The sequence below is a fragment of the Acidobacteriota bacterium genome, from assembly GCA_022562055.1.
Lineage (GTDB): Bacteria > Actinomycetota > Acidimicrobiia > Spongiisociales > UBA5794 > BMS3BBIN02.
Genome location: JADFQA010000021.1, coordinates 1 through 55,969 on the forward strand (window position 1 = coordinate 1; position 55,969 = coordinate 55,969).

The window sequence follows — 55,969 nt, forward strand, 5'->3', positions numbered from 1 at the left end:
ACTCGGAACCGGGTGGTGCTCAGCTCGAAGTATTTTTCGCCTATCGAAGTGCCGTCCGTAAGCTCCTGGGCCGCAGGCGTTTCTTTTACCTGCCCACTTTCCAACACCACAACGGTCTTGCTGGTGTCCATGAGTTCTCGGGCGATAGTGATACCAGCCATCCCTCCTCCGATGATGCAGATGTCGGCGTTTACGATTGCCCCGTCGGCCACGGTTCGTGCGTCGATCAACACGGTGGTTATGCCCCTTCGGTGTTCTGGGGGTCTGTATCGGATACATTGGTACCGTCCCTTGAGGCTATTGCAGCGAGAAACAACTCGTGAAGGTGGCTAGCGGCCGCTTCTGAGGTAAGCATCGGTGCCCGTTCAGTTGTGTCGTTGAGAGTGGCGTGGTCGATTGCTTGTGCCAGTTCCCGTTCCACTGTGTCCGCATCGTTCGGAGCCACGATCTGGATTCGTTTGTCGTTTCCCGCAGCGGAGCACAGAACCAGGGGTCCGCCGTTGCCGATAACGATGACGGGCCTTCCCGACATCAGGCCCTCGGCGAGGGCAAGTCCTCCCTCCTCGCGCAAGCCGGTGTACAGTGTCGCGGCCGCACCCGCCATCATCTTTTGCACGTCCGCTCGAGGAATTCTCCCTGTGGTCCGTACCTTGTCCTGTAAGGACAGCGCGTTGATCATCCTTAGCACAGCTTCAAGCTGTGGACCCTCGCCAACGATGACAAGCCGTGCGGCAGCATCGGTGTACTGCATTGCTCGTACGGCAAGGAGAGGACCCTTTCGTGACTCCACCGCCCCGACCCACACGATCTCCCCCGTCGATTCCGCCTGGGTCGCCTTGGGAGCAATAGTGAACTCAGCATGGTTGAGAAGTACGTCGAGCGAGTTGTTTCGTCCAACCCGACGTTGTGTGCTCGGGTTCTGGAAGAGTGCGATCGTCGCCTCTTTCCACATTGCTCTGGTTCTGGGGTTGAGGGCGGAGAGACGGACCGAGAATGCGTCGAAGAATTCTTCAAGGAGGTCTCGCCTGCTCAATGTTGATCGCAGCGGTCCCGGAGTTATGACGGCACCGCCCACAGGACCCCATATGACGGGGAGACCAAGTCCGCGTGCGGCGGAAGGCAGCCAGTACACGGACCAAGTGGCATGGTGGATTACATCGAATGGCTCAGTGGCAATGAGTCCGAGTGCTGCCCGGCGCGCCCGAGGAATCCACCGAATGTACGCAATGAACCTGAAGATCTTGTTCTGATGGTCGGGGTTGGGGTATCTGGCAACAGGGACGTGGACAAACTTGACGCCGGACGACGGATGTTCTGTCTGGTAGCGAGCCAGCTCCTCAGCATCAGAGGAGGCGTGCAATACCGTGACATCCGCGAACCGCCGAACGGCCTGGAGAAGACCCCACCCTGCACCTGATTCAGAGCCCTCGGATGGGCTCAACGAATAACTGAACATCAAGACGCGCATATCCCAACGGACACTAGCGATGGCCGATCAGTGGACGAAACCATGCCGAGGCTACGAATCGCCCACCGTGGTCGGGGATCCGCCGTGGTACCATCTCACCTCCACGGGCGAGTGGCGGAATTGGTAGACGCGCAGGATTCAGGTTCCTGTGAGGTAACACTCGTGGGGGTTCAAGTCCCCCTTCGCCCACACGCGTGTGCGATGTTAGTTCAGCTTTGCTGAACGGTCGCTTCGACTTTCGCCTCCCCGGTCGGCGCCGGTACTCTCCTTGCTATCGCTATTTCGTGGCGAGACTGAGCGGCAAGTGGAGAAAGACGTGCAGTATCAACTTCGCGATTACACGATCATGGACGGGATCATGTCCCAATTCGTGGCCGAATGGAAATCTCAAGTCGTCCCCTTGCGAGCGCAAGCCGGCTTCGAGATCGTTAGTGCGTGGTCGAGTTCGGAGACGGGTCGCTTTGTGTGGATCATCGGCTTCGAAGGAGACTTTGAGGAGGCAGACCGGTTGTATTACGAGTCGCCTGGGCGGATCGCTCTATCCCCAGACCCTGCCCGGTTCATCGAGACGACCCGTTCCGAATTCGTGTCGGCGGCACTGTAGAACGAGCACCAACCGGGCAAATCTACCCACAAAGTCGGCGTGTGTCCGACGGTTGAGCGCGCCGTGTGCAGGGGGTGCGTAATGATCTGGACAAGTCTTCGGTCGCAGATCGTTACGGGTGCCGAGGTGTACTTTGGTGCTGACGGGATGGTCGATTTTCCCGGTTTCACTAACGGGGTAATCGGGTTCACCTTCCTGTTTGTCGACTTTTTCGACACGGCGGGCACGCTGATCATCATCGGAGCGATGATGATCAGCGGTGCTGCCAAGATCGATTGGTCGGACTATCGGCTGTCAATCCCTGCTTTTCTTGCAATCGTTGGCATGCCATTCACGTTCTCAATTACCGATGGCATCAGCCTGGGCATCGTGGCACACACGGTGATTACAGCGACGTCAGGTAAACCAAAGGACGTGCACCCGGTGATGTACGTGCTCTCGGTCTTGCTCGTGTGGAGGTTCTTCGTTCTCGGATAGCTCCATCGCGCTCTTGGAGAGGGTGGACAGTTGTCCATCCTCTCCAGCGCGCCGCCTTCGTTTACGCGATGTAGCTGTTGAGTTCGGCGATTAACACGGCCTTCTCGGCTTGATCGAGGAAGGTTGCCTCGATGGAGTTTCTGGCCAGGAGCGCGAGGTCATCTCGGTCGAGGTCCAAGGCTTTTGCTATTGCAAGGTAGTTGTCGAGCACATATCCCCCGAAGTAGGACGGGTCGTCAGAGTTGACTGTCACTTTGACACCCTTATCGAGCAGGTCCTTGAGGTTGTGATCACGAAGGTCGGGGAACACCTGGAGTTTCTGATTCGACAGCGGGCACATCGTGAGTGGAATCGCTTCTCGTACGAGTCGATCAATGAGGCCGGGGTCTTCCGCTGCGCGGATGCCGTGGTCAATTCGTTCAACGCGCAACACGTCAAGCGCGGAACGCACATAGGCGGCGGGGCCTTCCTCTCCCGCGTGTGCAACGAGCCTTAAACCGGTAGATGCGGCCTCGCGGTAGGCATCGACGAACAACTCAGGGGGATTGCCGACTTCCCCTGAATCGAGCCCCACAGCCTGAAACTTGTCTCGATACGGCAGCGCTTCGCGCAGTGTCTCCACCGCGGCGGCCGGGGGTAGGTGACGGAGGAAACACAGAATGAGCGAAGTCGAAATGCGATCCTCGTACTCCCTTTGGGCCGTAGCCAGCCCGCCGATCACCGTTTCCATCGGGATGTCGCGCGATGTGTGCGTCTGCGGGTCGAAAAAGATCTCGGCCCTGCGGACACCGTCACCGATTGCTCGATCAAGGTAGGCAGCCATGAGATCTCGAAAATCGTCGTGAGTCACGAGTACCGATGCACCGGCGTAGTAGATGTCGAGGAAACTCTGGAGGTCGGTGAATTCGTAGGCAGAGCGTATCTCGTCGACGCTGGCGAACGGGATGTCGATGCCGTTCCTGGCGGCGAGCGAGAACATCATTTCCGGCTCAAGGGTGCCTTCGATGTGGAGGTGTAACTCCGCCTTGGGGAGCCCCCTTACGAATGCTTCCATTCTTGGTCCTTCCGGCTCCGCTGACCCGAGGTTAGGGCTGCGCTCCCTCTTTTCGCGACCGGTCGGCTTGTAGCTCAATGCCGTTTGTCGATGACACGCTGAGCCTTGCCCTGGGACCGCGGAATAGAGCCGACATCGCCGACGGCGACGGCGGTCGAGATGCCCACATATGACTTTATGTAGCGTTGCAACTCCGCGGCTATCTGCTCACGTGTCTCGTCGCCCATGTCTATCGCCTGCGGGCGTAGTTCTACAAGCACACGCAGGGCGTCGAGGTTGGAGTCCCGGGTTACCTCGATTTGGTAGTGCGGAGCTAGCGCCTTCACTCTCAATACCTGTTCCTCAATCTGTGTGGGAAAGACGTTGACGCCTCTGATGATCAACATGTCATCGCTACGTCCCGTGATCTTGTCCATCCGTCTCATCGTGCGTGCCGTTCCCGGCAGTAGCCGCGTCAGGTCTCGGGTGCGGTACCGGATGATCGGGAACGCCTCCTTGGTCAGCGATGTGAACACCAGCTCGCCGTGGTTGCCGTCCGCGAGCGTTGCACTCGTCTCCGGGTCGACAATCTCGGGGTAGAAGTGATCCTCCCAGATTGTCGGTCCGTCCTTGGTCTCAAGGCACTCCTGTGCGACACCGGGGCCGATGACCTCGGAGAGTCCGTACAAGTCCACTGCGTCGATCCCGAGCCTATGCTCGATCTCGTCACGCATCGCGTTGGTCCAGGGTTCGGCGCCAAAGATGCCGATCTCCAGAGAGCACTTGGCTGGGTCGAGTCCCTGGCGCTCGAATTCATCGGCAAGATTCAGACAGTAGGACGGAGTGACCATGATGATGCGTGGCTTGAGGTCTTCGATCAGTTGAACCTGTCGTCCGGTTTGTCCGCCGGACACCGGGATCACCGTGCATCCAAGGAGTTCCGCTCCGTAATGGGCGCCGAGTCCACCAGTAAACAACCCGTAGCCATAAGCAACGTGGCAGATGTCTCCACGATTTCCGCCAGCGGCACGGATCGATCTGGCAACCACGGCGGACCACATGTCGATGTCGTTCTTGGTGTATCCGACGACCGTTGGCTTGCCGGTCGTGCCGCTCGACGCATGGATACGCACGATTTGGTCACGCGGAACCGCAGACATCCCGAAGGGGTAATTGTCGCGAAGGTCCGCCTTGGTGGTAAAGGGAAAGTTGGCGAGGTCGGTGAGCGACTCCACGTCGTTCGGATGGACACCCGCAGCGTCGAAGCTGTTGCGATAGAAAGCAACGTTGTCGTACGCATGGTGCAGAGTCCACCGCAGACGTCGGAGCTGCAGCGATGAAAGCTCATCGCTGCTTGCGGTTTCGATTGGCTCCAACCCTGTGGTTCTCATCGGGCGTCAGCTCCACCAGTCGGTTTGGCGGCTCGGGTCGTTCCGAGAGTACCCGAGTGCGGCGGGCCGTGTCAGTCATATGCGCCAATGCCTGGTCGTCGGGCATCGACTCAGCATTGCCATTCGTGTCGCCGGGGGTTTACCGTAGACTTCTTTGTGCGACGCATCAGGTGCTTCGCACGTACCGGGTCGGCTCACAGCGTCCCAGAAAAGGTCACAATGGCGTACAACAGCTACACCCCGTATCGTTCTCCGCGGCGGCGCCGTCGAACGGTATTGCTTGTATTCCTAACGATTCTCGTTGCGGTGTTTGCGTTGGCCGTTCGTTCTCGGTCTGAGCAGCGCGATGTGCTGGATTTTGTTGCCGTGGCGCGAGAGTCGTTGGGCGAGCACCGCGAGATCGCAACCCAGGCCGCCACGCTGCTTTTGGACCTCGGCGACTTGGAACGCCAGGTCGTTCTAGACAGGGTCGCGACGCTTCATGCTCGAGCATTGGCGGCAAACGCCAACCTCGCGGCAATTCCTGTCGCGCCTGAAGTTGCTGTGCTTGCTGGGTTTATCACCGTCGCGACATCGTCGTGGACGAACGCGGTCGGATCGCTCGATGAGGCATTTCTAGCTGCTGTCGACGAGGACCAGGATGTGACCGTTGGCGAACGTCTGTTGGCTTCCGCGTTCGAAGAACTCAAGGTCGGCGATCGAGCCTACGGCCAGGTGGCCGAACTGCTGGCGCCGATTTCGGATGAATACTCTTTGGATGCATTCCCCGTCTTCTCCTACATAGATCCGGCCCAAATCAACTTGTACGACGCGGTGCTGACGGCGACGCGCCTGCGTGAATTTCGCCTCCTTCAAGAGTTTCGTGACGTAGCGGTGAGTGTTTCGGTCGACCCGCTGCCGGTCTCGGAACAAAACGGGGTGGCCGTATTCCCTTTCGCTGACACGTTCACCGCCTCGGTTGTTGTGAGCAACAACGGGAACCTCTCTGAACGCAACCTCGTAGTGACGCTGATCTTGGCCGAGCCGGGTGGGGACTACGTGTTCACTGTCTCAGACGTTATTGAAGAACTCAAACGCGGAGAGTCATCGACTGTTGTGTTCGTTGATCTTCCGCTCCTAGCCGGGCCGCTCTACGAGGCAGTGGTCGAGGTCCCGACGGTGAACGATTCTGATCCGAAGTCGAACATTTGGCGTTTGCTGTTTCGTAGAAATGCGGGAGAATGACATTAGAACTCGCGATCGCGATCATTGCTCTGGTAGTCGCCGCGATTGCATACGCACAGGCGGCGTCGACGGCGCGTCAGTTGCGTGGCGTTCCCGACGAACAGCACATTGCCGGATTCCTAAAACGGGTCGACAACGAGATCGGTGCGATCTCCGACGTACTCGCCGACATCGAGTCTCGACTCATTTCAGTAGAAAGTCGGCTTCCGTACGCGATCACCCGCACGGGGGTGGTCGAGTTCGATGCCTTCGGCGATGTCGGCGGCCGGTTGTCGCGCGCCATTGCGCTTCTCAACGAACGCTCAGACGGGATCGTGATAACTCTCTTGGTAGGACGTAACGAAACCCGTTTTTTCACCAAACAGTTGCGAGGTGGTGAAGGAGTAGAGCTGCTTTCACCCGAGGAGCGTCAAGCCGTGGATCAAGCAGTGCAGGGTCCCTAAGAGACTGGCGCAGCGCGGGGTCGTGTCAGGTGTGGTCCGTGAGCTTCGCCGATGGATGGCGGCCCGGTATCATCTAGCGATGCTCGATGTGTCTCACCTTCGCAAAGAACCCGAGCGCCTTCGCGCGTCGCTTGCCCGCAGAGGTATCGATTTAGATCTCGATGTGCTTGCCGATCTTGACCGCCAAAGGCGTATCTCAAGAGTGTTGGCGGAGGAGTTGCGGGCAGAACAAAAATCCGCCGGCAAAGGGATTTCTCAACTCGAGGGCGATGCGAGAACGGCTGCGATCGACCGGGCTGGGCAGCTTGCAGACAAATACAAGGCCGCGTTGGCCGAGGCGGACGCGCTTGACCATGAATTCGAAGCCCAATGGATGGCTCTCCCCAATATCACAGACGACACCGCTGCAGATGGGATGACCGACGCAGACAACGTCGAGATCAAGCGGTGGGGGACAGTCCCGGAATTCGAAACCACTCTCGATCACATTGCCATAGGTGAGACATTGGACATAATCGATGTGGAACGGGCGGTAAAGATCTCTGGGAGCCGCTTCGGGTTTATCAAGGGCGGCCTGGTCCGTCTTGAATTTGCGCTGGTCCAATGGGTGTTCGACGAACTCGAACCGTATAGATTCAAACCCATCGTGCCGCCGGTCCTGGTACGCGAGCAAGCCCTGATCGGAACGGGCTTCTTCCCAGGTGAGAAGGATCAGGTCTACGGGGTCGACGGTGGAGAGCTATTCCTCGTCGGCACATCTGAGGTCCCACTAGCCGCTATGCATGGCGACGAGATTTTCGCAGCGGAAGATCTACCACTTCGTTACGCAGCGTTTTCGACCTGTTTCCGTATTGAGGCAGGGACGTACGGCAAGGACACCCGGGGGATCTTTCGGGTGCACCAATTTGACAAGGTCGAGATGTTTTCGTTCTGCCACCCGGATGAGTCGGGTGCCGAGCACGACTTTTTGCTCGCGCGCGAAGAGTCGATCATGCAAAAGCTCAACATCCCGTACCGTGTTGTCAACGTCGCAGCCGGCGACCTCGGATCGTCCGCTGCAAAGAAGTACGACGTAGAGGCATGGTTCCCCGGACAAGCACGCTATCGCGAGGTCACGTCGGCATCGAACACCACTGACTACCAAGCCCGTCGGCTCAAGATCCGATTCAAGGGTGAGCGCGGCAATCAGCTTGTGCACACTCTCAACGGGACCGCAATGGCGATGGCCCGCATGTTGATAGCAATCATCGAGAACTACCAACTCCCCGACGGAACGGTTGCGGTTCCAGAGGTTCTGCAGCCGTACTGCGGGTTCGAAACCATCACCGGGTAGTGCAATCCCATGGCCGCTGAAGTATTTTCCGAGATCGCGGGCAACTACGACCGCATCAACGCCGTCCTTTCGCTTGGCCAGGACAAGCGTTGGCGGGAGAAGGTGGTTGCCAAGCTTCCCCCGGGTAGGATCCTTGATCTCGGGGCAGGGACCGGTGCCGCAAACCCTTTGTTTAGCAAGCGGGTTGTCGTGGCGCTCGACCCAGCTCCAGAGATGCTTGCTTTGAACGCTGCGGTGCATCGTGTCGTCGCCTACGGAGAGCGTTTGCCGTTTGCGGACGAGGCATTCGATGCAGTGTTTTCGGCGTTTGTCATAAGAAATCTTGAGTCGGTGCCTGAAGCGGTGAAAGAGATTGCTCGCGTGCTGAAACCTGGGGGTGCAGCGGGCATCGTTGATCTGGGCCGGCCGCGCAACTCCGCAGCCGCGGCCGTCCACAGGGCAGGTTCGGCGATCACCCTGCACACGGTCGGCTTTCTGTCCCGATCGCCCGCCGAATACGCGTATCTGCACCGGAGTCTCGACAAGTTGCCGCACCCTGAGGTTCTCTACTCCGACCTTGCTCTTGAGGTTGAGGATGTATGGAGGATGGGTCCGCTGGGGTTTGTATACGGTGTCATCCTGCGCAAGTCGCGGTGAACGCTTCCCTGCCAAAGTTGTAACGGCAGGGGTTATGTGCGCCCCCGCCGTCGAACGTGGATCACCCGGCGCTTTCCGAAATACACAGCTCGCATTGAGCGCTCCCGCCACACCCGAGACTGACCCGCTTAGAGCTGCTTCCTTCCGGACCTGACCCAATTCACGACGCCTCGCCGCGGCGGGACCCAATGTTCAACACTATGTGGTTCGGTGCTGCCCGAACAACCACGCCCTCGGGCGGGGATTCGGCCTCGCATGAAGAGGATTTCGAGAAGAGGGCACCCCTAGCGCCCCGCCTAGCACATGGATGCATGGTAGGTGAAGCCGGAAGCAGTGTGGAATCGCGAGTGCCGCCAAACAAAGGTCTTTCCGTCCGCACACTGCTTTGCGATCGGGACCGGTTTTCTACTCGGTCGAGGGGTGACACCTGTCAAGGCTTTCCGTCTGGGTGTGTCGAGGCCTCCGCGGTGCGTCACCTGCATCGCGGTAACCTCAGAACTGACAGGTCGGAGCGAGCTTGGAAACGTACAGAGGCATTGTCCGCAAGAGTGACATTGACCACATGGGGCACATGAACGTCACGTACTACATGCAGAAGTTCGACGAGGCTACATGGGCGTTCTTCGCCGAACTTGGCATGGGGGCGTCATGGATGTCCGAGAACCGCCGTGGCATGATGGCCGTTGAGCAACACATCAAGTATTACGCCGAGGTGGTGGCCGGCGAACGCCTTGTGATTTCGACAAAGGTGGTTGACGCCTCCAAGCAAACCATTCGGATCCTGCACACCATGGTGAATCCGGCAACCGACACGGTCGTGGCGACCTGCGAGATGGTTGGCGTTTCTGTCGACCTCGATAGCCGATCGGCAACGCCGTTGACTCCAGAGGTACGTGCGGTGGCCGAGACGTTGAGGGAGTAGGCGTCTGTGTTGATTCATGCCCATGACGAGTAGCCGACGCCTGATGCGTGGAGAAAATTCGCAGAGGCGAACAGCTTCGGTCACCTTGTTGCGTCTGGTAGCGACCGCGACGTCGCGGTGGATGTGCCCACGCAATTCCTACTGATTGAAGACACCGTGTGGTTGCACCTCGCCAGGCCGAACCCGGTTTTTCAAGCCCTGTTTGAGAACCCGAACGTAGTGCTCAGCATTGCAGGCGATTGGGCCTACATCCCTGATGCGTGGAAGGCCATTGGTGAGGAAGATCCACGCAGCGGAATTCCCACGACGTACTACGCGGCGGTTCAGCTCATCGGTACTGCATCGTGATTGATGATCCCACTGAGGTTGCCGACATTCTCGCACGCCAGCTTGGCGATCTTGAGCCAGGCTCGGATGCGGTCCATCCCTCAGAACATGCAAGCCGGCCGCGGGCGATTCGAGGCCTCAAGATCGAAATCGACGAGGTCCGTGCGAAGTTCAAATACGGTGGCAACGCCGATATCGAGCATCGCCGTGCCGTGGCGGCTCTGCTCGCCGAGAGAGATGGTCCCGGTGACTCAATGGCGTTGCAGCATCTGAACGATTAACTGGCTGGCGAACCAACTACCTAACACCAAGGTCTCGAAGGGTTCGCAATTTTCTCGGGGAACTCCTCTAGGGTCACGGCGCGCGTTGTGGAGGAGTCCGAAGTGCCGATGTCTGATCATCTCAGGTCTGTCCGTTCGAAGGTTGGTAGCCAACTGCTGGTGCTGCCCGCGGTGGGAGCGGTGATCCATAACGACGTCGGCGAAATCTTGCTCGTATTCACTCATGATGACATGTGGGGTACCCCAGGTGGTGCGGTCGACCCCGGTGAACAACCGGCTGACGCTGTGGTTCGCGAGGTGTTTGAGGAGGTGGGACTCAGGGTCGAGCCTGAGCGCGTCTTGTCGACCCATCTGCACCACGTCGATTATCCAAACGGCGACTCCGTGGACTACACGGTGGTTGTGTTTCGGTGCCGGGTTCTCGATGGCGAGATCAGTGCGAATGACGGCGAAGTGGTCGAGTGGGAGTGGGTAGATCCTGCTGCGGCTTGGGGCCGGGGTGTGGAGATCGACCCGACGGTTCTAGGTGCCGACTACGCCGGCCCAACAACCTTCCGAAAGTGACAGCCGGATAGCCTTCGGTACTTCGCAACTGTTGGGAACTATCCTGCACTAGTGGGCGTCTCATTGGCATGCGGGGGTTTAGGCGCGTTACAGGTAGGGCTTCGGCAAGTGCGGTCGCACTGGCCGTACTTGTTATGTCGAGTTGCAGTTTTGGCAACGATCCATACCAGATCCCGGCCGATCAGTTGCGCCAGAACGCTCCTTTGGCGACTGCGGTGCAAGTCACAGAGTCTTGCGTGGGTCTACCTCGCGGCGTCGCAGCCACAGCGGATCTGGGCCGAATTGTGGTTAAAGCTAACGAGGCGGTGTTTGTACTGTCGATGCGCACCGGCTCGTTCACGAGCATCGAAACCCCCGCCCTCGGTGCTGTTGTTATGACGCGTCCAGGGGTGGCGCTGATTGGTTCGGGTGCCTACGGAGTCGATCCGCAGCGTAACGTCCTGTTTGATTTCAATCGCGAGATGTCGGTTGGTTTGGACCTCCAGGGATGGCGCCTCGACAAGAGCGGCCCGACACCCGTGCTCGGCTCGTTCGGCGGCCGGGTGCTCCTAGCGGTTGTACAAGCCGACCCAGACTCGGGCAACGTGACCACCGGCGTGGGTGGCCTTTCGATCGAGGGTGTTCTCGATTGGGTCGTTCCAATGGAAGTATCGGGCGAGAGAGTTGGGCCATTGGCGCCATCGCCCGTGTTCGTAAGCCCGGCCCGCAATCGAGTTTTGATCGCCGCGCGAGCTCCCAATACTCCGAAGTTGCAACATGTGTTGCTGACGTTGGTAGATCAGGCGGGGTCCGTCGTGGAGTCCGGTGGCGTCTGGCCTGCGGATGGGATGGCGATTGTTGGGTGGTGGGATGCGGACAGGGTTGTTGCCGAAGATGTGGCTACCGGGTTGCGTGTCATCGGTGCTCCACTAGCGGTCGACACCGCGCCTTTCGAACTGTTCGACGATGTCGCGTTTGAGAACCTCCGTCTGGCCGGGGACGGGAAGAACGCACTCGTGGACACTGCGTCGACGCTGGCGCTGGTGTCACAAGACGGGGTAAGTGTGTGGACCGCCATTACGAGCTGCGAGATCCGGCTCTCGCGATAGGCGAGAAGCGTCAGGCCTGGGCAGCGAGCTTGCGCTCTGCCATCCCGTTGAGCACTTCGAGCACGACCCTGTTCGCCATAAATGCGGTGATCTGTCCCGGGCCGTCGTACGGTGGTGACACCTCAACAATGTCGACACCAATAACCGGCAGCTCCTTGGCAATCCGTCGTACGGTGTCGAGCAGTTCCCTCGATGTGATGCCGCCGGGCTCGGGGGTGCCCGTACCCGGCGCGAAGGCTGGATCGACGACGTCGACGTCGACCGAAATAAAGACTCCCTTGGTACCTGCGTCGGTGCAGGCTTGCACGGCGTCATCCACCACTGCATGCAGACCGCGATCTGCGATTTCGGACATTAAGAACGTGCGCATCCTCTGTTCAGCCATCCAGGCGATCACATCAGGATTCGGCCAGTAACCGCGTAGCCCGATCTGGACGAACCGATGCCCGGGGACCGCACCAGACTCGATGAGGCGGCGCATCGGCGTACCGTGGCCGTGGAGCTCACCGTAGTGATCGGTACCGGTATCGGCGTGCGCATCGAAGTGAACGAGCCCGAAACTTCCGGCACCATACGTTCGTGCGAGTCCAGTACCGTTGCCGTAGGTGATCGAGTGGTCACCACCCAGCACGATTGGGATGGCACCCTTGGCGGAGATCTCAGCGATAGCCTCGGCAAGACGTTCGAGAGATTTCTCGGCGTAACCGGGCGGCAGTTCAAGATCGCCAATGTCCACGACTCGGAACACCTCGAACGGGTCGACGCCGGTTGGTAGGTGAGGACGCCGTGCGTTGGTGTCGAGGTAGTCCGCTTCGCGAATGGCTTTCGGTCCGAAACGAGTTCCTGAGCGGAACGTGGTCCCGCAATCGATCGGCGCGCCAACAATTACGATGTCGGCGTCTCCCTCACCAAGGTCGCTCAACGCAACCGCGGGCACACCCGCATAGGTATTAAACGCCCCAAACCGCCAAATATCACTCATAACATCGCCTCGTGTCGGTGATGAAACGATATCGCGTGTTGTGAGGCCCCGGACGGATACTGACCGTCCGGCGAACGTGTCTATGAACTGCCACATGTACCCGGTGTCCTCGAGGTCGAATATCAGGACACCGTTCGAGGCAGCGATGCCTCCCACTGCTGTGAGGCGGTGAAGCGTTCGTAGTTGTGGTCGCTACCGCCAAACGCGAGGTTGAACTGGGCACCTACATTTCGGTACCTCAGATGTCCAGCGCCTGCCGAAAGCTGCCAGCTATCGGCAGGCTCTCGCTGCGGCGAGAGTTCTTTGCGGAACGCAAACTATTTTGCGGAGAGAGTGGGATTTGAACCCACGGAACTGAAAATAACAGCTCAACAGTTTTCGAGACTGCCGCCTTCGTCCACTCGGCCATCTCTCCAGGTTTGGCCATGTGTCATCGCGACGACGTGGCCTAGGAGCAGGATGATAGTTGGTGCCGAGCCGAACTCGGCTATCTGTGCGCCTCGAAGAAGGTAGTCAGAATTGCCGCGCACCGATCTTCCAGGACTCCCGCTTCGAGCTGGATCAAATGGTTGAGACGTTCGTCGCGTGGGATGTTGAACAGGCTCCATACGGCGCCAGCCTTGGTATCGGTTGCCCCGTAGACAATGCGGTCCACACGAGCCCACACTGCGGCCATTGCACACATCGCACACGGTTCCAGCGTCACGACGAGAGTATGTCCGGTGAGTCGCCAGTTGCCCAGCTCTCGCGACCTCTGCGAGATGACGAGTATTTCGGCGTGCGCAGTTGCGTCGCCCAGTTGCTCTCGGCGATTGTGGTCGCTCGCTACGATCTTGCCGTCGCGGTCGAGCAGCACAGCGCCGACGGGAACGTCTTCGTGGTCCGCTGCAGCTTGGGCTTCGATAAGCGCCGATTCCATTACCGTGTTCCAAAGATCCATAAATCACCTAAGTGCGGAAGGGTTAATATGGCACACCTCCGGAGGGGTCGCATAGTCCGGCCGAGTGCGCACGCTTGGAAAGCGTGTAGGCGGGTAACCGTCTCGAGGGTTCGAATCCCTCTCCCTCCGCAGTCTCGATACCGATAGGTGACGAGTCCGTTGTTCCTTTCGGGACGATGCGCCGCGTTGCGGCAAGAGCTTGGAGGGATAGCCAAGCGGACGAAGGCAACAGTCTTGAAAACTGTCGAGCCCTTATGGGTTCCGTGGGTTCGAATCCCACTCCCTCCGCAAAACCACAGGGCCGCCGCGATGCGCGAGTTCGCACGGTCTGGGTCGCGCAGTGAGGTGCTTCACGGAGGGACCCATATTTGGTTGCACTACGCGTTTTTTCCGACTTCTCTGAGTGGTCGGCGTCAAGGTGTGGAAGTCGAAAAAGAAGGTTTGTATGCAACGACGTTTGATTTTACTCATTTCCGCCGCACTTGCGATGTCGACTTTGGTCGTCTCACCTGCGCTGGCGCACGACGACGAGAGTGAAGGCGGTGGCGGCACCCTACCTGGCGTTGGGAGATTCGATCGCTGCCGGCACCCAGCAGCCAGTACCGTTTACCGACAACGGGTACACCGGCCGCTTGTTCAAAGATCTCAAAGATGAATACGGGTTCGACACGTTCGTGAACCTCGCCTGCCCTGGCGATGACACCCGCGAAATGCTCGACGGTAACTACGGGTCGTTCTGCTACGGAGATAGCGCATTCCTGCCACCCGGCGGATCCTCGCAGTTGGCCGCCGCGCTTGCCTATCTGGTGGCCAACCCCGGCGAAGTCAAGCTCATCACATTGACGATGGGTGCAAACGACATCCTCGGTTGCAACTTCGCTACCCCAGCGGGGATCCCTTGTTTCTTCGGTGCTCTTGATCAGATCGGCGCAAACCTGACGGTAATTCTCGCGGCATTGCAAGCCGCCGCACCAGGCGTCCCGATCATTGCGATGAACTACTACAACTCGAACCTCGGTTTCTGGCCGGTCGATCCCGCGCTTGCTCTGTCGACACAGCCGCTTGTTCCGTTCTTCAACGGAGCGCTCGCAGCGGTGTATGGAGTATTCAGTGTGCCGGTTGCGGATGTTGAGACCGCGTTCGATACGTTCGACACGAACGGGAAGATCCCCAAGAACTTCCGATCAATCTGCAAGTACACGCGGATGTGCGCGAAGCAGCACGGAACCTATGTTCAAAGCCTCTTTGAAACGGCCACATCTGGATTGCAACCTGACATTCATCCGACAAACAAGGGTTACAAGCAGATCGCTAAAACGTTCAGTAATCTGATCGAAGATCTGGACCTGTTCGACGATGATGGTGGCGATTCTAACGACGACTAGCTCTTTGAGCGTGCTGCCCAGAAGGCGGCAACTCTTTGCAGAGGTTGGTGATTGTGGGCGCAACTCCATGTTGCGCCCACAACCGCGCCCCGGTCGGGGTAGGGACGCCGGTTTTGGGATTTCGGGCCAGATCGCCTGGCGGGAAGCAGCGTTACGAGTTGGCGAGCTGCTGGGAGGTGGCTTCGTAGCCCTCGTCAAACATCTGGGCGGCTTCGTCTTTTGTGATGTCGAAGTCCAGGGGGTCGCGAGTTGCCGGCACCACGATGACGTGGGCTTCGACGTTGGGGAGACTGCCAAGGGCGTCGCGAGCTTTGATACCGGAGGCCACGACAGCCGCGGCGTACGAAACGGGACCGTTAATCAGCCGGTGGTCTTCTTCGGATGTGCCGGTCTCGAATCGGAATCCCAGGATCGGGAGACCCGCCGACATGTCGACCACCCGTAGCCCAAAGTTTGCTGCCATTGCGCCATCGATGAGCAACGTTTCATGGCCCTTCACTTTCACCTTGACGGGTCGGAACACGAACGGCACGGCAGACGAGGCGCGCACCGCCCACGCGACCGAGGTGCTTTCTGGTGTCCGACCGAGTTTTTCGAGGTCATCCGGCAGCACGAGGCCGCGCACGTGGGTGACATCGGTCACGATCACGCGAAATGTGGTCGTCGGTGAATCGGCCGCAACGAGGTCTGCGAAGGTGCGGATGCCGCGTCTGCCAAGGAGTTCGTTCCAGGTGCGTTCGATCTCCTTTCCCATGAATATGCCGTTGCTCCTCAGCATCGCCAGGCGTCGGCCAATCGCCGGAATTCTGGCGACAAAGTCGGCGTCCATGAGTCCGGGCCAATCAACGTCGCACACAATCGATCGGAGTTCTCCCGCCGAGTACCCGGCAGCGACGAGGGCACCGACCATTGCACCCGCCGAGGTCCCGACCACACGTTCAAATACGTAGCCGCTGTCCATTGCAGCAGCAGCGGCCCCTGCCGATGCGATGCCGCGGATGCCACCCCCCTCGAACACCCCGATCACGTTTTCACCCATACCAAATATAATACGACCGGACCGCTGTTTTGTTCCGCATCGGTCAGCAGCGAGGGAGTATGACAAGGGACCGCGGCCCTCTCCTCTTTGCTGCACCGACTTGTGCGGCTCGCAGGTCGAGAAGAACTTGGTTCAGTCGTCGGCGGGCGGCCGCCGTGACATGTCTCCTCATCGTCCAAGAACCGAACCCCTATTCGTTACGCGACGTGTTGCTCGTGTAGGTTTGGCTACGGGCTCGTCATCGGGAGGCGGGGGTCGGTTGGTTGGTTGTCTAGCGATGCTCGGACCCAGGCGTGTACGGGGTCATCGCAGAATCTCCAGGCGCGGTCGGGTGACGGGCCGGCCATGACGTTGAGGTAATACATGTGGTGCCCGGGGGCTGCCGCTGCGGGACCGTGGTAGCCGCGTGGCACGAGATATACGTCACCGTCTTGCACCCTCATCGTGTCATCGATCTCGCCGTCATCGGTGTAGGCGTTGAAGAGACCAAACCCGTCATCTCCCGCAATGCGGAAGTAGTAGATCTCCTCAAGTTCGGTCTCTGTTTCACTCGTCTCATCGTGCTTGTGTGGGGGATACGACGACCAGCTTCCCTCGGGCGTTAACACCTCAACTGCAATCAGCTTGTGTGCATCAGCGGAGTCGGCGCTGAGGAAGTTGTTGATCTGGCGAGTGCCGGAACCGCCGCCCCTCACCTCGACGCGGACGTCCTTGGCATCGACGCGGTACGGGTCGATGCGTCGTGTTGCTTCGGCCGTACACAACGCGATCTGGCACGGTTGGTCAGCGATCAGCCGAACCGAGGTGTCGATGGGCACATACGCAAAGTCGGTGACTGCGTCGAACACCCCAGACCGACCCGCGAGAGTGAAGGAATGAGACTCGACTTGAACGGTCACGCCTCCCGAGAGAGGGAGGATCGCCATTTCTGTGGTGCCCGTGACGAGATCGTGAGTGGCGTTCGCGTCCAAATTGAGGACGCGTAGGCCCGAGTACCGCCAACCGGCCCGGGTAGCGTCGATGTCGACCAGAGCGTTTCCGCTACCGCTCGATCCTGCTGGGTAGAACCGTCTAACCATGTCGGCCTCCTTGGAGTAGTTGAGCAGCGCGGTCCACGGCTTCCATCACGGTACCGCTCCTCGGATACAACAGTGTGCGCCCTACAACGAGGCCGCGCACTTGTGGAATCTCCAAAGCCCGGCGCCATCCCTCATACGTTGTGGCGGGATCGTTCCCTGGGTCCCCGCCGAGCAGCAGAGTCGGCAGGGTCGTGGACGCCATAACCCTCTCCATGTTTTCGACCACCGGGATCTTTAGCCATGTGTGCGCAGATGTTGCTCCTAGGCCGCAAGCAACCGAGACTGCATGAATGATGTCGTCTGGCTCTTTGGAGATGACGACGCGATGATCGGTTGTGTGGTGCGCGGGCAACGGTTCGACCATCGCCATCAGCGAAAGGTCCGCAAGTTCGGTCACCGCGTGGCCGCAGGCTTCGAGGGTGGCGTTCGTTCTGTCGTCATGTGGGTCGATCCGCAGCAGCATCTTTCCGCCGTCGAACCGCATCGCCGCGATGTGAGCCGCATCGTATCCGGTGAATCTATCGTCGAGTTCCCACACGCTTCCGGCCAACCCGCCTCGGTTCATCGATCCGATAACCAGTTTGTCTTCGAGTAACCCGAGCAGCAAAAGATCCTCAACGATGTCGGCGGTGCCGAGAACACCGTCAACCCGCGGGTGTTCGAGTGCGGTAGCGATGCGGTCCAGCAGAGATCGACGATGGGCCATTGCGAACGGATCTTCGCCGACCGCCAGTGCCGAGCGTGCCGGATGATCGGCTGCCACCAGGAACAGATCGCCAGCCGCCGCAACCGTCGCGACGGTCGCCCGGGACCTTCGCCTCGCGGCGGCAACCACCGCCTCAGGTTTCTCCGCCCGGACTCGTAGCAACTCCGCGAAGGCGCTATCCGTGATCATCCATGAACTCCCTCACCTGCTGTTCAGTTGGCATGGCGTCGGCACAAGCGAGCTGCGTTGCGACGTACGCACCCGCAGCGTTGGCAAAACTGAGAATATCGATCGGGTCCCAGCCGAGAAGTAGACCGTGACACAGCGCCCCGCCGAAGGCGTCGCCGGCACCTAGGCCGTTGACGACGTCGATACGCAACGCGGCAACTCTCTCGATACCGTCCTTCGTTGCAAGTAGTACCCCGTCAGGTCCCATCTTCACGATGGCGATTTCCAGGCCGAGTTCTAGGAGACGCTGCGCCTGTTGTTCAGGCGTTCCGGGACCAACGGCGACTTTGCATTCTTCTTGGTTGCCAACTGCCACCGAGACGAGGCTCAGCGCCTTTCGCTGATACTGCCCCGCTGTTTCGGGAGAAGACCAGAAGCTCTCGCGGTAGTCGAGATCGTGAATCGTGTGCTGCTTTTCACCGCGTGCTTCAAGGGCCGCGAGCGTTGCGGTGCGACTCGGTTCATCGGCAAGGGCGGCGCCCGTGGTCCAGAAGATGTCTGCATCGCGGATCGCATTTAGATCTAGGTCGCTTGCCGAAATGTTCATATCCGGTGCCTTTGGCTCTCGGTAGAAGAGCAGGGGAAAATTGTCCGGCGGGTAGATCTCGGGAAAGACAAGTGGCGTGCGATACTGCGTATCGGTGCTGACGTAACGGTCATCAACCCCGAACTCGCCTAACGCGACTCGCACGTACTCGCCAAAGCCGTCATCCCCGACAGCGGTGATGACTGCCGAGTTGTGGCCGTAGCGGGCCGCAGCCACCGCGACATTTGTTGGACTTCCACCAAGAAACTTTCCAAACGACTTCACCTGCGACAGCGGAAGCCCGATTTCTGATGGATAGAGATCGACACTCACGCGACCGATCGTGATGACCTCAAAACCGACCTTGTCGTCAGGTCCGGTCTCATGGTTCACCATTGGCCATCGCACGATGGCGCCGCGCCAGGTTCAGCGCAATGACTTGAGCGCCACTCACAGACCATGTGCCACATCCTCCAAAAACGAAAAGCTCTCCGCTGCTGCAATGATCGGTCCTTCTCCCGGGTCGGGCTCGGTGTCCAACACGATATCTTGTTCGATGACATACCAGCCGTCGTAGCGATCCTTTTCGAGGGTCTCGATGAACGCACGAATATCAACGCTGCCAGAACCGAGCGGTACGAACAGTCCGTCAATCACCGCCTGACGAAACGCCAGGCTTCCCGAACTTACCCGTTTCGCCAGCCCGGGATCGAGGTCTTTGAGGTGGACGTGGGCGACACGCCCGGTTGCAGACTCTGCTATCGCTACCGGGTCGGCCCCTGCGAGGGCAAGATGACCAGTGTCGATACACAGATCGACGCTGGTCTTTGCAAGGACTCGCTCGACATGATCTTGGCGGACGACGGCCATCCCCCAATGTGGGTGCAGGGCGGTTCGCAGACCGTGGCGGGATGCAATTTCAATCGCCTCGCCAAGGTTGGTAAGGAACGTGTCCCATTCGGCATCGTTCAGGTCAATCTGAATGTCGTAGCCAGCGTGGGGGGAGTCCGGCCCGAGCACCATAACCGGCGCTCCGGTGGCTGCGAGTGTTGCCGCAGCACGATTGATGTATGCAAGGTTCTCAGCGCTCAGCTCGGGGACGTACAGCACGGCGGGGATGAAGCCGCCGACCATGGCAAGCCCAATACGATCGAGAAGACTCTGCAGTTCCTCAGTGGTGGACGCGAGGTAGCGATCCGGACCGAGTTCGGTCGCAGAGAGCCCGATCTGTTTCATCTCGGTCAATACTCGTTCGGCGCTCATGAGATGGCCCCATCCGGGAGACCCGTCGACGCCCCAGGTAATCGGCGCGCCCGCGATGCGGCTCAAGAATGTCATGTCACTTCCTCCGTAGTCACGATCCGTCCCTCACGGGCTGACAGCGTGCACGCCTCCGCAATCACGAGCGCTGACCTCGCATCCTGCACTGAGCATTCTGCCTGACCGCCGTCTTTCACCATGGAGATGAACGCGTTCATCTCGCTTTCGTAAGTCCCTCCAAAACGTGGAATCCACTCGGTGTATGGGTCGCTGGGCGGTGGAACACCCGGCTCGACCGAACGCAACGGAGTGCGCGGATCGAGACCGATCGCTATCGAGTCCTTGGTGCCGAACACTTCCATTCGAACGTCGTATCCGACAGGGTCCTGGCGCGATCCACACAGGGCGGCAAGCGTGCCGTCATCGAGCCACAACGTGACCACCGACTGGGCGTAATCACCAAACTTTTTGAACCAGTCGAACCCCTTCGTGGAGCCTGCCGCGTGAACCTGAACGACTTCTCGGCCGGTAATGAATCGGAGGATGTCGAACTCATGGATCAGCTGGTCGCGGAACTCGCCCCCTGAATGTTCGATGTATTGCTCGCTTGGCAGCTCGTAATCGTGGTGTTGTCCGACGATGAGTGTGAGGGTGCCGAGGCTTCCGTCTGCGACAAGATCCCGAGCTGCTCGGTACCCGGGGTCGTACCTGCGGTTGAACCCCATCTGTACCTGAACATTGCTGGCGGCGACCGTGGCAACGGCTCGGTCGGCGTCCGCGAGATTCATGGCGATCGGCTTCTCGCACAGCGCGGGCACACCGTGTGAGACGGCAAGCTCGATCTCTTCGACGTGCATGTCGGCCGGTGTGCAGATGACAACCGCATCCACCGATTCGAGCAGTTCGTTCGTGTCCGTTGCAACAGTGCCGCCGACAGCCGAGGCGACGCGTTCGGACGAGGCAGGGAACACGTCAGTGATGACGATTGCAGACACATCTGGGTGGCGGCTCAGATTATTGGCATGGATGGCCCCAATGCGGCCGGCTCCGATGAGGCCTACTTTCATCTGTATCTCCTGGCAAGGTCTTCTGTGTTGAAGTTGGAACGTTCCAAAAATGCTTCTGTGTTGAAGTTGGAACGTTCCAAAAATGGGACGGTATACTCGCCACCAATTCGATGTCAAAGTTGGGATATGCTGGATAGCGAACCCGTCTTCTTCATCTTGCTGATCGACGGCCCAAGCGGCGAGCGTGCAGATTAGCGCGGAACTGCACTTGCGGAGAACCCCTGTGATCATTTCAAACCACACTTCTACGGAGTAACCATGGAGACTGTTCGACTTACTACGGGCCAAGCGATTGTCCGATGGCTGGTCGCACAACGTACGGAAATTGACGGTGTTGAAGTGCCTGTATTTCCCGGTGTGTTCGGAATCTTCGGTCACGGCAACGTCGTTTCTCTCGCCGAGGCCCTTGCCCAGGTGCAAAACGAGATGCCGACGTGGCGAGGACACAATGAACAGTCCATGGCGCTCGCCGCAGTCGCGTTTGCGAAAGCGAAAAACCGCCGCCAGATCATGATCGCAACCTCATCGGTCGGGCCAGGCTCGACGAACATGGTTACGGCCGCCGCGGTGGCGCACGCCAACCGGCTTCCACTCCTGCTCATCAGCGGTGACACATTTCAGCACCGTATCGTCGACCCTGTCCTCCAGCAGGTCGAACATTTCGACAGTCCTTCGACGACTGTCAGCGACACGTTTCGGGCTGTCACCCGGTTCTGGGACCGCATTACGCGACCCGAACAGATCATCCAAACCCTGCCTCAAGCCCTGGGCGTGATGCTCGACCCAGCTGACTGCGGTCCCGCATACATCGGGCTGCCGCAAGACATTGCTGCTGAAGCTTATGACTACCCGGCGCAGTTCTTCGCAACAACCGTCCACCAGATTCGGCGCCCCGGCCCAGACGTCAGGGAAATCGCCGCAGCTGCGTCCCTTCTCTCAGCCGCCTCGAAACCGCTCATCATTGCAGGTGGCGGGGTGCGCTACTCCGGGGCGGTTGCAGAGTTGACCGCCTTTGCGGTCCGACGTGGGATCCCCGTTGTCGAGACCGTGGCAGGGAGGTCGACCATGGTGTCTGACCATCCGAACTACGCCGGGCCGATCGGTGTGACGGGCAGCACGTCAGCGAATGCGCTCGCTGCTGACGCCGATGTCGTCATGGCTGTCGGGACTCGTCTGCAAGACTTCACAACCGGGTCTTGGTCTGTTTTCAAGAACCCCAAAATGCGCCTCGTGTCGATCAATGTTGGGCGCTTCGACGCAACCAAACATCACGCTGTCACCGTGGTCGGCGACGCTCAAGTCTCGATCACGGCCTTGGATGACCTGCTTGGCGACTACAAGGCCCCCGAACAATGGTTGCAGCGGGCCGGTCAAGAGAGACGTGATTGGTACGCCTATCTCGATGAACTTGTCGCTCGCAACACCGACATTCCGACGTACGCCCAGGTTGTTCGCGCGGTAAACGACATGGCTGACGACACCGACTATCAGGTGTCCGCGGCTGGTGGGCTGCCTGGTGAGATCAACATGGGGTGGATGAGCAAGTCGGTTGGCTGTTTTGACGTTGAATATGGATTCTCATGCATGGGGTACGAAATCGCCGGTGCCTGGGGAGCGAAGATGGCTCTCCCAGGGCGGGAAGTGATCTCGTGGGTTGGTGATGGTTCGTACCTCATGGCGAACTCGGACATCTACTCGACAGTCGCAACCGGGCACAAGGTCATCTTCATTGTGTGCGACAACGGCGGATTTGCTGTCATCAACCGTCTCCAGGTGAACACCGGTGGAGAAGAGTTCAACAATTTGCTGAGGGACACAAAAAGGGTGGGCGAGGCTCGGGTTGATTTCGTCAAACACGCCGAGTCCCTTGGCGCGACTGCTGAAAAAGTTGTCGGCATTGCAGAGTTCCGCGCCGCGTTCGCACGAGCCAAGCAGTCCGAGAAGAGTTACGTGATCGTCATCGATACGGACCCCTACGAGTGGACGGATGGCGGCGCCTGGTGGGAGGTTGGCGTGCCCGAGGTATCTGACAGAGACCAGGTCCGAGTGGCTCGGGCTGAATTGGACGCCGAACGCAAACACCAACGTCCCGGAATCTGGGTCGAGTAAGGGTCCAGCGGCGAATCGGTTGCCTCGGCGAGCTCCAGCTGACGACGTCGCCCAAAATTTTGGAACGTTCCAACTTTGCCCTGTTACAGTGTGCAGCTATGGGGCATCCAACAATTCTCGACGTCGCTGCGGAGGCAGGTGTCTCCAAATCACTGGTCTCGCTGGTCATGAGGGACTCTGACAGAGTCAGCTCAACCAGCCGGGATGCTGTGCTCGACGCCGCCAAGAAACTTGGTTACCGACCCAATGCGGCAGCTCGGACAATGGTCAGAAAACGCTCGCTTGCCATCGGAGTGATGGTATCTGACCTTCACAACCCGTTTTACGCTGAGGTGATCGACGGGATCTACGCCGCGGTCACGGAAGCCGGATACCAGGTCATTCTGACCACCGGTAACCGCGCGCAGGAGAAGGAGACCCTTGCTGTGGCGACCCTTCTGGAGATGCGCGTCGACGGATTGATCCTCACGTCCCCGGTCATGGGAGGAGAGGCTGCAGTCGAGCCATCATTAATCGTGCCGACGGTCATCATCGGTCAAGCGACCAGAGCGAAGGGTTTTGACAGCGTCACTAACGATGACCGCCACGGTTCCGAGATGGTGGTCGACCATCTCGTCGAACTCGGGCACCGTCATATTGCTCACATCGATGGTGGCGCGCACGGTAGTGCGAAATCGCGTAGAACCGGCTACTTCAAAGCAATGCGACGACACGGACTCGAAGACGAGATCCAGGCTGTGAGAGGAAGCTTTACTGAAGAGGGCGGACGTTCCGGGATTCTCCAACTTCTCTCTGGTCCTGTACTTCCGTCCGCCGTTTTCGTTGCAAACGACTTGGCCGCCATCGGTGTGTTGCGCGTGCTCGACGCCGAAGGGTTGTCGGTCCCACGTGATATTTCTGTGGTTGGCTACGACAACACTACGCTTGCAGTCAGCCGTCGCCTAGGGTTGACCACGGTCGACCAGCCGCGGTTTGATATGGGTCGCGTAAGCGCTGAACTCATTTTTCAGCGCCTCGTCGAAGGCCGGGTGACCGCACGCAACGTCGTCCTTGAACCGAAGCTCGTGGTTCGAGAGTCGACCGGTCCGCCATCTTTTCAGAAAAATCAATCGGAGTAAACGCCATGAAAGTTATCAACCACTGGATTGATGGAGAGTTCGTCTCCACTAGGCCTAGCCGAACAACTCCAGTGTTCAACCCGGCCAGCGGGGCGCAAACCGCCGAAGTCGCTATGGCGACTGTCGCCGGCGTCAATGCGGCCGTCGCGTCTGCGAAGAAGGCCTTTGAGACTTGGCGAAACGCACCGCTGACCCGTCGACAGAACATCATGTTTGAGTTTCGTAACCTCGTGGCGGAAAACCGTCAGGAGCTTGCCGAGGCGATGACCGCCGAGCATGGCAAGACCATCGATGACGCTCTCGGGGAGGTTCAACGCGGTCTAGAGGTCATCGAGTTTGCTTGCAACATTGCACACTTGCTCAAGGGTGACTTTTCCGAACAGGTCTCGACCGGTGTCGACACGTTCTCTATCCGGCAGTCGCTCGGCGTGGTGGCCGGTATTACGCCGTTCAATTTCCCGGTCATGGTGCCCATGTGGATGTACCCGATTGCCATTGCGTGCGGAAACACCTTCGTGCTCAAACCGTCTGAGAAGGATCCCACCGTGTCACAGATGGTGGCGGAGTTGTTTAAGCGGGCGGGCCTTCCCGATGGTGTATTCAACGTTGTCCACGGTGACAAAGAGGCCGTCGATGCCTTGCTCACCCATCCCGACATCGCGGCAATCTCGTTTGTCGGCTCGACACCGATTGCGCGCTACATTCACGAAACGGGTACATCTCACGGCAAGCGTGTGCAGGCCTTGGGCGGTGCGAAGAATCACATGATCGTGCTGCCGGACGCAGACATGGATCTTGCAGCCGACGCTGCAGTCTCCGCTGGTTACGGGTCGGCTGGCGAACGCTGCATGGCGATCTCGGTAATAGTCGGGGTCGGTGACGCGATCGATTCGTTGCTCCCAAAAATACAGGAACGGATTGCTGATCTGAAGATCGCACCGGGGGACGCTGAAGGTGCCCAGATGGGACCTCTCGTGACCCAGCAGCACCTCGATAAGGTCAGGTCGTATGTCGACGCTGGAGAATCTGAAGGTGCGACGCTCGTAGTAGATGGGCGTGGGTTACAGGTCGACGGCTGTGAGGCCGGGTACTTCATTGGACCGAACCTTTTTGACCATGTCACGACTGAAATGTCGATCTACACCGACGAGATATTCGGTCCGGTGCTTTCATTAGTGCGCGTCGAACACTACGAAGACGCCATCAAGCTCATCAACGACAACCAGTACGGCAACGGGACCGCGATTTTCACCAACGATGGCGGAGCGGCCCGCAAGTTCCAAAACGAGATTCAGGTCGGCATGGTCGGTATCAACGTACCGATCCCAGTTCCACTCGCGTTCTACAGCTTCGGTGGTTGGAAGGATTCCATTTTCGGGTCAAACGCTATTTACGGCCCTGAGGGAATCCGTTTCTACACGAGGCCCAAGGTAGTGATCACCCGCTGGCCGGATCCGATTCATCGAGGTGTGGACCTGGGCTTCCCGCAGAACCAATAAGGCCTGCAGAACCACTAGGGATCACGGAACCGTCGTGCGAGGAGTGCTCACTCCGAGGGCGGCTCTCTGTGGACGTTGCGGTTTGGTGGGATCACCCATCCGACAAGACCGATAGGCAGAATGAACGGAACAATGATTCCGCCCAATGCCAGGAGGCCCAAGATTAAGCGCCGTTTCTGAAACAGTCTCACGACTCCTACGATCCACACAGCGAGCATGACCGCGAGTAGTAGAGCTGTTAGTACTTGACGGATGGTCGACCTCCGACGGCAACGTTAGGAGTTTCGTGGACGATCCGGCGGTTGCTGATGTGAAGCGGACGCGCTGTGCTTGATGGAACGTTCCAACCCATATACTAAGCAGACGGACATTCAGCCGGCGTAGGGCCAGTCCTCAGGACGGACTCCGTCAGCCAAGACAAGGAAACAGCACCATGCCTGAACGCCAATACAAAAGTCCGCTGCACGAAACCGTCAGCGCTTACGCGACGGATCTCTGGAATGACTCATGTTCGGTGGCAGAACTTGCATACGCGATTGAACACGGAGCCGTCGGCGCGACAAGCAATCCGACAATCGTCGAACAGGTTCTCAAGCTTGAACGCCATCTGTGGGAAGATCGGATCCACGAGCTGATCGCCAAGAACGCCACTTGGTCTGATGAAGATGTCATGTCGAAGGTTTCCGAAGAGATCGCGGTTAAGGGTGCGGAACTTCTACTCCCAGTGTTCGAGCGTGAGAACGGGAAGAAAGGTCGCCTGTCGATCCAGACAAATCCTTCGTACTTTCGCAATTCTGACAAGATGATCGAGCAAGCGATTCGCTACGACGCCCTCGCGCCAAACATGCAGGTCAAGCTGCCTGCTACCAGCCGCGGTATTGCTGCAATTGAAGAGGTGACGTACCGGGGGGTGAACATCAATGCAACGGTGAGCTTCACTGTGGCTCAAGCGGTTGCCGTTGGCGAAGCAGTCGACCGTGGTCTTGCCCGACGTGAGGCGGACGGGCTACCTATCGATGGCATGTCCCCGGTCACGACCATCATGGTCGGCCGCACCGATGACTGGATGCGCGTGGTCGCCGACAGGGACGGCATCACCGTAAATCCACAGTACATCCCGTGGGCTGGTGTAGCGGTGTTTAAGGAGGCTTATCGGATTTACGAGGAACGCGGGTTTCGATCTCGACTGCTCGCAGCTGCCTACCGGCACCACCTGCACTGGTCCGAGTTCATCGGAGGCGACGTCATCCTCACAATCCCCTCGAAATGGCAGAAACTCTTCAACGGTTCAGATGTCGAGGTGAAGGATCGCATGGGCGACCCCGTTGCCCCTGAGATCATCTCCGAGCTGTACGATCGAATTCCGGATTTCGCCAAGGCATACGACGTCGACGGTATGACAATCGAGGAGTTCGATACCTACGGGGCGACGGTACGCACGCTGCGTGGCTTCATTGCCTCGTATCACGAGTTGGTGCGAATAATCCGCGAAGACTTCATGCTCCCGAACCCCGACGTGAGTTAGCAATCGTGGTTGCCGGCGCATCAGAGCGACGCGAGTTCGCCGAGGACATCGCGGTCGAGGCCGGTGAGCTGGCATTGTCGTATCGCGGGCGCGACAACCTCAACGTGCGTTCCAAAGGGGTTCTCGACTGGGTGACCGAGGCGGACCTTGCTGTTGAGCGGCTGATCCGCGACAGGATTCGCGAGACGTTTCCCGGCGACGGCTTCTTTGGTGAAGAGGGGGTTGACGACAGCTCACAGTCGGGCACGAGCAGCCCGACGTGGGTTGTCGATCCGATCGATGGCACGACCTGCTTCGTTGCGGGGTTACCAAGCTGGTGCGTATCGATTGCGTGTTTAGACGGTTCGGGTCGCCCGTTCCTCGGGGTCGTCCGCGATCCGAGCGGTGGCGAAACTTTCTCAGCGCTCGAGGGTGAAGGCATGACCATCAACGGCCGTCTGAGTGCGGTACCCCAGATGGGTATCACCGATGGGCTCGTCGGGGTCGGCCATCCCAGAAACGCTCCGGACGAGCCGACTCTAGATTTCCTCAAGGGGCTTTTTTCGCAAGGAGGACTTTTCTACAACGCTGGTTCGGCCGCTCTCACCATGGCGTACGTTGCGGCTGGCCGCCTCGTAGGGTTCTTCGAGTCTGACCTTCGGGCGTGGGACGCCTTGGCGGGCGAGGTACTCGTTCGAGAGGCCGGTGGCTGGGTTACGAGCTTCATGCGCGACGGCTCCTTGGAGACCAGCAAACCGGTGCTCGCCGCAAACCCAGGTAGCCGCGAGGTGCTGTGGAACCTTGCGAAAAACACGTTCGACGGCGTCGACGGTCCACACGGAGCTCGGCAATGATCAGGATTCTTGCCGTCGCTGACGAGGTCGACGAGGGGCTAACGCGGAGTAGATTGCTGCAGCTTGAGGTAGACCTCATTCTGGCGTGCGGCGATCTACCGTTTGACTATTTGGAGCGGCTGCGATCCGATGCCGAGGTTCCCCTCCTATATGTCCACGGCAACCATGATCGATCGCCGAGGCATCGCAAAGTGTCTGCATATTTGCCAGCCCAATACACGCCAAGAAAACCGCGGGAAGTTGTTGGCTGCACTGATCTTGAGGACAAGTGGCGAGACGAGATGGGCATTCGGGTGGTTGGGCTCGGCGGTTCCGTACGGTATAACGATGGGGCAAATCAGTTCACCCAGACAGAGATGCGCAAACGTGTTCGACAACTCGGTCGGCGGACCCGGCTGCAGCGATTCCGCGACGGCAAAGGCGTCGATATTTTCATTGCTCACTCACCGCCGCTCGATTGCGGAGATCAGCGGGATCCTCCACATCGCGGATTCGCAGCGTTTCACAAACTCATCGAGAGGGTTTCCCCGAAGCTCATGCTTCATGGCCATATCCATCCACATGGGACGCCACGTCCCGACCGATTCCTTGGCCGGACCCGCATCGTAAATGTGGTGCCGTATCGGGTTGTGGAGGTCGAGTAGTGGCCTACTCATCCTCGTTCGCCAAGGCCCACCGTAAAGAGGTGTATCGCAGATTGACCAAGGTCGTGCGCGGTGGCCGATCGATCGCCCTCCCATCGTTCACTGAGATGCAAACCCGTCTGTCGCTTTTTCGACATTCCTATGTCGGGTTGGAGACAATTGAACTGTCAAAGATTGTTGGCACTGTCGACCGATCCAACGATTTTGATCGCGACTTCCTGCCACGTACTGCACAGACGAGGGAGCGTTGGGAGCGGCTCGAGCGTGCTTTTCCGACATTGGGGTTTCCGCCGATTTCGGCGTACCGAGTTAACGATGTGTACTTCGTGATCGATGGCAACCATCGTGTGGCCCTAGCCAAGCAGAAGAAGGCGGAGTTCATCGACGCCGAGATCACTGAAATCCGCACCGATGTCGAGATTGACGAGGATATCGATTTTGAACGCGTTCTCTACCTCGAACAGGCGCGGCACTTCATGCAGCGCAGCGGACTCGCACGATCGCGTCCGATGGCGCGCATCGATTTCACCCATCCCAGAGAATTCGCTGTGCTTCTCGATATTGTGAAGGTCCATGGATACGATCTGATGATGGAAAAAGGCGCGCTGCTAGAACCGTCTGAACTTGCCGCCGATTGGTATGACAGTGTGTACCTTCCCGCGGTCGAATCAATTCGGTGGGAAAGATTGCGAGAACTTGAACCGAAGTTCACGGACGGCGATTTGTTTCTCTGGGTGCTCAAGCGGCGTGGCGAACATGATGCTGGGCATGGCGAACAGTCATTTGAGGACGCCGTACGCGAAGTTGCACACGAGCAGGAGCGTCGAATAAAGGTGAGGGCGCGTAGAGCGTTTGGTGTCCGCTAGTGCTGCAAGATTCGGTTCTCGTACTCCGGGCCTAGGTAGATTCACGCACCAGTAGCTTCGGCTCCCACAGCTGGACTTCTCCTTCCGACGGGGTCCCCTCTGCCACGCAGGAGAGCAGTGCGTTGAAGGCAGCATCCGCCATACCGAAGCTGTCTTGGACGATCGTTGTTAGCGGCGGGTTTGCTGTCGCTCCGAATGGGATGCCGTCGTACCCGACGACCGCGATGTCTTGAGGGATGCGTAACCCGAGGTCGAGGCACGCAATGAGCGCACCCATCGCCATCGTGTCGTTAAACGCCACGATGGCATTGAGGTCGGGGTGACTCTTGAGAAGCCGCATTGCAGCCTCGCGTCCTTCGTTTATCTTCGGATAGTCTGCTTCTACCGGCGGCCGAATAGTGTCCGTCTTGGTCGCAATTGAGCGTTTGAGCGCAACGAAACGCTCATGGATGACATCGGGAAACATTTCATTCATAAGAATACCGATGCGACTCTTTCCCCGACTCACGAGATGGTCGATCACCAAATCCGCGGCTCGCACTTCGTCCATCGCAATCGAGACGACATTGGGGATCCTGCTCGTTCGACCGAACATCACGACAGGGCGTCGGCTGTTTCTAGCGAACAGTTCAATGTCAGCATCGCCAAGAAATGACGGAAAAAACGCGACACCATCGACTCCGAGAGTGAGCAGCGTTTCCAACGTGCCCATCCCGCGATCATCGCTGAAATCGAGTTCGGTGACGACCAGGTAGTAGCCGTGTTCTCTGGCGGCCGCTTGCATGCCGGCACATGTGTCGCCGAAGTGAAGGTCCCGCATGTCGACCGTCGCAAAACCGAATGTCAGCGATGTCTGGGTGACCAGGGCCCGCGCCATGCGGTTTGGTCTGTAGCCAAGCTGTTCGATCGCCTCTTCTATTCGACGGCGGGTTGTTGGCGCGACGCGCGGGTTGTCGGATATCACCCGCGAGACCGTTTGGCGAGAGACGCCGGCGATCCGCGCGACGTCGACAATCGTCGGGCGGTTGGTTTCGTTCGTCTTCGTTCCTATTGCCACGTAAACAATTCCCACTGCATCGAAGGGTGTCATTTACAAAATCAGTTGACACCCAGTGATCGTTTACTCTAGGGTGCCGTGTGAACGTTCACATGCGTTCACAGATTAAGGAGGCGAGCCGCGTGTTGCCAGCTTTGGTGCGCGTCGGCGTCGTTTCGTAATTCAAAAGGTCCCAGATATCCTGGACAAGGAGGTCATATGAGAAGGCAAAGAGTACGGTCACGATCGTTCCTGTTTCTTGTGTCGGCGTTTGCATTGATCGCAGCAGCTTGCGGTAGCAGCACCACTGACACGACTGCGGCGGGTCCGCCAGAGACGGTCATCGTCAACGTCCCTGGCGAGACGGTCACGGTGACCGAGATCGTAGAAGTTGAAGTACCGGCCGAGGGCGAGCTAGTCACGATTGTTGCCCGTTGTAAGGCGAACCCAGGAACCGAAGAGGGTCGTTGTAACAACCTACTTCGCGGTATCGTCGAGGTAAATGCAACGCTTGAAGCTGATGGAGATTCGCGCCGAGTACAGTTGAAAATCATCCAGGACAATGCTGACTGGGGTGACTACAAGACGGAGTTCGAGCTTGCTTCCGCTGCTGGCGAGGCTTCAGACATCATCGTGTCCGGTCATGAAGACATTGGAGCTTGGGCTACGTCTGGCATCATCACAGATGTCACGAACCTGATCCCCAACTACCCAGAGTTTGACGATGTCGTCGAAACGCTGTGGTTGTCTACCGAACTCAACGGCAGCCGCTGGGGTGTTCCGCAGGACGCCGAAGCCCGCCCAATGTATTTCCGCAAGGATCTCTTGGCCGAGCTTGGCTGGTCACAGGACGAAATTGACAGCTTGCCTGATCGTGTCGCAAGTGGTGAGTTCACCATGGAAGACATGTTTGATACCGCCGAAGCAGCCATTGCGGCTGGCGTTGTCGCCAATGGCAATGGCTGGTGGCACAGGCCAGTGAACGGTCCTGACTTCTTGTACTTCTACTACGGAGCCGGCGGAGTCACACAAGAGGCCGGCAACGATGCGTTGATATTCGATAAGGCCGCTGCGCTCAAGGTGTACGAGCTGTTCGAAGATGCAACCCAGACACGCGGCATCATTACGGACACCCGTCTTGATGGTGACTGGACCAACTGGAACACAGGGGTCGCCACTGGCGACGTACTGTTCTGGTTCGGTGGATCGTGGCAGTGGGCGGACTGGGCAGTTAACTACATCGCCGATCGCGGTGGTGAAGAGTATCTGTTCGACAACGTCGGCTTCAGTGCAATTCCTGCGCAGACAAACGGAACCGGGAACCCGATCACACTGACCCACCCATTGGTGTACATGGTGAGTTCTGCTTCCGAGCATCCAGACCTTGCAATGCTTGTCATTGCTAAGGCGACGACGAAGGAACTGAACACCGAGTACGCAGTTACGAGTGGTCACTTGGGCATTCTCAATGCACAGTTGACCTATGAGCCATTCACGAGTGCACGGATGTTGAGTGAGGTGTCGTCGATCCTTCAGTTCACGACATTCCTGCCTAACAGCCCGTTCTTCAGCGCTTGGTCCGAGGCGTACTACCTCGGTATCCAGGCCGTCTCTTCGGGCGACGTCGACGCTGCTGGAGCACTTGAAGTGGTCATTTCCCAGCTCGAAAACGAACTGGGTGAAGGCGTAGACATCAGGTCGTAGTCATCAGGTAATCCGACTATCGACAAGCCAGTCCGGGGGTGGGAAGCGAGACTTCCCACCCCCGCACTCGGCGATCCTCCCCGCAGATCGATGCGGGCACCCCAAAGGAAGAGAGGGAAGTGGCCGATCTATGACCGATTTAGCTGTCGACAACAGACCCGAACCGCAGAGCGTCCTACCCGATCATCGGAGTAAGGGCACACAACTTCGGGCGACTTTGACTGCCTATGGGTTTATGAGCCCGGCGATCGTCTTGGTAATCACGTTCTTCCTGATACCGGGCGTCCTCCTGATCCTTCTCAGCACTACGAGTCTCTCGTCTGCGAACTTCACTTCAGCCTGGGAGTACATCGGTCTCGACAACTTCTCGCGACTTTTCAGTGACGCGTTCTTCCCCAAAATCCTCCGCAACACCTTTTTCTATACATTTACAACGCTGGTGGTGTTCAATCTCGGACTTGCACTTGTACTCGCTCTTGTTACGACGAACATTGCACGCAAGGCAGGGTTCTTCTTTCGCCTAGTGTGGTTGCTTCCTCGCATCACGCCATCCGTCATTTACATCATGATGTGGAAACGTCTCGGCGCCGCAGCACCATTCGGAATTATCAACCAGATCGTTCCCGAGCAACTCGGAGCGTCGGGTGGGAACCTGATCATCGGTGGCAGCCCGTGGCTGTTCGTGATTCTCGCCAACGGCTTCGTCGGCGCCTCATTCGGCATGATCATATTTACATCGGCGATCGAATCGATTCCCAAGGACTTAATCACCGCTGCCAAGGTTGACGGTGCGGGCACTTGGCGCCTCATCAGGGACATAAAACTTCCGATGATCAAATGGCCGCTTCTTTTCATCGCCACCTATCAGACGCTTTCCCTACTCACATCGTTTGAGTACATCTTGCTGCTCACTGAGGGAGGACCTGGGCTATTTGGTACTGAGGTCTGGGCCCTGACCGCCTACAAACGAGCATTCTCGACGTACTTTGGAAACAGTCAATGGGGGTACGGGGCAGCGTGGGCTGCAGTGATCGTCACGGTCGGCCTCATCCTCTCCATTGGGTATGTGAAGCTATTCAAATTCAACGAACTCATTGCAGAGCCAAAGATTGAGAACCTCTGATTATGACTACTACTGAATTCGAAATTATCGATGACGTCGAGCCCAGCACGATTCGGAGACTGACACGGCGTGTGTTTAGCGGCCGAGGGTTCGCCTACCTGTTCTTGACGTTGTCTATCGCACCGATCCTTCTCGGCTACTCGTGGTTGGTCATTGCCAGCTTTTCGACACGCACACGCGGGTTGATTCCGGTCAATGCCAGTGACGGTTTTGGCGGCTTGACGCTGAGTAACTGGTCGTTCTTGAGCGATATCGTCGTGTGGAAAGCAATGTGGAACTCGCTGCTGATCGCAGTAGCGATGGTTATTGGAGTCGGCGTCGTGTCGACATCGGCTGGTTATGCGCTTGCTCGTATGAAGTTCCTCGGTCGCAAGGGATTCTTGTCCATGACGCTGATCTTGCACGCGTTCAAAGCAGAGATGCTGCTCATTGCGATCTTCTTTGTTCTACTGACGCTTGGGGATTTTCCGATAATTGGAAACTTCATCGGTTTCAACACGGTCGGCGGAGTAGCGCTCGTCATGATTGCGCTCGAACTCCCGCTCGGTATTTGGTTGATGAAGGGTTTCTTTGACAACCTCGCTTGGGACATGGAACGTGCCGCCATGATCGACGGGGCCTCGCGCTTTCGGGTGTGGTGGCAAATCATGCTGCCGCAGATCCGGCCAGGCATTGCAGCGCTCAGCTTGTTCACGTTCATTGCTGGGTGGAACGCCTATCTGGTCCCATTCACTTTCACGCTCGGCACCAGGGTGGCCAACATGCCCGTGTTTCTCAACCAACTCCTGAGCGACACAGCCCCGGTGAACTGGAACGCGGTCGCTGCGGTTGGCATGTTCCAGCTCATACCGCTTTTGGTCTTCTTTATCTTCACACAGGAGTTGTTGTTGAACATCTATGCCGGTGGTGCGAAAGGTGGTAACTAATGCAAGTTGTACTTGACAAGCTGACCAAGAAGTGGGACGACGTCGTCGCCGCTGATCAGATTTCTCTCGACATCCAAGATGGCGAGCTTGTCGCGTTCCTCGGCCCATCGGGTTGCGGCAAGACGACGATGCTTCTCATGGTGGCCGGGATCTACAAACCGACTGAAGGCAGGATCATATTCGACGGCAAGGTGATGAACCAAGTCCCGCCCAAGGATCGTGGCATCGGCATGGTGTTCCAGAGTTATGCCTTGTATCCACACATGTCCGTGTACAACAACATCAGTTACCCGCTGCGGTTGCAAAAGGTTGCCAAGCGTGAAGTCAAAGAGCGTGTACAACGGGTTGCGGACATGATGGGCATCGGCAACCTTCTTGATCGTAAGCCCGGGCAGCTTTCAGGTGGACAGCAGCAGCGAGTAGCTCTTGGCCGGGCATTGGTGAAAGAACCTCAGCTCTTGCTCTTCGACGAGCCTCTCTCGAACCTCGATGCTCGCCTCCGTCTCACGATGCGCGGCGAGATCAAGCGGCTCCAATCTGACATGGGAATCACCGCAATTTATGTTACGCACGACCAAGTCGAGGCAATGACTATGGCCGATAGAATCGCGGTCATGGCAAATGGCGCACTCCAGGCGTTTGACACGCCTGAGGACCTGTACGATCGTCCGAAGACACTCTTCGTTGCCGGGTTCGTCGGCAACCCGCCGATGAACTTTCTCGAAGTGGAAGTTATGGAGGTCGACGGCCAGTTTCATGCGCGGAGCGACTCACTTGACATCGTTATCCCAGCGGACCGAGGCAAGCCGGCGGCGGCGCACAAGGGCAAAGTGTCGATGGGCGTTCGACCTGAGGATGTCTCGGCTGTCGGCGCTTCGGACGGTGGTTCTACCGAGGGCGCACGCGGCAAGGTACTCATCGTAGAACCACTTGGGCGGGAAGATCTTGTGGTGGTCGACATCGATGGCGAGGAAGTTCGGCTGCTCGTGGACAAGTCCGAGCAGGCGACGCTAGGGCACAACATGGGGCTGGTGTTCAACGGAGACAAAGTGCAGTTCTTCGATCCAGAGACTGAGATGTCTCTCCTGTGGTCGTAGCTGGTACGTTCTGTCGTTGTCGGCGTCCGTAGCGATCCGCGGATCGGGGTTCCCCGTGCAATACAAGACACCACCGTGGACGCAAGTGATTGCTCACCGCGGCAATTCCGGACCGTTGCCGGAAAACACGTTGCGCGCGATCGAAAGCGCGGTTGATCTCGGCGTCGACATGATCGAGGTCGATGTCCGAATGACCAAGGACGACGTCGCGGTTCTTCTGCACGACGCTCGCGTCGACGATACAACCTCTGGTTCAGGCTTCGTGGCGGAGTTGACCCTGGCCGAGTTGAGAACGTTGGATGCCGGTAGCTGGCGAGGCGATGAGTTCGCAGACGAGTTAATTCCGACTCTCGACGAGGTGCTCGCCCTCGCCCGTGGTCGTGTCGCTCTAAATCTCGACGTCAAGGTTCCGGAGGCGGCGCGGCCGACCGTTGCTGCTGTGACCCGGTCGGCCATGACCGACCAGGTCGTCATCAGCGGCTGCGCTGCGGATTGTGTAGAGGACATCAGTGAAATGACACGCGACATTGCTGTTCTGTTCAACCTGGACGAAATGCTCGAAGGGGCTGAGACCGACGAGATCCGAACGGTCGCACGGAGCAGTGTCGACATCGCTGCAAGGTTGGGTGCCGTGGCGATCAACGTGCCTCATTCGTTGGTTGATGCTGCGCTGGTTGAGCGCGCACACTCTGCCGACATCGGTGTCTGGACTTTCACCGTCGACGATTCGTCCCGGTTCGTTGAGGTGATGGAGATGGGGGTGACGTCGCTCACGACCAACTGGCCCGAACGAATGTTACCCTTGGTGCCGGCACGGACTCGATGACCTTGAGTAGCAGGCTGCAATGAGTTGGATGCAATCTCTAAGCGATGCGTACCGCGATGCACGCGACCGCTACCCAGACGAGAAGCTCCTCCTGGTGCTCGATATTGACGGGACCATTAGCGACATGCGAGCGGCCGTGCTTTCGGTCTTGCAATCGTACGACCGCGTACACGGCAGCGACCACTTCACTCTTCTGCAAGAGACCGACATCGATGTACACGAAAACCACGTTCCTCGACTACTCAAGAGATTGGGAATCGCAGATCCGGATCTTGAGTCCGTGATGGACTGGTACTTACAGCAGCGGTGGTTGGACGACACGGTTGTCGACACACACCGTCCATTTCCGGGTGTCATGCCGATGATCCGGTGGTTCCAGATGCAGCCCAACACGAAGATCGGTCTGCTGACCGGTAGACCCGAGGTTTTGCGCGGTGCGACTCTTCGTTCGTTGAACAATATGGGTGACCGCCATGCCGTGGTCTTCGACGATGACCTGCTGCTCATGAACCCGGGGGAGTGGGGCGAGAACATCGCCGAATCCAAGGCTGCGGGGATCGGGCGTTTCCGCGAGATGGGGTACCGAGTGTTTGCGGTTATCGATAACGAGCCGGACATCCTTGTATCGCTTGCCAACGACTTTGACGGAGAGCATATTCGCCTGCTTCACGCTGATACGATTTTCGAGTCGGACAAGTCAGCGTTGCCGGACACGGTCGTCTCCGGTCGTGGCTATCAGCTGGAGGAGCTCGTTCCCGGAATTGACCGGCTCTCGGAAGCGGTGCAGCTCGTTTGGCACGGAGTCAACGACCCGGCGAATCTGGAAATGTTCTTAACCTCCGGGGTTGATTGGGCTGAGATAGACATTCAAGAGGATCCGTCGGGCAAGCTCATGTTGCGTCATGATGCATTTGCGACAACGCCCCTGGTTGAGAACGAAGCACGACTCATGTACCTCGACACGATGGAAGAGTTGGCGGCGCGCGGCGCAAGCATCAAGCTCGATATCAAAGGCGGCGTGGACATCCTTGATCGTGTTTTGAAGTCCGTGCAGTCGCTGCAGATTCCTGACGATCGCCTCTGGTTCAACGGTGACATCGAGGGGATATGCGAGGAGGGGTTCCGCACCATCCGCGATCTTCACCCTGGATCCATCATTCAGTGTCCCATTGGATGGTTGCGACCCTTGCTAGGTGCGGCGCCTAGCGAAGCGCATCGAATTCTCGACACTCTCGCCGACTGGGGTATGAACCGCTATTCCGTGGACTGGTCGGCAGGCATGGCGCGCACAACATTCAAACAATTGACCGGATGGGGTTTCGAAGTCAACTTTTATGGGGTGTTCGACTTGGAGAGCTTTCTTGAGGCGGCGGTGCTGTCGCCGTCGTCGGTAACCGTCGACTTCAACTTTCCGACGTGGGGTTACTACGGTCGTGGTTCTGGCCAAGGTGGCAAGTGGTTCACGTACCCGGACGCATCTGACTGACCGGGGTTACTTCCCCGCGTCGTCTCGTTGTACTGTTTGCGTCCCCCGGTTTTCTCGTGAGTCTTGCGAGGCCCCGCATGAGGGGGTAGGTGAACAGAGCGGGGGCAATCAACCAGACTGGGCGGGTGAGCCACCATTCGGTTGTCGGTTCGTTTGGTGGCACGTAGTTGAACAGCAAGAACCCGGCTGCCAAGGCGAGTGCCATTCCCGTGGTGTGGAGGAGGTACAGCGGTAGGGAATTTTCGTTGACCCAACTGAACAGCCTCTTCCAGCTAGCGCTTGTGTCGAGTTTGTTCATCACCCACGGCCTTACGATGAGCACCAGGCCGACCTGAAGAAGCGTGAGCGCGACAATTGCAAGCGTCGGTGGGCCCATGTTTGAGAACCGCTCTCCGGGGACACCCACAACCGATCGCGGATAAAAGCCCATGTTCGTCAGTGCGATTAGTGAGAACAGCCCTCCCCAGAAGAACATCCACCCCGTCCGGGCTGGCGCTGCAATGAGTCTGTCGTAGAAGAACCCGAGCTGGTGGGCTAGTCCCCAGATCACCAAAAAGTTCAGCCACGCCGCCCACCCCTGCAGGTGGCTAAACCGCAGGACATCGAGAATTGCCGCAATTCCGACCAGCCAGACAATCACCAGCTCTCCCCAACGCCAATGGGCCCTGATCGCAAGCGGCGCAATGAGTACGAGGACGAGGTAGACCACGATGAACCACAGCGGGGAGAGCGCAAGTATGACGGCGTCCCACGTCCAGCCGGCGCCGATCGTGGCCTGGAGGATGAAACCGATGCCGATCCACACCGCTACGAGCGTTAGTGCCGGTACAAGCAGTCGCTTGGTTCGCCGACGAAGGAAGCGTCGCGAAGTGCCTTTTACGTAGTCGTCGAACGCTAAGCGGTGCGCAAAACCACCCACAAAGAAGAACACCGGCATCACCTGGAACAGCCACGTGATCGCCCACATGCCCTTGGTGAATCCGATCGGGTTGCTGGGAGAGACGGTGTCGGCGCTGACGGTGAGGATCGTGAACACCCAGTGCCACAGGACAACTATCACCAGCGAGAACGCTCGCAAGAAGTCAACATACTTGTCCCGTGCAGGCTTCGTCTTGACTGTTCGTTGGTCGCTCATCGCGTGAGATGGTAGCGGCATCGTCGCCCAGATCGGCTCATCTCCGCGGTGGAATCGTCCTCAGCCGGTAGCTCCTCTCCAGTTTCTAATCCTACGATCCGCTGGCACGAGGGGACGTCACACGTTGCCGCCGCCGGTCTGCACGTTCCAGAGGCGCTGGTACACACCGCCTTCGATTGCGATGAGGTCGTCGTGCCTTCCGGTTTCTTTGATAGCCCCGTTTTCGAGGACGAAAATATGGTCGGCGTTGCGAACGGTGGAGAGCCGGTGGGCAATGATGACCGTGGTGCGGTCCACCGTGATCTTTTCAAGCGAGCGCTGGATGGCCGCCTCGGTTTCGTTGTCAACGCTCGACGTTGCTTCATCCAAGACAAGTATCGGAGGGTTTTTCAATATCGCGCGGGCAATGCTGACACGTTGGCGTTGACCACCCGACAGCTTGATACCTCGCTCACCAACCAGGGTGTCGTACCCATCGGGGAGTGACATGATGAAGTCGTGGGCTTCAGCGATCGTCGACGCTTCGATGATTTCGGCATCGGTTGCGTCGAAGGAGCCGTATCCGACATTGTCGCGAACAGTGCCGTCGAAAAGGTACACGTCCTGGGACACGAGTCCTATTGATCTGCGGAGATCTTCAAGCGGCATGTCGCGTACGTCGATCCCGTCGATCGTCACCGCACCCTCGGTGGCGTCGTAGAAACGCAGCAGGAGCTTGACCACGGTCGACTTCCCGGCGCCGGTCGATCCCACGATTGCTATGGTTTCGCCGGGTGCTACCTTGAACGAGAGGTCTTTTAGCACTGGTATGCCGTTTGCGTAATGAAAGCCGACCATGTCGAACTCGAGGGCGCCCCGTGCGCGGGTCATGCGCTGCTTGGTGCCGTCGGTGATCTGTGACGGCCGGTCGAGCACGTCCATGACTCGCGTCGTCGACGCCATTGCACGCTGGTACAGGTCGAAGGTTTCGCCAAGCTTTGTCAATGGCCACAGCAGACGCTGGGTCATGAAGATCAACATCGAGTAGAGACCTTCGCTGAGACGTCCATCAAGCGTGAGCCTTCCGCCATAGACGAGGATGGCGACGAACCCGAGGACGATCACCATACGAATAAGTGGTGCAAACGCCGAGCTGAGCTTGATAGCGGACTTGTTGCGTATCCGATACTCGTTGGAGGACGCCCGGATTCGAGCGACCTCGTGACTTTCAGCCGTGTATGACTTGATCGTTGCAACACCGCCGAGGTTGTTGGCAAGGTCGGTGTTCAGCACGCCAACCTGTTCGCGCACGAGGGCGTAACGCGGCTCTAGCTTCTTTTGGAACCGCATCGAGCCGTACACGATGAACGGCATCGGCACCACGGCCATCCATCCGACCGACGGGGCAGTGAAGAGGAAGAGGGAACCAATGAGAACAACCGTTGTGGCGATCTCGATCAGGCTGTCGGCCCCCACGTCGAGAAACCGTTCGAGCTGGTTGACGTCATCGTTGAGTATTGACATCAAACTGCCGGTCGACGCGTCCTCGAAATAGCCAAGTTCGAGCCCCTGCACATGGGCGTAAGCCTCCACCCGTAGATCGTGCTGCACCTGTTGGGCGAGGTTGCGCCATGTGACATCGCTGAGATAGTCGAACATCGATTCGGCCATCCAAATAGCCACCGTGACGGCGGCAAGCGCGTAGAGTTGGTTGGTAACGTTCTCGACGCCGAGCGTTGCAATGAAGGAATCTTCTCGACGCACCACGATGTCAACCGCTGTGCCGATCAGCGCTGGTGGCGCAAGGTCGAAGATCTTGTTCAGGATCGAGTAGGTAACAGCCTTGACGACGTGACCGCGATGATTGCGCGTGTGTGCCAGCAACCGTCTGAGTGGTCCGTGTTGTTTCGCCATGGTCTTCCTATGTGCAGTTTCAATGCACGGGAGTCTATCGGCCAACCACATGACGATTGGCCGCCGCGGGTATCGTGGGTGAATGAGCGGAACACCAATCGACAACGACAAACTGAGCGAGTACGCCAAGCATGTCTTTGGGATGCTGAGCGGTGCGACGACCGCAGCGATGATCTACCTGGGAGACCGTCTGGGTCTGTTTGGTGCTATCGCCGCTGATGGCCCGGTGTCTTCAACTTCCCTTGCCGAAGCGACCGGCTTTGATGAGCGCTGGATCCGCGAGTGGCTCTATCAGCAGGGCGCGGCCGGCGTCCTCGAAGTGACCGACGATGAATCGTTTTCGATATCTCCCGAGGCGGTTGCGGTCCTCGTCGATGAGGAGCACCCCGCGTTTGGGATGGGGAGTTTCGCCGGTCTGCCGCACATGATCGCAAGTGTCGAGAAGTTGTCCGAAACGTTTGTTACCGGCTTGGGTTACCTGTACGACGACCTCGGGCCTGAAATGGCGGTAGCTCTCGAACGTGCCAATCTCCCGTGGTTCAAGAGCTTTCTTGTGCCTTCCATCATCCCGAAACTGGGTCTTGTTGACGCACTCACCCACGGTGTCAAAGTCGCCGACATCGGCTGCGGATCTGGGTCGATCTTGCTTCTTCTCGCAGCAGCATTTCCAAATTCGGAGTTCCATGGATACGACATCTCGATACATGCGCTGGCGCGCGCCGAGGAGAATGTCGCGGCTGCCGGTGTGTCCAACACGATGTTCCACAACGCTGTGGCGGATCCGTTGCCGCCGTCGGGCGACTTTGCGCTCGTGCTGACGACGGACGTTCTGCACGACATGACAAACCCGCGCGGCACCGCGTTTTCCATCCGGGCGGCTCTCGCCGATGACGGCGTGTGGCTCATTTCGGATATCAAAGCGAAGGACACGTTTGCGGAGAACGTCGAGAAGAACCCGATGGCGGCGTTGATGTATGGGTTCTCGATGCTTTCTTGCCTTGGATCGGCAACCAGCGAGCCGAACGGTGAGGCTCTCGGCACGCTTGGGTTCACGAAATCGGTGGCCGCCGAGATTGCACGCAATGCGGGCTTTGGCGGCTTCGAGGAAGTCGATTTTCGCCACCCGGTGAACGCGTTCTACGTCGTCACGCCATAATGGGGGCAATTCAGTCTGGCGTGACGGTAACTGTGAGAGCGGCCTGGGCCGTGCGCAGCGTTTTCTCGACGGTGTCGGCGTCAGGACCGCGCGCGAAAAGGAACCCGAGGTAACGATCCCCTTCGGGCAGGGGCACGACGGTTTTCCCGTTTGCGATGGTCTGGGAAAACTCGGTTATTCCTTTGACTGCCAACGCGTCGTCGGTACCCTCGATCGACTCGAGCGTGCCGGCGATGGGTATGGGGATCATCAGGACACCGGTCGCCGGAACGGAGGAATCGAGACCGGCACCTGGCATGCCCAGGGCGGCACGAATGATCACTGATTCGAGCGATTCGCCAAGAAGACCAAACGACAATGCTCGTCCACAGAGACCGCCGATCGAACGGGCAGCGATCTCGATGAGCACGACACCGCCTGGGCCGCACCGCAGTTCGGCGTGGATGGGACCCGAAACGAGGCCCAACGCTCGCGTTGCCGCCGCGGTCACAGACTTGATCTCCGCTTGGAGATTCGTCCCGTGGCGAGAGGGTGTGACAAACATCGTCTCCTCAAAGTACGGTCCATCGAGCGGGTCGGGCTTGTCGAGGATGGCGAGCACTGTGAGATGACCGTTCGTGAGCATGCCTTCGACCGCGACCTCAGGGCCGAGTACAAACCGTTCCACGAGCAGAGTCGCGTCGTGTGCACCGCCCGCGCCGGCAACGATGGCACGAACACGCCGTTCGGATCGTTCGGCATCGACGTCGTTGTCGATACGGATCACGCCACGGCTCGCTGACAGGTCACGGGGTTTCACCACACACGGATATCCGAGCGCTCCTGCGATCGCGGGCACTTCGCCCGGGTGCGCAATCTTGTAGTCGGGTTGCGGCACCTTGGCGTTGCTTAGCAATCCCCGCATACGAATCTTGTCCCTAGTTGACGTCACCGCCCCGATCGGGCTTGTCGGGATTCCCAGTTCGATTGCTGCCATCGCCGCCGTAATGACACCATCGTCGTCTGCTGCGATTACCGCGTCGGGTCTAGGGCGCAGTCGCGCGATGCGTGCTGCGGACCACTCGGGTCGCGTGCAGTCGATCGTCAGTGACCGCGATACCCCTAGCCCGCTCATGGGGAGATCACTGTCGGAGGCGACGACGAGATCGACCCGAAGATTGCGTGCAGCCGCGATAAAGTCGGTTGTCCGGTAGCTCTCTGCGGGGACGACGAGAACTGCAACCAGCTTTTTTGAACCTCGAGGTGGTGCCTCTGGGTCGATACCGGCGGATTCGTGATCATTTGGTGATATTCTTGCGGTCATGACCACAGATTCTCGCATCCTCACGATCACCGACAAAGCGCTCGCAAAGCTGCTGGAGATCCGGTCCGCAGAAATTGATGCGGATAACCTTGCTCTCGTCCTTGCGATCGGGGGAGTGAAGGACACCGAGTTTACCTACGCAATGCACATGACGCGGGTTGATCAGCTCGACCCCGACGATGTTGTCGAGCAGCATGGAGACCTCCCCGTCGCGATGCCGCAAGCGAGTGTTGGCAACCTGACCGGTGCGACGATCGACATGGCGAGAGATCTTCTGAACCCTGGCCTCCGGATCGACAACCCCAATTCGCCGTCACCGCAGATACTGGGTGGCGACAACCCGCCGGATCTCTCTGGTCCCGTTGCCGAACAGGTAGATCACGTGCTCAACCAACAGATCAATCCGTCGATTGCTTCGCACGGCGGTTTTGTCGAGCTGGTGGCTGTCGAGGAGGGAATTGCTTATGTGCGTCTCGGCGGTGGATGCCAAGGATGCGGCATGGCAAGTGTCACACTGTCACAAGGAATCGAGACTACCATCGTGGCACAGGTTCCTGACGTGAACCAGGTCATCGACGTCACTGATCACAACGCTGGTGAAAACCCCTACTACGAACAATCGAAGAAGTAGCACCGCTTCGGAGGGTCCGATATTTCTCGACGTACCGTGGCTCACCCCGGACACTGTACGGCGTTGCAGAACGGGTCCGATAGCAGCGAACGCCGACCGATTTTCGAGAAGCTGAGGTCAACCTGTCATGAGGTTCCGTGACCGAGAACACGCCGGAGATGTACTCGCAAACCTTGTCAGCGAGACACTGAGCGACGTGACAGACGGCATTGTGTTGGGACTTCCAAGGGGCGGGGTGCCTGTGGCGGCCAGAGTTGCGACTTTCATGGGCCTCTCACTCGACGTGTTCCTAGTGCGGAAACTTGGCCTACCCGGTCATGAGGAACTCGCCATGGGAGCAATCGCGACTGGCGGCATTCGGGTTCTCAACAATGATGTACTCACTCATTACGGAGTTGCTGAAACGACCGTCGAAGAGGTCGCCGCGAGCGAACTCGTCGAGATTCAACGGCGTGAACGTCTGTACCGCGGCGACCGGCCGGCTCTCGACCTCGGCGGTCGGGACGTGATCCTGGTCGACGATGGGATAGCGACCGGCGCTTCGATTCGTGCGGCGATCGAGGCCGTCGCCGCGACCGACGCAATGTCCGTCGTCGTCGCGGTCCCGGTGGCCCCCGTGTCATGGCGGTCAGAGATGCCCTCCGCCGTCGACGAATTGATCGTTGTGCAGACTCCTGAGCCGTTCTCTGCCGTCGGTTGGTGGTATCGCGATTTCACCCAGACAACCGACGGCGAGGTTCAAGAACTACTTGCTCGCTGACACCGGTAATTCAGTGAAATGACACGGCCGCGGACGGCCTAGAAAACTTCGCCGGCCCAGTCGAGTAAGAGACTTCCGATCAGCCAGATCGATATTAGCGACCCCACCGCAATCACGAATAGTCCGGCAAGCTTGGCCGAGCCGCCGATGGCGGCCAGCATCTCGCGAGGGTTGTCGGTGTCGTCGTCCATGGCCCGAGTGTACAGATCGCCTCGATGACGGGTTCTCGTCAGTGCAGCCAGGTACCGTTTCGCATGATGGTTCGGCCGTTGATTTCCGCAACGTCTCGCCATGCGTGAACCTTGGTCGGCTTGAGGGTGACGAACACCATGTCGGTCGTTTCGCGATTCGGGTTCCAGCCAGTGCGGGCCGAAAACTGTTCTACGAGCTGCGCGTCCGACTTCTGCACGTCAACCACGCTGACGAGTTCGGCGGTGACGAGGACGACATCGTTACTGTCACCAATGGAGAGCTTCGCATTGGGCGATGAGACCAGATTCTTTACCGTCGCGGACGCGGGGTCCGTACAGATGATGATGTGTTCACCATCCCAGTGGAGCGAGAAGGGGACCATGTGCGGATTCGCCTCGTGGTTAGCCGTTGCCACCCACACGTTGGCTTGTGACAAGAGTGCTTCTAGCGATTCCTTTACTCGTTGGGCCGTTGAGCGTGTCATGTGGGTCCCTCCCGGGTTCGATTGGCTCTCAATTTTATGTCGGCCAGCAGTCGCTGCCAATGGTGGTCGGCGTTCTGTAACAGCTTGAGCCGCCTGAGGTGAACGAGTCCAAGTGTCGGGATTGTCTCGCGAGCATCCAGCGTGTCCTTCGCCCGTAGGTTCTTGCTCTTGAACAGGAGGGCCAGCTCTGGAGTCAGATAAGGAACGCCGTTGGGGGCCGAGATAACAGCCTCGTTCCAGGGAAGGCGGATCTTGCGGTCCCGACGATAGATCCACTCGGTTGCATCGCCGTCTCCTACTGGAACATCGAATCGCCATGGACCGTCTGTTGTTTCCCGACACCACAGATTGTTCTGGTGTTTCGCCGGGTCAAGGAGCTGTCCGTCCCACGGGGTGAGAACTCCGTCGGCTGCAACGTAAATGTCCCACTCCGCTAGGAAGCTTCTGAGTGGCCCGGTGTCAGATCCACAGATACTGATGTCAATGTCGGCGTGTGTGCGCCAGCTCCGTGCGGTGTGGAGTTCGAGCGCATAGCCGCCCGCCATCCACCACCGAAACGGTGCGTCCCTGAAGAGGTCGGCGACCTCATCGACCGTCAAGGGTTCCCATCGATCTATGTCGGCCGTTGTCATGACACGATCCTATTGGAAAGTGGTCGATCGTTCGACGGGCCGCTCGAGACTATGCGTTCAGGTTTCGCGGAGGAGCGGGGCGACTTCGGTTCCGAGGAGTTCAATCGAGTGTTTGACTTGCTCATGTGGCATCGTGCCGACGCTGACGTGCAGCATGAACCGTGAGATGCCAAGGATGTCTCGCCACCGCAGGATCTTGGCTGCCACCTCCTCTGGGTTGCCCAACACGAGCGACCCTTCCGGGCTGCGCATTGCGTCGAACTGCGGTCGTGTCATCGGACCCCACCCACGTTCCCTTCCGATGCGGGTCATTGCTGCCGCATAAGACGGGTAGAACTCCTCCGCAGCCGTATCGGATGAGTCCGCAATGTGGCCATGGGCGTGGACCGCCAGCGGCACCGCCTCGGGGTCATAGCCAGATTCCGTGAGCGTGCGGCGAAATAACGCGCCAAGGGCTCCAAATCGCGCCGGGTCACCACCGATGATTGCGAGTACCACCGGAAGGCCTCGCCTGGCAGCGCGGACAATTGATTGTGGCGTGCCGCCGACACCGACCCAGACCGGGAGGGGGTGCTGTTTTGGACGTGGGTAGATGCCCTGATTGTCGAGTGGCGATCGGAAGCTACCGGACCAGGTGACCCGTTCTTGGTCTCTGATCGCCAGGAGCAGGTCGAGCTTCTCTGCGAAAAGTTCTTGGTAGTCGTCGAGGGAGTATCCGAACAGCGGGAACGACTCAATGAATGAGCCACGACCGACCATGAGTTCAGCTCGACCGTTCGAGATCAGATCGAGAGTGGCAAAACGCTGAAACACCCGCACCGGGTCGTCCGATGACAGCACCGAGACCGCCGGGCTGAGCCGGATGCGTTCCGTCTTGCCGGCGATCGCGGCGAGCACCACCGAGGGAGCGGACACGGCAAAGTCAGGCCGATGGTGTTCGCCGATCGCATAGACGTCCAGACCGACCCGCTCCGCAAGCACGGCCTCCTCGATGACCTGACCCAGACGCTCCTCAGCATCCGGAGTCTCCTCACCCGAGCCCGGTATCAATTCTGCAAACGTCGTGAGTCCGAGTTCCATGTGGTCTCCTGGGCCTTGCGATGCCGGGTCCTACTCGTCGTCAAAAGCGCCCTCCAGGATTCTGGCGCTGATTGAGCCCGAATATGGGATCAATCAGCGCCAGAATCCTGTTTGTTGCGGAGAGAGAGGGATTTGAACCCTCGAGGAGGTTTAACACCCCCTACTCGCTTAGCAGGCGAGCGCCTTCGTCCACTCGGCCACCTCTCCGTGTTTCATTCGAACAGGTCCGAACGTGAGTCCAGGATATCAGACCCAGACACGGTGGGACGTACCGGATCCGTCCGCCAGGCGTCGGTGTGTAGTCTGTGGCCATGCCAATCCGTACAGCCGACGATTACATCGAGAGCCTGCGGAACCGCGACCTCAAGGTCTACCTGTTTGGCGAATTGATCGAGGAGCCGGTCGACCATCCTTTGATCCGCCCCTCGGTCGAAGCGGTTGCCGAGACGTACCGGCTCGCCGAGCAAGAGCCTGACGTCGGCAGCGCCCAGTCAAGCCTCACCGGCCAGCGGGTGAATCGGTTCTTGCACATCACCGAGAGCGTTGAGGACGTTGTCCAGCAAAACAGGATGCAGCGCAACCTCGGACAACGTACCGGAACTTGTTTCCAGCGGTGCGTCGGCCAGGACGCCCTCAACTCGCTCTGGACCGTGACTTTCAACATCGACAAACGCGACGGTACGAAGTATCACGAGCGCTTCAGGGGCTTCGTCAAGCATATGCAAGATGAGAACTTCGTTGTGGGCGGTGCCATGACCGATCCCAAGGGGGACCGCAGCAAAGGCCCCGCTGACCAGAGTGACCCTGACCTCTATCTTCGAGTTGTCGAGCGCCGCCCGGACGGCGTCGTATTGCGCGGGGCCAAGATGCATCAGACGGGTTGCATCAACTCGCACTGGCTGATTGCCATGCCGACTATGCGGCTGCGCCACGAGGACTCCAACTACGCCATCGTGGCAGCGATGCCAGTCGACACCGAGGGCTTGTCATACATCTACGGACGGCAGAGCTGCGACACGCGGGCTCTCGAAGGCGGCGACATCGACGCTGGCAACGCCAAGTTCAGCGGTCAGGAAGCGATCATCATTTTCGATGATGTATTTGTACCGACATCGCACGTCTTTATGGACGGCGAGTACGACTTTGCAGCCGAGCTTGTCGATCGGTTTACGGCGTATCACCGACGCAGTTATGTCTGCAAAGCTGGCCTCGGGGATGTATTGGTGGGTGCCGCGGCCACGATCGCCGACTACAACGGCGTTGAAGACGCGTCACATATTCGCGACAAGATCGTCGAGATGACGCACCTCAACGAGACCATCGCCGGGTGCGGTATCGCGGCATCTCATGAATCACATCAGACTGACGCCGGTAACTTTGAGCCAGATGCCATGTTGGCAAACGTCTGCAAACAGAACGTCACCCGGTTCCCTTACGAGATTGCTCGATTGGCCCAGGACATCGCGGGTGGGTTGATGGCGACCATGCCGTCACAGGCGGACTTCGACAACGAGGTGACAGGGTCACTGCTGGAGAAGTACCTCAAGGGTCGCGATGGTGTCACGGTTGAGAACCGACGTCGGATTCTTCGGCTCATCGAGAACATGACTATGGGTCGCAACGCGGTCGGGTATCTTGTCGAGTCCATGCACGGTGCCGGCTCACCGCAGGCGCAACGTATCGTGATCCGTCGTCTTGCGGATATCGAAGGTAAGAAGGCAATGGCGAAGAACCTCGCCGGGATCAACGAAGACGGTTAGCCGCGGGAAGAATCCGCCGGCGTCGCGTCGACAGGTCGCGCGTCGGCCAAGTCAGGTACTGGAATGTCACACACGTTGCCGTGTTCGTCGACGTAACAGGTGTCCGATTGGAATCTGTTCCACTCTGTGAGGTACGTGTCGAGTGCTCTCACAAACGCCCTGACGTTCTCGATGCCACGAACAACTTTGCGGTTCTCGATGATCGTCGGCAGAGGTCCAGGAGAAAGTTCGGATGGCCATTGGTCACCGATGGTGATGACATCATGTGCAACGACCATATCCCTGAGCCGTTTGGCGATTTCGGTGCACTCTTCGCAAGAGTCGCGCTGATACAAAGTGATCATGCTCTTCCAACCAGGTGAGGAGGATGCCCATTCCGAGACCATCCGATCCAGTGTCGGCAGCGGCATCAAACCCGACGAGAGCACAACATCGTGGAAGCCTTTGATGTCGAAACGGTCTCCCATCGTGTCACGGGCCTCCTGTCGCATTCTCATGATCTCCAGACGACCGATCATGTATGCAAGCGCCTGGCCGGGCCAGCCGATGTATCGGTCGACCTCGTTCGTGATCTGGCCAACGTTCATCGGTGAGTTGCTGGCAAGGAAGTCGATGGCTTGCTGGCGGCTCCACCCGTGTGCATGCATCCCAGTGTCGACGACGAGACGGCCCGCTCGCATCGAGTCCATCGAGAGCATGCCGATGCGTTCCAGCGGTCCGGTGTACAGGCCCATCTCATCGGCCAACCGTTCTGTGTACAGACCCCAGCCTTCGGCGTATGCAGTGATGTGAGCGTGCTTGCGGAAGTTTGGGACGTCCTGAAGTTCACCTGCAATGGCGAGTTGGAGGTGGTGGCCGGGGATGCCTTCGTGGTAGGCGAGCGCTTCGATCTCGAAACGGCCCCACCCGCTCGGGTCTGACGTGTTGACAAAAAAAGTACCGGGGCGGGACCCGTCGGCTGCGGGGCGAAAGTAGAACGCCAGGGGTCCTGACGGTGTTTCGCTCACGAGGCAATCGGCCTCAGGGAGCCTGCCGAACCAATCGCCCATTGCCGCTTTTGCTTTTGCCAGGGCGGCTTTAGATGCGGCAACGATCATTGGCCCATCCTCGAAGTGAAGCTCCGGATCGTTCCGGAGACGCCCATAGATCTCGGTGAGGTCTGAGGTGCCAAGGACTTCCGCTCCGAGTTCCTTGTATTCCTCATCAAGCTCCGAGTTCCTTGTATTCCTCATCAAGGCGTGCGATCGCGTCGAGTCCTATCTGGTGGATCTCTTCGGCGGTGAGGTGTGTCAGCGACGTATGTTTGCGAATCGCGTTTTGGTAGATGTTGTCTCCGTCGTCGAGCCAGCAAATCCCGGGTCTATCGTCTGGTCGTGCTTCAGGGAGCACCTTGTCTGCAATGACGTCACGGTAGGTCTTGAGTCCGGGACGAATATGGTCCGCGAGAGCCGAGGCGAGGTCTGTTTTCCATCGTGTTGTGTCGTCATCTGAGAAATCTTTGGGAACCCGGACGGCCAGCATTGGGTCGGACTCAATGGGAGACGTCAGTATCTCGTCGAGTTGTTCGACGGTCTTGCCAGCATGCAGGCCGATCGGCGTCCTCCCTTTCTCGACTCCTTGCGCAAGACGCGCCGCTGCTTCAACAAAGTAGCGGCCAATGCCTTCGTACTTCTCCAACAACGCTTCGGCGTGCTCCGGTTTTGCAATAGGTAGTTGCTGCATCTCTGTCGGGAGCATCGATTGCTCGCCGATGACATGGTTGACGGAGAGTTCGGCAGAACGCGCTTCGAGTCCGTGTGCGTTGGTTGTTGCGTCGAAAATCAGCACGTCGCGTGACACTTGTTCGTCCGCGGTGAGCGTCGATGGGTCCATTGCTTCGGCCTGTGCAGCGAACTTCTTGTAGGAGGCGATCGTGGCGTTCTCAGTTTCCAGAGACGGGTCTTCGTGGAGGTGCCCGAAGCGGTGATCACCCAGCATGAGCGCCATGGTGGGGTTATCAGCGAGTTGAAATTCCCAGAATTCCTCGCCGAGTGTGCGCAGTCGCTCGTTCATTGGGAACCCTTCGTTGCAGCGGTCCCGACCAGCGTACCGGATCGCCAGCTTTCCGATTGCGGCGGTACCGACTAATTTATAGGGCCGCGCTAAAATAGTGCGCGTATGCGCCCGTGGCTCAATTGGATAGAGCACCTGATTACGGATCAGGAGGTTGGGGGTTCAAGTCCCTCCGGGCGTACAAGACGACACCGCCTGCTCCGTGATCGGACAGGCGGTGTCTTGCGTTGCAGCGGACGCTTACCCCGACATGATCTAGTCGATTTGTTCCGCGGGGCGGGTTGCCACGACGAGGGTGTCGAGGGCAGTTCTTGGGCCGTCGGGGGTGTCGACGGTCCGCTCAGCCACTTCTGCAATGTCGATGTTGAGCCCGTTGAGTGACTCGATCGTGCGGTCCACGGTGTAACAAATCTCAGCGGTTGGTGGACCACCGTAACCATCGGTCATGTTTGACTCGTCGTGCGCAATGATGAAGATGGTTCCTCCCGGGCAAAGCCAGGTTTTGGCGTGATCGAGAATTGTGTGCTGTTCAGACCGCGGCAGCTGGAGGTAGGAGACAACGACTAGGTCGACGAGTTCGTCGGGTTGATAGGTCGTTGCGTCGGCGCACACGAAGTCGACACTCACGTTGTGATCGGATGCCAGAGTGCGACCTTTCTCGAGGGCAACTTCTGAGAAATCGACAGCCGTTGCTTGCCACCCGAGGGATGCGAGCCACACGGCGTTGCGCCCCTCGCCGGCAGCGAGGTCGATGGCCGTCCCGGGATCAAGGTCAGAGAGGTGGGCCTTGACAAACTGGTTGGGTTCGACCTCCCAGACGTATTCCTTGGTTGCGTACCGCTCATCCCAAGACTTGCTATCCACGTGAGGCTCCTTTATCGCGTTGTGCTCGCCGGGCTGGTGGCACTCGTTTGGTGCACCGGCGACTCGCGACGGGAACCAGCGCAAGCCGCGGAGGTGTCGTTGACGGTGCGTTGTCGTTGCTGATTCACGATGGGATCACGATTTTCGCACGATTCAAATTCCTGATCAACGGTAGCGATGCTGCCAGAGATGTCGTAGCCGACCGCCGGTCCCTGTGGTGCGGATACAGTGGAGGCTGGGTTTTATCACGAAGGAGGTTGCATGGCTCGACTAGACGTTCTGGTTGATGGGTTCATCGATTTGGATGGCGGCGAGAGTCCCGGTGCGATTCGCGTGGGTAGCACTGTGAGCTTGATTAGAGATGGCGATCTGGTCGCGATTGTCGACCCTGGAATGGTGACGTCTCGGTTGGCGATTCTGGATCCCCTTGCGGCTCTTGGCGTGTCTGTGGATGATGTAACGGACGTCATCATTTCGCATCACCATCCAGACCACACGATCAACATCGCGTTGTTCCCCGACGTGAAAATCCATGACAACTGGGCAACGTATCACCACGAAGAGTGGGTATCGCGCCCTGCCGAGGGACTGCAGTTGTCGGCCGGGGTTCGGCTCATTGAGACACCTGGTCACACCCCCCAAGACATCACCACGCTGGTCGACACCGATGCAGGTGTGGCGGCGCTGACACACCTTTGGGGGTATGAGGGCGCGGGGACCGACCGGCTTGCCGCCGACCATGATCTTCTCGACAAGAACCGGCTTCGTGTCCTCGAAATAGCGACGATCTTCGTCCCAGGCCACGGTCCCCTGTATACGGCCGAGTAACTTCCCGGTCTCTTTCCCGGCGGGACACGACCGCACGGGAACCGGCCGTGGTTCGGCCCGTCGGTACCGAAAGGGGTCGTCGCAGCGTTTGGCGAGCCGGTCCTGGGTTTCGTCACTCTCACTGCCGCGGGGGACTTGGAATACATCATCAACGACGAAGTTGTCGCGGTCCTAGCGCCCGATGACGACCCGTTGATTGTCGGTTGCTTCTGAGTCCAGGTAGATGCCTCCTTCGGTGTCTGTACATGACCCCTCTGCCTGTGACCTAAGTGCACACATCTATTGAGGGTAAGTGTGCTCTAATCGTATAACTACATGTAGTGACACATTGACAAAAGATGTCACATCTGAGACAATTTGCCTATGGTCGTAGCAGGCGCACCGATGAACACACAGGGTCGAGTTGTTATTCCCGCGTCCATCCGCCGGGCCATGGGCCTGGAAGGGACTGTCGATCTCGTGTTTCGGTACGAAGACGACACACTGACAGTCGAGACAATCCAGGATGCTGTTGCGGCGGTGCAGGCGATCGTTGCCAGTCGGGTGCAAGCGACCGGCTCGCACGTTGCCGACTTCATCGCGGATCGCCGCGTTGCCGCCTCTCTCGAATGACGGCTGTCCTTGATGCTTCGGCAGTTTTGGCAGTGTTGTTGGGGGAGGAAGGGAGTTCGCGCGTTGTTGGGTATCTTGACGATTCGCAGATCTCCGCTGTCAATCACGCCGAGGTACTTTCTCGCCTTGACCTTCTCGGAATTTCGGTTGAGAGCGGTAGCGACCTGGTTGACCGTCTTCGCATCGAAGTGGTTCCGTTCACTGCCTCGCACGCCCGCGCCGTTGCCCGATTGCGGTCCTTGACCGCCGGATCAGGACTATCGCTAGGCGATCGGGCCTGTATTGCGGTCGCTCGCGAACTCGGGCATCGAGTTGTGACGGCGGACCGAGTCTGGATGACTCTCAAGTTGGGCGTCGAGGTCGTCACTATCCGTTAACCGTTGTCGGGCGGTCAGTGGGAGTCGAACCAGTCGACGACATCGTTCCATAGCGGCTTGGCTTCCGGTCGGAAGAAGCCGAAGTGTCCGATGGTGTCGAGTCCGATGTCGGACGAAGCCACGTGTCGGCGCTCCACGTTGGGATACGCAGACATCATCGCGTCAACCGCTCTGCGGGTTCGCCAGTTGTCGTCGTCAATGCTGTACGCAAGCACTGGTGCGCTGAACCCCGCGTAGCGGTCAAGCGGCAGAGTGCGATCGTCGAGCAAGTAGCGAGGTGATCGGATCCATCGGACCCACTCAACAGACACACCCCTGGGAATGTCCTCGGCGCTACTCAGCCGACTCCACGGCATGTAACCGAAGATCTTGGGCCTTGAGCGTGTGTGCCACCAACGAGATGATTCCCTCGAAAGCGGTTCCGGTCTGACGCTGGATCTTGTTGGCAGTACCGGACGTTTCCAGAGCAACAGTGGCGAGCGGGCATCCGCGGGCGAAATCGCTGCTCTCGAGTTCATGTATGTAGTAGTTGCAAAACCGACGGATACCTTCAGCCACAGAACCCGAGGTGTCGAACAGCAGACCTAATGCATCCACGATGTCGGTGCCAGATTGCTCGATTGCACTTGCGGCAACCTGCTCATTGCCATCTGGAAAGTGGTGGTACAACGAGCCCCGGGGAACGCCGCTGTCGTCGAGAATATCGCTGACGCCGGTCGCTGAAAACCCTCGAGTCTGTAGCAGCCCGGCGGTGCTGTGTAGAAGCCGTCGTTTCAGTCGATTTAGCGTATCCCATGTCGGGATGAATTTAGACCGAACGATCTAATTCCTCCAACTGCTCCGCGGGCGCTCACGTCTACATTGTGCTGTGATCGCGAGAAGTTCCCAATCTGCCCGCGAACGCGCAAAGTAGCGTTGAGGGTGCGCGTGGCATTTCCACCGAATCGGTGCGAGCTTGGATCGGGTCTCCAGATCGGACGATCCCAGTGGGTCGCAGGTCATCGCGTGCGACCTATTGCGGGTGGTCGGTGATCGACGGTCGTGGTGTATGGAACCACGTCGCGCCGATGCGGACGATCGCCACCACGCCGATGATCATTCGCCAACCTCAGTCACCGCTGTGCACCCTGCGAATCCTCCCCGTCTCTCGTTGACCTCGCCTGTATACCGGGTATAGTGGACAAGTTATACTCGGTATATAGATCGGTGGCCCGCATGTCAGTGCAGATGAGTTTGTTGGCGATGCTTAGCGAACGACCGATGTACGGTCTCGAACTCAAGAACGGCTTCGAGGAGCGCACCGGTAGTGTTTGGCCGCTCAACGTCGGCCAGGTCTACACGACTCTTGGGCGCTTGGAGCGCGATGGGCATGTGACTCTGCACTCCGAGGCAGGTGGCAATAAGGAGTATGCGATCACTCCCGAGGGTAGGGCTCTTCTCGACGACTGGTTTGTCCATCCCGTTCACTCAGAAGCACCACCTCGCGATGAGCTTGTACTCAAGCTGCTTCTGGCATCTTCGAATCCGAGCATCAATGTCACACGAGTTATCCAAGCAGAGCGTCGAGCGGTCCTCGAGCAACTTCAGGGGTACACCCGCCTCAAGACCGGCGTTCCTCGCATGGATGACCTCGGCTGGATGATGTTGCTTGACTCGCTGATCTACAAGGCAGAAGCCCGGGTGCGCTGGCTCGATGTCTGTGAGGCCCGAATCGCTCAGCATCCGTCCCTGCGCGGAAGTAGTCGAGATGCGGGACGGCGGACTCAACAAGCGGACGTCGATCACCCAGAGACGACTACTGAAGAAGATCGCGAGGTTGTCGAGTGACGCCGGTTCTTGAGCTTCGTAGTGTCTCTCGGATTCATGGCTCCGGCCATACCAAGGTCAACGCTCTCGTCGATACGTCTCTCACTCTGTCTGTAGGGGAGATGGTTGCGGTTATGGGACCGTCAGGGTCAGGCAAGACGACATTACTTTCTCTCGCCGGTGGGCTTGACGAGCCAACCCGCGGTGAGATCCTCGTCGAGGGAACGACCATGAGTTCGCTTGACCGAGGGGCTCGAGCCCGCTTGCGGAGGCGTCGGGTCGGGTACGTCTTTCAGGAGCTCAATCTCATCGATGTCTTGACTGCGATCGAAAACGTCGCGTTGCCGCTCGAGTTCGACGGTGTTGGCGCTGGGAAGGCACGGTCCGCGGCCAAGAGTTCCTTGGAGAGGCTTGGACTCGGCGAACTTGGGAACCGTTTCCCGGAAGATCTCTCGGGAGGGGAGAGACAACGGGTCGCGATAGCTCGCGCAACCGTCGGTGACCGCATACTTCTGCTCGCGGATGAGCCGACCGGCGCGTTGGACTCCCTCACGGGGGAGTCGGTACTCCGACTGATGAGGGGGCACTGCGACGACGGTGGAGCCGCGA

57 protein-coding genes, 6 tRNA genes, 1 other RNA gene and 1 pseudogene (1 of these 65 cut by a window edge) are annotated in these 55,969 nt (G+C 58.6%); 37 read left to right on the forward strand and 28 right to left on the reverse strand.

What is annotated here, in order from left to right; all coding sequences use genetic code 11:
* Both IIC71_08620 and IIC71_08625 read right to left on the reverse strand, forming a co-directional pair.
* The coding region (locus IIC71_08620; protein MCH7669247.1) for a GMC family oxidoreductase at positions 1-233 on the reverse strand (233 nt) is incomplete at its 3' end.
* A gap of 5 nt (positions 234-238) precedes the next feature.
* Positions 239-1,441 (reverse strand): glycosyltransferase family 4 protein, encoded by a 1,203-nt coding sequence (locus IIC71_08625; protein MCH7669248.1) that lies wholly within the window; start codon positions 1,439-1,441, stop codon positions 239-241.
* A 132-nt stretch (positions 1,442-1,573) separates the two neighbouring features.
* Between IIC71_08625 and IIC71_08630 the strand changes: the two genes are divergently transcribed.
* From IIC71_08630 to IIC71_08640, 3 genes are all read left to right on the forward strand, one after another.
* Positions 1,574-1,657, forward strand: a tRNA-Leu gene (locus IIC71_08630).
* A 127-nt stretch (positions 1,658-1,784) separates the two neighbouring features.
* Positions 1,785-2,072 (forward strand): NIPSNAP family protein, encoded by a 288-nt coding sequence (locus tag IIC71_08635; GenBank protein MCH7669249.1) that lies wholly within the window; start codon positions 1,785-1,787, stop codon positions 2,070-2,072.
* An 81-nt stretch (positions 2,073-2,153) separates the two neighbouring features.
* Positions 2,154-2,549, forward strand: a complete 396-nt coding sequence (locus tag IIC71_08640) for a hypothetical protein (protein MCH7669250.1) — start codon at positions 2,154-2,156, stop codon at positions 2,547-2,549.
* Between the two features lie 61 nt (positions 2,550-2,610).
* On the opposite strand, the gene IIC71_08645 is transcribed toward IIC71_08640, so the two are convergent.
* Both IIC71_08645 and paaF read right to left on the reverse strand, forming a co-directional pair.
* Positions 2,611-3,603 carry an adenosine deaminase gene (locus tag IIC71_08645; GenBank protein ID MCH7669251.1) on the reverse strand — a complete coding sequence of 331 codons (993 nt, stop codon included), beginning with the start codon at positions 3,601-3,603 and terminating at the stop codon, positions 2,611-2,613.
* 74 nt (positions 3,604-3,677) lie between these two features.
* On the reverse strand, positions 3,678-4,973 hold the full coding sequence (gene paaF / locus IIC71_08650; protein ID MCH7669252.1) for a phenylacetate--CoA ligase: 1,296 nt from the start codon (positions 4,971-4,973) through the stop codon (positions 3,678-3,680).
* Between the two features lie 219 nt (positions 4,974-5,192).
* Between paaF and IIC71_08655 the strand changes: the two genes are divergently transcribed.
* The 4 genes from IIC71_08655 (at position 5,193) to IIC71_08670 (ending at position 8,609) form a co-directional block, all read left to right on the forward strand.
* Complete coding sequence (locus tag IIC71_08655) at positions 5,193-6,197, forward strand: hypothetical protein (protein MCH7669253.1); 1,005 nt, start codon at positions 5,193-5,195, stop codon at positions 6,195-6,197.
* On the forward strand, positions 6,194-6,640 hold the full coding sequence (locus tag IIC71_08660) for a DUF4446 family protein (GenBank protein MCH7669254.1): 447 nt from the start codon (positions 6,194-6,196) through the stop codon (positions 6,638-6,640). Before IIC71_08655 ends, IIC71_08660 begins: the two co-directional genes overlap by 4 nt.
* Positions 6,641-6,719: 79 nt before the next feature.
* Positions 6,720-7,973: a serine--tRNA ligase gene (gene serS, locus IIC71_08665; GenBank protein MCH7669255.1), complete on the forward strand. Its 1,254-nt coding sequence runs from the start codon at positions 6,720-6,722 to the stop codon at positions 7,971-7,973.
* Between the two features lie 9 nt (positions 7,974-7,982).
* Positions 7,983-8,609 carry a class I SAM-dependent methyltransferase gene (locus IIC71_08670; GenBank protein MCH7669256.1) on the forward strand — a complete coding sequence of 209 codons (627 nt, stop codon included), beginning with the start codon at positions 7,983-7,985 and terminating at the stop codon, positions 8,607-8,609.
* A 36-nt stretch (positions 8,610-8,645) separates the two neighbouring features.
* On the opposite strand, the gene ffs is transcribed toward IIC71_08670, so the two are convergent.
* An RNA gene (ffs, locus tag IIC71_08675) (signal recognition particle sRNA large type) lies at positions 8,646-8,914 on the reverse strand.
* 212 nt (positions 8,915-9,126) lie between these two features.
* On the opposite strand from ffs, the gene IIC71_08680 reads away from it, so the two are divergent.
* The 4 genes and pseudogenes from IIC71_08680 to IIC71_08695 all read left to right on the forward strand — a co-directional run bounded on the left by IIC71_08680 (position 9,127) and on the right by IIC71_08695 (position 11,791).
* Positions 9,127-9,531, forward strand: coding sequence for a thioesterase family protein (locus IIC71_08680; GenBank protein MCH7669257.1), 405 nt, complete (start codon positions 9,127-9,129; stop codon positions 9,529-9,531).
* Between the two features lie 69 nt (positions 9,532-9,600).
* Positions 9,601-10,139: pseudogene (locus tag IIC71_08685) on the forward strand (FMN-binding negative transcriptional regulator).
* A gap of 108 nt (positions 10,140-10,247) precedes the next feature.
* Positions 10,248-10,703 carry an NUDIX domain-containing protein gene (locus IIC71_08690; protein MCH7669258.1) on the forward strand — a complete coding sequence of 152 codons (456 nt, stop codon included), beginning with the start codon at positions 10,248-10,250 and terminating at the stop codon, positions 10,701-10,703.
* 236 nt (positions 10,704-10,939) lie between these two features.
* A complete protein-coding gene (locus tag IIC71_08695) occupies positions 10,940-11,791 on the forward strand; it encodes a hypothetical protein (protein MCH7669259.1) in 852 nt (283 codons plus the stop codon).
* A 10-nt stretch (positions 11,792-11,801) separates the two neighbouring features.
* Here IIC71_08695 and speB read toward each other — a convergent pair whose 3' ends face one another.
* From speB to IIC71_08710, 3 genes are all read right to left on the reverse strand, one after another.
* The gene (speB, locus tag IIC71_08700; GenBank protein MCH7669260.1) at positions 11,802-12,773 is read right to left on the reverse strand and encodes an agmatinase; all 972 of its coding nucleotides are present in this window, start codon (positions 12,771-12,773) and stop codon (positions 11,802-11,804) included.
* Between the two features lie 325 nt (positions 12,774-13,098).
* Positions 13,099-13,188: transfer RNA gene (locus IIC71_08705), tRNA-Ser, on the reverse strand.
* A 72-nt stretch (positions 13,189-13,260) separates the two neighbouring features.
* Positions 13,261-13,713 (reverse strand): nucleoside deaminase, encoded by a 453-nt coding sequence (locus IIC71_08710; protein MCH7669261.1) that lies wholly within the window; start codon positions 13,711-13,713, stop codon positions 13,261-13,263.
* A gap of 40 nt (positions 13,714-13,753) precedes the next feature.
* On the opposite strand from IIC71_08710, the gene IIC71_08715 reads away from it, so the two are divergent.
* The 3 genes from IIC71_08715 to IIC71_08725 all read left to right on the forward strand — a co-directional run bounded on the left by IIC71_08715 (position 13,754) and on the right by IIC71_08725 (position 15,098).
* Positions 13,754-13,842: transfer RNA gene (locus tag IIC71_08715), tRNA-Ser, on the forward strand.
* Between the two features lie 72 nt (positions 13,843-13,914).
* Positions 13,915-14,001, forward strand: a tRNA-Ser gene (locus IIC71_08720).
* A 254-nt stretch (positions 14,002-14,255) separates the two neighbouring features.
* A complete protein-coding gene (locus IIC71_08725; GenBank protein MCH7669262.1) occupies positions 14,256-15,098 on the forward strand; it encodes an SGNH/GDSL hydrolase family protein in 843 nt (280 codons plus the stop codon).
* Positions 15,099-15,249: 151 nt separating this feature from the next.
* Here IIC71_08725 and IIC71_08730 read toward each other — a convergent pair whose 3' ends face one another.
* From IIC71_08730 to IIC71_08755, 6 genes are all read right to left on the reverse strand, one after another.
* Positions 15,250-16,137 (reverse strand): patatin-like phospholipase family protein, encoded by an 888-nt coding sequence (locus tag IIC71_08730; GenBank protein MCH7669263.1) that lies wholly within the window; start codon positions 16,135-16,137, stop codon positions 15,250-15,252.
* A 227-nt stretch (positions 16,138-16,364) separates the two neighbouring features.
* Positions 16,365-17,216, reverse strand: coding sequence for a 5-deoxy-glucuronate isomerase (gene iolB, locus IIC71_08735; protein ID MCH7669264.1), 852 nt, complete (start codon positions 17,214-17,216; stop codon positions 16,365-16,367).
* Positions 17,209-18,111 (reverse strand): aldolase, encoded by a 903-nt coding sequence (locus tag IIC71_08740; GenBank protein MCH7669265.1) that lies wholly within the window; start codon positions 18,109-18,111, stop codon positions 17,209-17,211. Before IIC71_08740 ends, iolB begins: the two co-directional genes overlap by 8 nt.
* Positions 18,098-19,072, reverse strand: coding sequence for a 5-dehydro-2-deoxygluconokinase (iolC, locus tag IIC71_08745; GenBank protein ID MCH7669266.1), 975 nt, complete (start codon positions 19,070-19,072; stop codon positions 18,098-18,100). Before iolC ends, IIC71_08740 begins: the two co-directional genes overlap by 14 nt.
* Before the next feature lie 54 nt (positions 19,073-19,126).
* Positions 19,127-20,014 carry a TIM barrel protein gene (locus IIC71_08750; protein MCH7669267.1) on the reverse strand — a complete coding sequence of 296 codons (888 nt, stop codon included), beginning with the start codon at positions 20,012-20,014 and terminating at the stop codon, positions 19,127-19,129.
* Positions 20,011-21,003 carry a Gfo/Idh/MocA family oxidoreductase gene (locus tag IIC71_08755; protein ID MCH7669268.1) on the reverse strand — a complete coding sequence of 331 codons (993 nt, stop codon included), beginning with the start codon at positions 21,001-21,003 and terminating at the stop codon, positions 20,011-20,013. The genes IIC71_08750 and IIC71_08755 overlap by 4 nt, the downstream gene beginning before the upstream one ends.
* 258 nt (positions 21,004-21,261) lie before the next feature.
* On the opposite strand from IIC71_08755, the gene iolD reads away from it, so the two are divergent.
* From iolD to IIC71_08790, 7 genes are all read left to right on the forward strand, one after another.
* On the forward strand, positions 21,262-23,112 hold the full coding sequence (gene iolD / locus IIC71_08760; GenBank protein ID MCH7669269.1) for a 3D-(3,5/4)-trihydroxycyclohexane-1,2-dione acylhydrolase (decyclizing): 1,851 nt from the start codon (positions 21,262-21,264) through the stop codon (positions 23,110-23,112).
* A gap of 98 nt (positions 23,113-23,210) precedes the next feature.
* A complete protein-coding gene (locus IIC71_08765) occupies positions 23,211-24,230 on the forward strand; it encodes a LacI family DNA-binding transcriptional regulator (protein MCH7669270.1) in 1,020 nt (339 codons plus the stop codon).
* A 5-nt stretch (positions 24,231-24,235) separates the two neighbouring features.
* Entirely contained in the window at positions 24,236-25,729 is a 1,494-nt protein-coding gene (locus tag IIC71_08770; protein MCH7669271.1) for a CoA-acylating methylmalonate-semialdehyde dehydrogenase, read from the forward strand.
* Between the two features lie 433 nt (positions 25,730-26,162).
* The gene (locus IIC71_08775) at positions 26,163-27,254 is read left to right on the forward strand and encodes a transaldolase family protein (protein ID MCH7669272.1); all 1,092 of its coding nucleotides are present in this window, start codon (positions 26,163-26,165) and stop codon (positions 27,252-27,254) included.
* Positions 27,255-27,259: 5 nt separating this feature from the next.
* Entirely contained in the window at positions 27,260-28,087 is an 828-nt protein-coding gene (locus tag IIC71_08780) for an inositol monophosphatase (protein ID MCH7669273.1), read from the forward strand.
* Positions 28,084-28,731, forward strand: a complete 648-nt coding sequence (locus tag IIC71_08785; GenBank protein ID MCH7669274.1) for a metallophosphoesterase — start codon at positions 28,084-28,086, stop codon at positions 28,729-28,731. Before IIC71_08780 ends, IIC71_08785 begins: the two co-directional genes overlap by 4 nt.
* Positions 28,731-29,597, forward strand: coding sequence for a hypothetical protein (locus IIC71_08790; protein ID MCH7669275.1), 867 nt, complete (start codon positions 28,731-28,733; stop codon positions 29,595-29,597). The genes IIC71_08785 and IIC71_08790 overlap by 1 nt, the downstream gene beginning before the upstream one ends.
* A 31-nt stretch (positions 29,598-29,628) precedes the next feature.
* On the opposite strand, the gene IIC71_08795 is transcribed toward IIC71_08790, so the two are convergent.
* On the reverse strand, positions 29,629-30,654 hold the full coding sequence (locus tag IIC71_08795) for a LacI family DNA-binding transcriptional regulator (GenBank protein ID MCH7669276.1): 1,026 nt from the start codon (positions 30,652-30,654) through the stop codon (positions 29,629-29,631).
* 198 nt (positions 30,655-30,852) lie between these two features.
* On the opposite strand from IIC71_08795, the gene IIC71_08800 reads away from it, so the two are divergent.
* From IIC71_08800 to IIC71_08825, 6 genes are all read left to right on the forward strand, one after another.
* Positions 30,853-32,337, forward strand: coding sequence for an extracellular solute-binding protein (locus tag IIC71_08800; protein ID MCH7669277.1), 1,485 nt, complete (start codon positions 30,853-30,855; stop codon positions 32,335-32,337).
* 130 nt (positions 32,338-32,467) lie between these two features.
* Positions 32,468-33,460 (forward strand): sugar ABC transporter permease, encoded by a 993-nt coding sequence (locus tag IIC71_08805; protein MCH7669278.1) that lies wholly within the window; start codon positions 32,468-32,470, stop codon positions 33,458-33,460.
* A gap of 2 nt (positions 33,461-33,462) precedes the next feature.
* The gene (locus tag IIC71_08810) at positions 33,463-34,386 is read left to right on the forward strand and encodes a carbohydrate ABC transporter permease (GenBank protein ID MCH7669279.1); all 924 of its coding nucleotides are present in this window, start codon (positions 33,463-33,465) and stop codon (positions 34,384-34,386) included.
* On the forward strand, positions 34,386-35,483 hold the full coding sequence (locus IIC71_08815; protein ID MCH7669280.1) for an ABC transporter ATP-binding protein: 1,098 nt from the start codon (positions 34,386-34,388) through the stop codon (positions 35,481-35,483). The genes IIC71_08810 and IIC71_08815 overlap by 1 nt, the downstream gene beginning before the upstream one ends.
* Positions 35,484-35,499: 16 nt before the next feature.
* Positions 35,500-36,309, forward strand: coding sequence for a hypothetical protein (locus tag IIC71_08820; GenBank protein ID MCH7669281.1), 810 nt, complete (start codon positions 35,500-35,502; stop codon positions 36,307-36,309).
* Positions 36,310-36,337: 28 nt separating this feature from the next.
* Complete coding sequence (locus tag IIC71_08825; GenBank protein MCH7669282.1) at positions 36,338-37,795, forward strand: hypothetical protein; 1,458 nt, start codon at positions 36,338-36,340, stop codon at positions 37,793-37,795.
* Here the strand turns inward: IIC71_08825 and IIC71_08830 are convergent.
* A complete protein-coding gene (locus tag IIC71_08830; protein MCH7669283.1) occupies positions 37,770-38,930 on the reverse strand; it encodes an acyltransferase in 1,161 nt (386 codons plus the stop codon). The two genes, IIC71_08825 and IIC71_08830, sit on opposite strands and share 26 nt — an antisense overlap.
* 117 nt (positions 38,931-39,047) lie before the next feature.
* Positions 39,048-40,874 carry an ABC transporter ATP-binding protein gene (locus tag IIC71_08835; GenBank protein ID MCH7669284.1) on the reverse strand — a complete coding sequence of 609 codons (1,827 nt, stop codon included), beginning with the start codon at positions 40,872-40,874 and terminating at the stop codon, positions 39,048-39,050.
* Between the two features lie 31 nt (positions 40,875-40,905).
* On the opposite strand from IIC71_08835, the gene IIC71_08840 reads away from it, so the two are divergent.
* Positions 40,906-41,979: a class I SAM-dependent methyltransferase gene (locus IIC71_08840; protein ID MCH7669285.1), complete on the forward strand. Its 1,074-nt coding sequence runs from the start codon at positions 40,906-40,908 to the stop codon at positions 41,977-41,979.
* Positions 41,980-41,989: 10 nt separating this feature from the next.
* On the opposite strand, the gene IIC71_08845 is transcribed toward IIC71_08840, so the two are convergent.
* A complete protein-coding gene (locus IIC71_08845) occupies positions 41,990-43,282 on the reverse strand; it encodes an ATP-grasp domain-containing protein (GenBank protein MCH7669286.1) in 1,293 nt (430 codons plus the stop codon).
* Between IIC71_08845 and IIC71_08850 the strand changes: the two genes are divergently transcribed.
* Both IIC71_08850 and IIC71_08855 read left to right on the forward strand, forming a co-directional pair.
* On the forward strand, positions 43,281-43,913 hold the full coding sequence (locus tag IIC71_08850) for a NifU family protein (protein MCH7669287.1): 633 nt from the start codon (positions 43,281-43,283) through the stop codon (positions 43,911-43,913). The genes IIC71_08845 and IIC71_08850 overlap by 2 nt on opposite strands.
* Positions 43,914-44,040: 127 nt before the next feature.
* On the forward strand, positions 44,041-44,673 hold the full coding sequence (locus IIC71_08855; GenBank protein MCH7669288.1) for a phosphoribosyltransferase: 633 nt from the start codon (positions 44,041-44,043) through the stop codon (positions 44,671-44,673).
* A 38-nt stretch (positions 44,674-44,711) separates the two neighbouring features.
* On the opposite strand, the gene IIC71_08860 is transcribed toward IIC71_08855, so the two are convergent.
* The 5 genes from IIC71_08860 to IIC71_08880 form a co-directional block, all read right to left on the reverse strand.
* Positions 44,712-44,864 (reverse strand): hypothetical protein, encoded by a 153-nt coding sequence (locus IIC71_08860; GenBank protein ID MCH7669289.1) that lies wholly within the window; start codon positions 44,862-44,864, stop codon positions 44,712-44,714.
* A gap of 38 nt (positions 44,865-44,902) precedes the next feature.
* On the reverse strand, positions 44,903-45,349 hold the full coding sequence (locus IIC71_08865; GenBank protein ID MCH7669290.1) for a pyridoxamine 5'-phosphate oxidase family protein: 447 nt from the start codon (positions 45,347-45,349) through the stop codon (positions 44,903-44,905).
* Positions 45,346-45,981 (reverse strand): hypothetical protein, encoded by a 636-nt coding sequence (locus IIC71_08870; protein ID MCH7669291.1) that lies wholly within the window; start codon positions 45,979-45,981, stop codon positions 45,346-45,348. Before IIC71_08870 ends, IIC71_08865 begins: the two co-directional genes overlap by 4 nt.
* A 57-nt stretch (positions 45,982-46,038) precedes the next feature.
* On the reverse strand, positions 46,039-47,061 hold the full coding sequence (locus IIC71_08875; protein MCH7669292.1) for an LLM class flavin-dependent oxidoreductase: 1,023 nt from the start codon (positions 47,059-47,061) through the stop codon (positions 46,039-46,041).
* A 117-nt stretch (positions 47,062-47,178) separates the two neighbouring features.
* Positions 47,179-47,268, reverse strand: a tRNA-Ser gene (locus IIC71_08880).
* Positions 47,269-47,372: 104 nt separating this feature from the next.
* Here IIC71_08880 and IIC71_08885 point away from each other — a divergent pair.
* Positions 47,373-48,821, forward strand: a complete 1,449-nt coding sequence (locus IIC71_08885) for a 4-hydroxybutyryl-CoA dehydratase (protein ID MCH7669293.1) — start codon at positions 47,373-47,375, stop codon at positions 48,819-48,821.
* Here IIC71_08885 and IIC71_08890 read toward each other — a convergent pair.
* Together IIC71_08890 and IIC71_08895 are read right to left on the reverse strand one after the other, a co-directional pair.
* Complete coding sequence (locus IIC71_08890) at positions 48,818-50,053, reverse strand: DUF885 domain-containing protein (GenBank protein MCH7669294.1); 1,236 nt, start codon at positions 50,051-50,053, stop codon at positions 48,818-48,820. The genes IIC71_08885 and IIC71_08890 overlap by 4 nt on opposite strands.
* Positions 50,025-50,873: a DUF885 family protein gene (locus IIC71_08895; GenBank protein ID MCH7669295.1), complete on the reverse strand. Its 849-nt coding sequence runs from the start codon at positions 50,871-50,873 to the stop codon at positions 50,025-50,027. Before IIC71_08895 ends, IIC71_08890 begins: the two co-directional genes overlap by 29 nt.
* A gap of 107 nt (positions 50,874-50,980) precedes the next feature.
* Between IIC71_08895 and IIC71_08900 the strand changes: the two genes are divergently transcribed.
* Positions 50,981-51,054 (forward strand) — tRNA-Arg (locus IIC71_08900).
* Between the two features lie 74 nt (positions 51,055-51,128).
* Here IIC71_08900 and IIC71_08905 read toward each other — a convergent pair.
* On the reverse strand, positions 51,129-51,737 hold the full coding sequence (locus tag IIC71_08905) for a methyltransferase domain-containing protein (protein MCH7669296.1): 609 nt from the start codon (positions 51,735-51,737) through the stop codon (positions 51,129-51,131).
* A gap of 261 nt (positions 51,738-51,998) precedes the next feature.
* Between IIC71_08905 and IIC71_08910 the strand changes: the two genes are divergently transcribed.
* From IIC71_08910 to IIC71_08920, 3 genes are all read left to right on the forward strand, one after another.
* Positions 51,999-52,565: an MBL fold metallo-hydrolase gene (locus tag IIC71_08910; GenBank protein ID MCH7669297.1), complete on the forward strand. Its 567-nt coding sequence runs from the start codon at positions 51,999-52,001 to the stop codon at positions 52,563-52,565.
* Between the two features lie 363 nt (positions 52,566-52,928).
* Entirely contained in the window at positions 52,929-53,177 is a 249-nt protein-coding gene (locus IIC71_08915) for an AbrB/MazE/SpoVT family DNA-binding domain-containing protein (protein MCH7669298.1), read from the forward strand.
* Positions 53,174-53,554 (forward strand): type II toxin-antitoxin system VapC family toxin, encoded by a 381-nt coding sequence (locus tag IIC71_08920; protein MCH7669299.1) that lies wholly within the window; start codon positions 53,174-53,176, stop codon positions 53,552-53,554. The genes IIC71_08915 and IIC71_08920 overlap by 4 nt, the downstream gene beginning before the upstream one ends.
* A 14-nt stretch (positions 53,555-53,568) precedes the next feature.
* On the opposite strand, the gene IIC71_08925 is transcribed toward IIC71_08920, so the two are convergent.
* The gene (locus IIC71_08925) at positions 53,569-53,865 is read right to left on the reverse strand and encodes a hypothetical protein (GenBank protein ID MCH7669300.1); all 297 of its coding nucleotides are present in this window, start codon (positions 53,863-53,865) and stop codon (positions 53,569-53,571) included.
* A 22-nt stretch (positions 53,866-53,887) separates the two neighbouring features.
* Positions 53,888-54,376 carry a TetR/AcrR family transcriptional regulator gene (locus IIC71_08930; protein ID MCH7669301.1) on the reverse strand — a complete coding sequence of 163 codons (489 nt, stop codon included), beginning with the start codon at positions 54,374-54,376 and terminating at the stop codon, positions 53,888-53,890.
* Between the two features lie 393 nt (positions 54,377-54,769).
* Between IIC71_08930 and IIC71_08935 the strand changes: the two genes are divergently transcribed.
* Together IIC71_08935 and IIC71_08940 are read left to right on the forward strand one after the other, a co-directional pair.
* The gene (locus tag IIC71_08935; protein ID MCH7669302.1) at positions 54,770-55,381 is read left to right on the forward strand and encodes a PadR family transcriptional regulator; all 612 of its coding nucleotides are present in this window, start codon (positions 54,770-54,772) and stop codon (positions 55,379-55,381) included.
* On the forward strand, positions 55,378-55,969 hold the 5' portion of the coding sequence (locus IIC71_08940; protein ID MCH7669303.1) for an ABC transporter ATP-binding protein. The gene runs 131 nt beyond the window's last position; 592 of the gene's 723 nt are visible here — the first part of the coding sequence; the start codon lies at positions 55,378-55,380; its stop codon lies beyond the right edge, outside the window. The genes IIC71_08935 and IIC71_08940 overlap by 4 nt, the downstream gene beginning before the upstream one ends.

What these genes read in the sequence shown, in the direction of transcription:
- IIC71_08910 (MCH7669297.1), top strand. Translation starts at nt 51,999, where the DNA reads ATGGCTCGACTAGACGTTCTGGTTGATGGGTTCATCGATTTGGATGGC.
- IIC71_08870 (MCH7669291.1), bottom strand. Translation starts at nt 45,981, where the DNA reads ATGACAACGGCCGACATAGATCGATGGGAACCCTTGACGGTCGATGAG.
- IIC71_08805 (MCH7669278.1), top strand. Translation starts at nt 32,468, where the DNA reads ATGACCGATTTAGCTGTCGACAACAGACCCGAACCGCAGAGCGTCCTA.
- IIC71_08655 (MCH7669253.1), top strand. Translation starts at nt 5,193, where the DNA reads ATGGCGTACAACAGCTACACCCCGTATCGTTCTCCGCGGCGGCGCCGT.
- iolB (MCH7669264.1), bottom strand. Translation starts at nt 17,216, where the DNA reads ATGGTTAGACGGTTCTACCCAGCAGGATCGAGCGGTAGCGGAAACGCT.
- IIC71_08670 (MCH7669256.1), top strand. Translation starts at nt 7,983, where the DNA reads ATGGCCGCTGAAGTATTTTCCGAGATCGCGGGCAACTACGACCGCATC.
- IIC71_08835 (MCH7669284.1), bottom strand. Translation starts at nt 40,874, where the DNA reads ATGTGGTTGGCCGATAGACTCCCGTGCATTGAAACTGCACATAGGAAG.
- IIC71_08840 (MCH7669285.1), top strand. Translation starts at nt 40,906, where the DNA reads ATGAGCGGAACACCAATCGACAACGACAAACTGAGCGAGTACGCCAAG.
- IIC71_08810 (MCH7669279.1), top strand. Translation starts at nt 33,463, where the DNA reads ATGACTACTACTGAATTCGAAATTATCGATGACGTCGAGCCCAGCACG.
- IIC71_08855 (MCH7669288.1), top strand. Translation starts at nt 44,041, where the DNA reads ATGAGGTTCCGTGACCGAGAACACGCCGGAGATGTACTCGCAAACCTT.
- IIC71_08815 (MCH7669280.1), top strand. Translation starts at nt 34,386, where the DNA reads ATGCAAGTTGTACTTGACAAGCTGACCAAGAAGTGGGACGACGTCGTC.
- IIC71_08850 (MCH7669287.1), top strand. Translation starts at nt 43,281, where the DNA reads ATGACCACAGATTCTCGCATCCTCACGATCACCGACAAAGCGCTCGCA.
- IIC71_08800 (MCH7669277.1), top strand. Translation starts at nt 30,853, where the DNA reads ATGAGAAGGCAAAGAGTACGGTCACGATCGTTCCTGTTTCTTGTGTCG.
- IIC71_08895 (MCH7669295.1), bottom strand. Translation starts at nt 50,873, where the DNA reads ATGAACGAGCGACTGCGCACACTCGGCGAGGAATTCTGGGAATTTCAA.
- IIC71_08825 (MCH7669282.1), top strand. Translation starts at nt 36,338, where the DNA reads ATGCAATCTCTAAGCGATGCGTACCGCGATGCACGCGACCGCTACCCA.
- IIC71_08645 (MCH7669251.1), bottom strand. Translation starts at nt 3,603, where the DNA reads ATGGAAGCATTCGTAAGGGGGCTCCCCAAGGCGGAGTTACACCTCCAC.
- IIC71_08730 (MCH7669263.1), bottom strand. Translation starts at nt 16,137, where the DNA reads ATGGGTGAAAACGTGATCGGGGTGTTCGAGGGGGGTGGCATCCGCGGC.
- IIC71_08640 (MCH7669250.1), top strand. Translation starts at nt 2,154, where the DNA reads ATGATCTGGACAAGTCTTCGGTCGCAGATCGTTACGGGTGCCGAGGTG.
- IIC71_08660 (MCH7669254.1), top strand. Translation starts at nt 6,194, where the DNA reads ATGACATTAGAACTCGCGATCGCGATCATTGCTCTGGTAGTCGCCGCG.
- IIC71_08690 (MCH7669258.1), top strand. Translation starts at nt 10,248, where the DNA reads ATGTCTGATCATCTCAGGTCTGTCCGTTCGAAGGTTGGTAGCCAACTG.
- paaF (MCH7669252.1), bottom strand. Translation starts at nt 4,973, where the DNA reads ATGAGAACCACAGGGTTGGAGCCAATCGAAACCGCAAGCAGCGATGAG.
- IIC71_08750 (MCH7669267.1), bottom strand. Translation starts at nt 20,014, where the DNA reads ATGACATTCTTGAGCCGCATCGCGGGCGCGCCGATTACCTGGGGCGTC.
- IIC71_08830 (MCH7669283.1), bottom strand. Translation starts at nt 38,930, where the DNA reads ATGAGCGACCAACGAACAGTCAAGACGAAGCCTGCACGGGACAAGTAT.
- IIC71_08935 (MCH7669302.1), top strand. Translation starts at nt 54,770, where the DNA reads ATGTCAGTGCAGATGAGTTTGTTGGCGATGCTTAGCGAACGACCGATG.
- speB (MCH7669260.1), bottom strand. Translation starts at nt 12,773, where the DNA reads ATGAGTGATATTTGGCGGTTTGGGGCGTTTAATACCTATGCGGGTGTG.
- IIC71_08875 (MCH7669292.1), bottom strand. Translation starts at nt 47,061, where the DNA reads ATGGAACTCGGACTCACGACGTTTGCAGAATTGATACCGGGCTCGGGT.
- IIC71_08775 (MCH7669272.1), top strand. Translation starts at nt 26,163, where the DNA reads ATGCCTGAACGCCAATACAAAAGTCCGCTGCACGAAACCGTCAGCGCT.
- IIC71_08915 (MCH7669298.1), top strand. Translation starts at nt 52,929, where the DNA reads ATGGTCGTAGCAGGCGCACCGATGAACACACAGGGTCGAGTTGTTATT.
- IIC71_08860 (MCH7669289.1), bottom strand. Translation starts at nt 44,864, where the DNA reads ATGGACGACGACACCGACAACCCTCGCGAGATGCTGGCCGCCATCGGC.
- IIC71_08740 (MCH7669265.1), bottom strand. Translation starts at nt 18,111, where the DNA reads ATGATCACGGATAGCGCCTTCGCGGAGTTGCTACGAGTCCGGGCGGAG.
- serS (MCH7669255.1), top strand. Translation starts at nt 6,720, where the DNA reads ATGCTCGATGTGTCTCACCTTCGCAAAGAACCCGAGCGCCTTCGCGCG.
- iolC (MCH7669266.1), bottom strand. Translation starts at nt 19,072, where the DNA reads ATGGTGAACCATGAGACCGGACCTGACGACAAGGTCGGTTTTGAGGTC.
- IIC71_08785 (MCH7669274.1), top strand. Translation starts at nt 28,084, where the DNA reads ATGATCAGGATTCTTGCCGTCGCTGACGAGGTCGACGAGGGGCTAACG.
- IIC71_08755 (MCH7669268.1), bottom strand. Translation starts at nt 21,003, where the DNA reads ATGAAAGTAGGCCTCATCGGAGCCGGCCGCATTGGGGCCATCCATGCC.
- IIC71_08920 (MCH7669299.1), top strand. Translation starts at nt 53,174, where the DNA reads ATGACGGCTGTCCTTGATGCTTCGGCAGTTTTGGCAGTGTTGTTGGGG.
- IIC71_08890 (MCH7669294.1), bottom strand. Translation starts at nt 50,053, where the DNA reads ATGAGGAATACAAGGAACTCGGAGCTTGATGAGGAATACAAGGAACTC.
- IIC71_08865 (MCH7669290.1), bottom strand. Translation starts at nt 45,349, where the DNA reads ATGACACGCTCAACGGCCCAACGAGTAAAGGAATCGCTAGAAGCACTC.
- IIC71_08845 (MCH7669286.1), bottom strand. Translation starts at nt 43,282, where the DNA reads ATGACCGCAAGAATATCACCAAATGATCACGAATCCGCCGGTATCGAC.
- iolD (MCH7669269.1), top strand. Translation starts at nt 21,262, where the DNA reads ATGGAGACTGTTCGACTTACTACGGGCCAAGCGATTGTCCGATGGCTG.
- IIC71_08710 (MCH7669261.1), bottom strand. Translation starts at nt 13,713, where the DNA reads ATGGATCTTTGGAACACGGTAATGGAATCGGCGCTTATCGAAGCCCAA.
- IIC71_08885 (MCH7669293.1), top strand. Translation starts at nt 47,373, where the DNA reads ATGCCAATCCGTACAGCCGACGATTACATCGAGAGCCTGCGGAACCGC.
- IIC71_08765 (MCH7669270.1), top strand. Translation starts at nt 23,211, where the DNA reads ATGGGGCATCCAACAATTCTCGACGTCGCTGCGGAGGCAGGTGTCTCC.
- IIC71_08770 (MCH7669271.1), top strand. Translation starts at nt 24,236, where the DNA reads ATGAAAGTTATCAACCACTGGATTGATGGAGAGTTCGTCTCCACTAGG.